We start from the raw sequence: 57,671 nt of genomic DNA, 5'->3' as shown, positions 1-57,671 counted from the left end.
GCGTCGATGTCCGCTGGCTGGCCGTACAGATGCACCGGGATGATGCCGACCGTGCGCGGCGTGATCGCGGCCTCGATCGCCGCCGGATCGATCGTGAACGTCGCATCATCCGTGTCGCAGAACACGACGGTGGCGCCGGAATGGGTGATCATCGCCGCAGTCGAGATCCAGGAATGCGCCGTCGTGATCACCTCGTCGCCCGGCTTCACCTTGAGCGCGCGCATGGCGAGGTAGAGCGCATCGGTGCCGTTGGCGCAGGATACGCAATGAGCGACCTCCGCGGCCGCGGCGAATTCGCGCTCGAAGGCATCGACATAGCTGCCGCGGATGAAGGCGTTGTCGCGGATCACGCCGGCGATCGCCGCATCGATCTCGCTCTTGATGGACTGGTATTGCAGCTGCAGGTCGGCAAACGGCACCGGCATCGATGTTCCCCTATTGGCTCGCCAGCAGCCGGCGCGCCGGATTGCCGGCATAGGTGCCTGATATCGTGATGTCCTTGGTCACGACAGCCCCCGCGCCGATGACGACGTCGTCGGTGATCCTGACCGGCAAGATCGTGGCGTTGGAGCCGATCGACACCCGGTTGCCGATGACAGTCTCGCGCCACAGCTCCTTGCGGCCGCGCGCCGGGCCGCCGATGGAGAACGTGTCGTTGACGAACATCACGCCGTGTCCGACGAAGCAGTCCTCGCCGATGGTGACGAGCTCGCAGACGAAGGCATGCGATTGCACGCGGGTGCGTGCCCCGACGACCACGCCCTTCTGGATTTCGGTGAAAGGCCCGATGAAGCAGTCGTCACCCAGCGTGCAGCCATAGAGGTTGCAGGGCTCGACGATCTTGACGCGTTCGCCGAACGCGACGTCGCGCACGCTGGCCTGATGCACTTCCGGCCGATTCACGAAACGACCCCCAGCCGGCTCAACCGCGGCGTGAAGCGCAGCGCAACTTCCTCTCCGGTCTCGATCGACTCATAGAGGGCCGAGATCAGCTCCAGGCTCTTGCGGCCCTCGAGCCCGTCGACCAGCGCAGCGCGCTGGTTCTCCAGGCAATCGACCACATGATGATAGTAGGCCTGATGGCCGAAGCCGTAGACATTGGGCGGATTGACCGAGAACTTCTCCACGACGTCCTTGTCCGACGGCAGCTCGTTGACAAAGCGCCAGTGCCGGATCTGGTTGACCGCGAAACCGGAAATCTCGACCGTGCCCTTTTCGCCCAGGATCGACAGCGAACCTTCGAGATCGGTCGGGCGCGCCGCGGTGGTCGCCTCGATGATCCCGAGCGCGCCGTTGCGGAACTTCAGCGTCGCGACGGCGGTGTCCTCGGTTTCGATGTTGGCGAGCGCCGTCGTCGCGCGCGCATGCACGCTCACCACGTCGCCGAAGAACCATTCCAGCATATCGACATGATGGCTCGCCTGATTGGTCAGCACGCCGCCGTCATAGGCCCAGGTGCCGCGCCAATCGTCCTGGTCGTAATAGGCCTGGTCGCGGCACCAGCGCACCCGGACCGTCCCCAGGATGAGCTTGCCGAAGCGACCGGCATCGAGCGCCTCGCGCGCCTTGACCACCGGCACGTTGAAGCGGTTCTGCTTGACGATGAACATCTTGATGCCGGCCTCATCGCAGGCCCGGATCATATCGTCGGCGTCCTGCAACCGCAACGCCATGGGCTTCTCGACCACGACGTGCTTGCCCGCTCTGGCGCAGGCGATCACATGCGCGGGATGCAGCCCGCTCGGCGTCAGCACCGCGACGGCGTCGATATCCTTGCGCGCCAGGAACTCGTCCATGTCGTAATGGGCGGGAACGGCAAACTTCCCGGCAATCGCATCGGCACGCGCACGAAGCGGATCGCAAACTGCAACCAGGCTCGCTCCCGCGATGTGATTGCCACCCAGGAGATCGGAATGGCGCTTGGCGATACGCCCGCACCCGAGCAGGCCAAATCTGATCATGCAACAGGCCCTGTCTTGTCTCGTGACCAGCCATTGCAGCCAGCCGAAGAGCCGAGGGAACAAGCGGCCTTGCGAGCCGCAGCATAGCGTCCATTACCCAGAAAACTCGGGATAAGGCAAGGCCTTGCCCCGATCGGACAGCACGACCCGCGGCGGATTTGTTGCTCAAGGCAACGCCGCCCCAGCATCACCGGCAGGAAAAGCGGCAAGAAGCACCAGCCTATCCTTGTCGTCCTAGCGGCGCCGTGCCATGTCGTTGGACACAGGAGGCGTCGTCGTGTGGCGATTATTCGGGTCCAGCCTGCTCGAATACGATCACCAACGAGATAGTCCAAACGCGGAGCCCGGTACGGCGGCAAATGAGAATGAACCATCACGTCATGCAGCTGGAGCCGGATTTGGGCTGGCGCCAAGCCAAGCTCGCCCTGCTCGCCTATGCCCACGTCGCGATTTGCTGCATCTCGCTGTACTGCATCACGATCACGGATTCCTTCCCGGGCGTCATCGGCTTCGACAAATCGCACCTGACATCTGCAATCCTGAACGTTCTGGTATTCAGTCCCGTCGTCATCCTGTTCGCATTCAGCCGCTTCAGCTTCGGCTATCTCGTCGGCTTCTACTTCTACATCATGATCCTGGGATATCTCTGGCTGATCGAATTCTCGCTGCTCGACTACGATCACCGCCTGGCGTTCATCTCGATCGTGCTGTCGGCGTTCGCCTTCCTTGTCCCCACGCTGTTTATCACCTCGCCAATGCGGCAGGTCGTCGTCATGCCGGCCCGCGCCTTTCACATGATGCCTTCCGTCATCCTGATCGCCTCGGCCGCGATCATCGGCATCGGTGCGCTCTACAACCTCAAGCTGGTCGATCTCAACGAGATGTACAAATATCGCGCGGAGGTCGCGCTGCCGGGCATCCTGCGATATGCGGTCTGGATCGTCTCAAACGCCCTGTTGCCGCTCGCCTTTGCCTGCTTCGTCACCAGCAAGCGGTTCTGGCAGGCAGGGATCGCGCTCGTTCTGATGCTCCTGATCTACCCAATCATGCTGACCAAGATGGCGCTGTTCGCGCCGGTCTGGCTGCTGTTTCTCGCGCTCGTCTGCAAGCTGGCCGAGGCCAGAGTTGCAACGATCCTGTCGTTTTTCCTGCCCGTCCTGATCGGCATGATCCTGTTCGTGCTGGTCAAGACCGACTTGTTTCCACTGACCCCCGGACTGGTCTATTTCGGCACCGTCAACACCAGGATGGTTGCGATCCCGTCACTCGCCCTCGAAATCTACAACAACTACTTCTCGGCACATCCGCTGACCCATTTCTGCCAGATCAACGCCGTGAAGCTCGTGGTCGCGTGCGCCTACAACGAGCCGATATGGGCCGTCATGGCCAGGTCCTACGATCTCGGTGCTTTCAACGCTTCGCTGTTTGCCACCGAAGGCATCGCTTCGGTCGGCCTCGTGCTCGCGCCGGTGTCCGCGCTGGGCTGCGGCCTGATCATTGCTCTCGGCAATCGCCTCTCGTCCGGGTTGCCGCCGCAATTCGTGCTGCTATCCGCCGGACTTCTTCCGCAAGTTCTCCTCAACGTACCGCTTTCGACAGCCCTGCTCACGAACGGCACAGGGCTGCTCTTCCTGCTCTGGTACATCGCGCCGCGATCGGCCTTCGACCGGACAGCAACGTCGACGGTCGCGGTGAGCGACCATCGACCAACTACTGAGGCCGCCTAGAGCTGCGGTTCTGGGCGAATGGCAGCCGGAGCGCCTGCGCAATCGCCTAGGCGCGAATGATGTTGTCCGCCGGCTGAGGAAACTTTCCACGGCAATCGACCAGCAGCGGCGCATGCGCGCCGAGCAGTTGATAGTCGAACTTGTCGTGGTCGGTCGCAAGCAGGACGCAATCGAAACCCCGCAGACTGTCCTCGGTGAGCGCAACGCTCGACAGATCGAACGAATGCGCCCGCATCTTCGGGAACGCGGGAACGTGCGGATCGCTGTAGGACACCTTGGCACCGAGATCGCGAAGCCGCTCCATCAGCGCCACCGACGGTGATTCGCGGACGTCGTCGACATTCTTCTTGTAGGCGATGCCAAGAACCAGGATCGAGCTGCCGCTGATCGACTTGTGCCTCTGATTGAGCGCCAGCGAGATCTTTGACACCACGTAGTCCGGCATCGAGGAATTGATCTCTCCGGCGAGCTCGATGAAGCGCGTGTGCATACCGTACTCCCGCGCCTTCCACGTCAAATAGAACGGGTCGATCGGAATGCAGTGACCGCCGATGCCGGGACCGGGGTAGTATGGAACGAACCCGAACGGCTTGGTTGCTGCCGCGCGGATCACCTCGTGAATGTCGATCCCCATCTTGTCGGCGACCATCTTCATCTCGTTGACGAGACCGATGTTCACCGAGCGATGGATGTTCTCCAACAGCTTGGTCAGCTCGGCGGCCTGCGTCGAGCTCACCGGGACGACCTTGTCGATCACCTGACCATAGAGCGCGATGCCGGCCTCGAGACATGCCGGCGTGCAGCCGCCGCAGACCTTCGGGATCGAACGCGTCGTGAAATTCTGGTTGCCGGGATCTTCGCGTTCCGGCGAGAAAACGAGAAATACGTCCTTGCCGACGGTGAATCCGCACTTTTCGATGCGCGGCTTCAGTTCCTCCTCCGTCGTACCGGGATAGGTCGTGCTTTCGAGCGACAACACCATTCCCCGGTGGAGATACGGCAGCAGCGACTCCGCGGTGTTCAGCACGAAGCTGAGGTCAGGCTCGCGATACTTGTTAAGCGGCGTCGGAACGCAGAGGATCAGCGCATCGACCTCGCGGGCGCGCGAGAAATCGGTCGTCGGCTCGAACCCAAGCTCCGTCGCATTCTTGATGCTGGCGCTCGATATATGCTCGATATAGGAGCGGCCGGCGCGAAGCGCGTCGACCTTGGTCTGGTCGATATCAAAGCCGATCACCTTGTAGCCGACCTCGCAATAGCGAAGCATCAGAGGCAGGCCGACATAGCCCAAACCGACGATGCCGATCTTGGCCGTTCTCTCGTTGAGCTTCGCGATCAATTCGGAATTCATTTCATCACTCGTATGGGGTTGTTACGGATAATCGGCCTGAAAACCATCTAACTGGGCCTCTGATAGCGCCATAGCGGCAAAGCCACAACCCTGGAAGCCGTGCTGTAGGCCTCTCCCGACGGCAAGGCTATCGCGGGCCGCCTGAGCCCAACAGGCGCGCGACGAGGTAGGCGGCGCGACCAGTCCCATACTCGTCGATATCGCGTCGAACCGCCTGCGACGACTGCTTCCAGAGCCGGTTCCACCCGTGCGTGATGGTCTCCGTCCACTCGGTCTCGTCACGCAACGTGACGCACGGCACACGATGGAAATAGGCCTCCTTCTGTACCCCTCCCGAGTCCGTATAGACTTCGAGGGCGTTGTGCAGAAGCTTCGCCATATCGAGGTAGCCCACTGGATCGATGACCTTCAAGCCGTCCAGATCGACCCCCATCGCCAGCGCAGCCTGTCGGGTGCGTGGGTGCAGTGGGAGGACAACGGGAAATTTGCGCGATTGATCCTGCAGGAACTGCACGACCGCGAGGAGCTGCTGCCGATCGCCGGTGTTCTCGGCGCGATGGATCGTCGCGAGCGCATATGTCTTCGAGGCCAGCCCGAGATTGCTCAATATCGTCGAACTCTTCTCTGCCTTGTCGGTCACGAACAGGGTCGCATCGTACATCACGTCCCCGACGTGATGTACGCCGGCCGTCACGCCTTCAGCGGCGAGATTGCTGACGGCGGTCGTCGTCGGACAGAGCTGCAGAGCGGAGAGATGGTCTGTCACGACCCGGTTGATCTCCTCCGGCATGCGGCGGTTGAACGATCGGAGCCCCGCCTCGACATGCGCGACCGGAATGTGCAGCTTCGACGCCGCGAGAGCACCGGCCAGCGTCGAATTGGTGTCGCCGTAGACGACGACCCAGTCGGGCTTTTCCTCGAGCAGGATCGGCTCGATCGCCATCAGCATGCGTCCCGTCATATCGCCATGGCCGCCGCCATTGATATCGAGATGATGTCGCGGCTTGGGAATGTCGAGCTCTTCGAAGAAGACGTCGGACATGTTCGGATCGAAATGCTGGCCGGTATGCACCATCACTTCCGAGAGCCCGTCGGTCTCCCGGATCGCGCGACTGACGGCCGCGGCTTTGATGAACTGCGGCCGGGCACCAACGATGGTCAGAATCTTCAGCGTCATGGACTTCACTAACGGTGTTGCGATTCAGCCAGACGATGATCCGGCGCGTCGACAGGGTTCGCGGAGATCGTCTTTTGGATGCCTTCCTTGAACTGCACAAATCGCCGCAAGTCCAAACGAGATGCAAGGCGGCTCAGATCAGGAACAATATCGACGGCAGGTGTGTTCGGGTTCACGATCTCGAACTTCGGTTCGAGGCCGAGCTGCAGACCTATCGTGTTCGAGATCTGCCGGATTGAGAGCGTCTCGGAGGCGGCCACGTTGAGCGTATCCGTCCAGGACGACGCAATGCTGGCAAGGATGACCTCGACGATGTCGTCGATGAAGGTGAGAGCAAGGCGAATCCCCTCCGTGCCGCCGGAGAGCTGGATCGCCCCACCGTCCTGGATCCTGCGTATCAGTTGCGGAATGAGCCGATCGCGCTGGCCCGGGCCGTACGGAAAGAACAACCGCAGAATGCTCAAGGAAAGAATGCTGGAGAACGGCTTCGCGACGACTTCAGAGGCAAACTTGCTCGCGCCGAGGAAGCCGGGAGGCGCAAGGCCGGCATCCTCTCTCAGCGCTCCTGCGAACGGCTCGTAGACCGCCCCCGACGAAAGCAGGCAAAAATGCTTGACTGCCGCCCGGGCCGCCCAATCCAGCAGCCGCATCGTCATGCCGACGTTGACGTCAAACATCTCGCGCGAATCCGCGGGGAAGTCGCGGTAGCGCCGCGACTGGGCGGCATGGACAACGACATGGATCGCCTTGGGGAAGCTGGAAGCTTCGATCGAAGCCGCTCCATCCCAAACCACGCTCGTTCCGAAGGCGACCGACGTTCCCGGCCGGCAGACGCAGAAGAGCTCGTGCCCCTCGGCCACCAACCGAGGGCCGAGAGCAGTGCCGACGAAACCGCTACAGCCCGTCAATAATATCCGCATGCCCGTGTCAGACCGTTGGCTTCGTCAGCAAGACTGAAATCCCGTTCGGATTGGAGTCATGGAAGGTGTAGTCCTTGACTCCAAGCTCCTTCATCCAGCCCGCAACCTCGTCATCGCTGTGCTGCCAGGCGTTGTGCGGATGATACCAATCGAAGTTGACCATGTTGTTTGTTTCATAGTCGAACGCCTCGTTCCAGAAGCATTTCAGGAAGTTATAGTACAGCAATCGCTGAACGTTGTGCGTTCCTGCGGGAATCCCGAGCACCGGTATAGGCTTTTCAAGCGTGATCGTGGCGTTCAGCCGCGATAGCTCCCGGCCCAGCTCCGTGATCCCTTCGCACGCCGCGTAGCATTCCTCTGCGGAGAGCGGCATGAAATTCTGCCGGACATGGTCGTCGGCGAAGACGCGCACGGCGCCCATCTTCCGATAGACGTAAAAGAAGAACTGGCCGCCGGGCCTGACCTTGCGGTAGAGGGCCTCAACCGCTGTTCGGGTGTTGGGCGTGTGATGCAGCACTCCGTCCGCGATGATGAAATCAAACGTGTCATCGAGGAACGGAGCTTCCATCAAATCGGCCTGGACGACCGAGCAGTTCTCGAGATCGCGGGTGTTCTCGAACGTCGTCAACGCCGCATCAGACACGTCGAGCGCGAACACCTCGCCCGGGCAGTTCTCAGCGATGAACCTCGTGTTGAAGCCCGACCCTGGACCGACCTCGAGCACGCGCTGCTTGGACCGGTAGAAAGCCTTCAAGGCGTCCAGATCAGGCAGCCCAAGCTTCTTGCAATACCAACCGAACAGGAATTCCTTGTGCTCGGGTTGCAGCCCATACTGCTTGAAGCGGCGCCACTTGTCCGAGAAGGTCTGATTTGTCTTGGCCTGCTCATGGGCTTCCGGCCGGCTCTGCGCGGTCGCCGGCTTCGGCAAGCCGTACCGCGAGCAGAAATCGGTCAGGTCGGGCTGCATCGGGCCGCTCAGGAAGCAGGGAACCCCGTGCAGGATCGGATACCAAAGCGATGCATCGGGCGTCCGAAGCACGCCTTCGATGACCTGGCCTTCCTGTTGCGTAAAAGCCTCAAGCTGAAGCTCCATTCCGTTCGGACGGAGACGTGAAGACGCAACGGTTCGCATAAATCTAGCTCCTACAACTGCAACTAATGGAGGGCGCCGCCATAGGCGCCATGTTGCTTGCACCAGGACTCGAAGCTGAGCAAACACCAGATCAACGCGACATGGTTTGCCTTTTGCCCGAAATGCTCGTCCAGAATCCGACGTACGAAGTCGAATTGGAATACGCCTCGCTGCCTAATGCGGGATTCCGAGAGTTGCTCCTCGATCCATGAGCGCAGAATTCCTCTGTACCAAGACGCGTCCGGAGGACCAAATCCCATCTTCGGTTTCCGGTAAATCGTGTCGGGGACCAGCGGCCGGACGGCTTCGCGAAACAGGATCTTGCCGGTGGTGCCGTCGGACAGCAGGTCCCAATCCACGCCGAGCAGATAGTCGACCAGTTCGTTATCCAGAAGCGGCACCCTGGTCTCAAGGGAATGCTCCATGGACAGCTTGTCTTCCAGCGACAAAAGACCCGGAAGATAGGTGGTCAGGTCGACGTGCATGACGGCGTCCCACGGATCCCGCGACGGAACCGACCCGATCGCATCTCCGATCGCAGCGAGCGGATCGAAACCTCCTGCGGCTCGCAGAAATTCCGGCGTAAAGGCATCGCCGATCTTGTCGGCCGATACCGGGACGTTGAGGCTTGCCCGGTAGAGGGCAAAGGCATCCCGTGAGGCCGCCGGATCTCCCGCCGCGGCGCGAAAACGCTGCATGACACGCTGCATCAGCGAAGCCGGAGCCGCCCTCGGCACGATGGCGTATCTGCCGACATACCCTCCGGTGACTTCGTCACCGCCCGTACCCGACAGCACGACCTTTGCGTCCTGAGCGACGCGTTGCGCGATCAGATAGTTCACATAGGCCATTCCCATGCGAGGATATTCGATCGCTCCAACCGTCGCATCGAGATGGCGAGCCAAGGCATCCTGTGGCACCATGAGCTCGACACGTTCGATGTCGAGCTGCTTTGCGACCTCCCGGGAGAACTCGCGTTCGTCGACGAATTTGTCGACACCGACATTCTCAAGATCGAAGATGCACGAATACGCGCGGACGACCGGATCGATCTGGTGCGCGCCTGCCGTGATCGCCGAACTGTCGATCCCGCCGGACAGATACGCCATGACCGGGACATCCGCAGCCAACTGCCTGCGCAACGCGGCCTGCAATATTTCCCCGAATTCACCCGAAGCCCGCGCCAGACCAGGCGCGTATTTGCGATGGTAAGCGGCAGCCCAATAGGAGCCGCTCGAACTTCCATTCGCCGTAAATCGTTCGAACGTACCAGGCTTGAGAAGACGGACACCCCGGAACGGCGTCCGCCCTCCCCAATTGTTCATCAGCGTGAAGTACTCCAACGTCGCTGACGCATCGAACTGCTTGTTCACCAATCCGCTGGCGTACAGCGCACGCACTTCCGAGCCGAACACGAGACCCTTGCCGGGCAACTCCGTGACGTAGACCGGCTTGATCCCGTATCGGTCGCGGGCGATCACCAGCTCACGCTGGTTTTCGTCCCAGATGGCGCAGGCGAACATGCCGTTCAGCTTGTTGAACAACCTGTCCTTCCACTGCTCCCAGCCATGGACCAGAACCTCGGTGTCCGAGTGGTCTGTCGCAAAGACATGCCCGGCGGCCTCGAGCTCTTTTCTCAGTTCGCGGTGATTGTAGATCTCTCCATTGAAGACCACCCATACGGTTGCATCCTCGTTGCACATTGGCTGGTTGCCGGTGGCGAGGTCGACGATCGCAAGCCGGCGGAAGCCCAATGCGACGTCTGGCGATGTATGGAAGCCGCTGTCATCGGGGCCGCGGTGTTCGATACTGGCCGCCATATTCCGAATCCGGGCGTTCGCGTCCGGACAGGCGCCAAAATGCAGAATGCCAGCAATGCCACACATCTGAATCTACCCGACTTCGGCGCTCGCCGGCGCCAGCACGAACTTACTGTCGGGGCTGCGATAGGCTGCGATCATCGCCCCGGCAATATGATCAGGATCATGCCATCGCTCGACATAGCGACGCGCCCGCTTCCCCAGCTCAGTCCACTCGGCGCGACGCTCGAGAATAGCCGCAAGATCTTCCGTGAGCCGTCCGGGATCGACGTTCAGGATCGCAAGATCATCCCGCATGGCCGGCGGGACGAACTGCAGGTCGCTTTCCCTGACGTAGCATACCACCGGCTTTCCCATCGCCATCATCTCGACGGCAAAGCCGCCGTACCAACCCGCAAGCACCTGGTCAATGGCAAGATCGGCGGACCTATAAATGGCCATCGCCTCCTCATGCGTTTTCTTTTCAACCAGGATCAGTTCGAAGTCGAACCGGGACTTCAGACGCTCCAACGCATCGAGTATCATCTGGGTGCCCTTGATGCTCGCATCGCTCGGCGCGTGGACAATTCTCGGCTTACCCTCAGCGCGAGGATACTCAGGCGAGAAATGACCGATCTCCACGTTGGCGTAAGGCAGGAACTGACCTCCAGGAACGACGTGCCCCAGTTCCGGATTGAGATAGAACACGCGGTCAAACAGCGGAAGCACGCGATCGATCAGGCGGGACCGGCGCGCATCGAGCGAGGTGACGCAAGCTTCATAGGCAGAGCAGCGCCCGCTGGCGCACATGGTCCACTCGTTTCGCCGATTGCCCTCGCCCGCAAGCCTTGCGTCGCATCCCTGCAGGGTCATGAACCTCTTCTTGCCCAACCCCCTGGCCAGCTTGAGATCGATCGTCACGAGCCGATTCAGCAGCGGCCCCATCCGGCCGACGCCCTCGAACGCATAGCCTGGATACAGGAACGTTGTTCCAAAATAGTAGTGGAGCACGTCGTAGCGCAGGAGCGCCGACAACCCGAACCACGCGCTCCGGGCCACCTTCTGAAAGTCGGTTGCCGTGTCGTCATACAGAACCTTGTCGGCCGGGTATCGAAACCAGGTTCCGCTTCGAATGACCAGGTCGCTCCGGTTTCCGCGCCGGCGCTCGGCACGCGAGAGTGACCAGGGCTGATTACCGATGTTGAAGGGGCCGTGAAGGATTTTCATCTTGCTGAGCGAATGTGACGATCTGTGCGCGCTGCTGTCATGCATCACGATGACGGTTCAGGCCCGAACGGATTCGATCTGCCGTCGATACGCTGCCAACTGCAACTCGACGATTCTCGCCGCGGAATGATACTTTTGGATCCAGGCTGCTCCATCAGCGCCGAGTCCATGCCGGTCGTCCCGATCCGCGACGATCTTGCAAAGCGCCGCGGCGATCTCACTCTCCGTCGATGCTGACAGGATGGGAGGCGCTTCGGAAAAGAACTCCTTGGCCGTCCCCGCATCCACGTTCGTGATCACTCGCCTGCCAAGCGCCAGGGCTTCAAAGGTGATTCCACCGAATGATGGAAGAACGAACTGATCCAGCACAGCGTGGCTGCGGAGATACGTTCTCCACAACTCCGGTTTGCGCATCGGCGCAAGCCACTGCACCTTGTCGTCGAGCCCCAGACTCCGTATGAGCTCCCGCGAGGCATCAAGGTCGCGTCCCCAGGCGATCATCGCAAGTCGCAGCGCAGGCGCGTGCTGCGCAACGCGCGCGAAAGCACGGATCAGCCGGTCATTGCCCTTCACCAGGCTGGGGTCCGAGTCCCGCCAATCCTGTCGGGTCGGATGAAAAACAACGACCTGGTCATCGGGCGGCCTGATCGCGCTGTTTCTGGCCCCGAATTCAACGAGCTTCGTATCGTCGAAAGCATGCGGCAGCGGCGTAATCCGATCCGGCGGCACGCCAAGCCGTCGTGCGGCAGGTACGCAATCGATGTTGGTGACGAAGACGTGGTCGGCTCCGAGGAACACCGTGGCGGTGAGCCGCCCGAGGCCGTCGTCCTGAAACGGGATTGCTCGCAACGTTCCGTGCTCATATCCGAAGTAGGGACGCCGAGCGAGCAGCGGCCAGGCACCATAGGTTGCGTAGGCCTGGATGACGTCAAACCGGTCCAGCAGGCCCATGAGCGGCGCGAGCCGCGCCCGGTAGCTGCCAAAGTCCGCGGCGCTTGGCGGAGAACCCGGCGCGCGCCCCTGCCGCCAGACATCAACAAGCCGCTGCTGCTCCGGATCATCCCTTGCCAGAACGCGTCGCAAGATGTCGCGCGCCATTGCGGGGGATCGGCGAATCCTCCGTCCTATTTTCTGGCCAAGACGGATCACGCGGGCAGATGCTCTCTGCGAACACACCGACTGCCGGGCTCGATCCAGCGAGCGTCGGAATTCCTCGGCGAGGTCCGGCTGCCCGCCAACCTCAGCGGCGATCATGGAGCAACATAAATTCAGAGGTCCAGAGGCAAACCATTTCGGCCGCTGGTAACCTCCGAGATCGACCCTGGTCCAATCGGGAAAGAAGGGATCGCCGAGGTCTCCCTCGAACGTCGCCTCCTCCCATTCCGGCGAAGCCATGATGTGGTAGTTTTCGTAGGCGATGACATAAGCGTCGATGCCGTGCTTGCGCTGGATCCTGGCATTGTTGAACGCGTTGTTCGCGATGTTGCCGAGGTGCAGTACGCGCAGCGCTCGCCCATGCTGTTCCTGGAAACGCCGGTGCCAATCCAGGCCTTGTGGCTGCGGCGAGCGCGTGATTGCGCCTGATGTGTCGACCGATGTCACCGGAGACGCCCTTGCGGTCCGATCATCGGGGAGCCGTCCCGGCGAGCGCACTGAGGACCTTCTGAAGCAGGCTGCCTCGCGATCTGGAATGGATGCTGCCAATTCCCCACGAGGGGAATGGCGTTGCGCCGGGCTTCCTCCTGCTCCTGCTGGTATCGAATGCGATCGACGACACCAGGCGGAAAGCTTGCAGTGTCCCGATAGAGCTGTCCAAGCCGCGCAGCGATCGCCGATATGCCGTGCCATCGCTCGACATAGCGCCGGCCCTGCTCGCCGATCGTGCGAAGGCTATCCCGATTGCGGATGACCCACAGCAATGCCTGCTCAAGTTCATCCGGAGTTGCGTTGATGATCGGGCATTCCTCCGGCGCTTCGACCAGATCCGGGCTTCTAACGAAGCTCAGGACTGGCTTGCCGAGCGCCATCGCCTCGAGCGCGGTGTAGCCGTAAGCACCGCCGATAAACTGATCCGCCACGATGTCGGATTGGGCGAAAAGCGCGAGGACCTGGCTGTTAGGAACGCCTTGTATCTTGCGATATTCGATGTCGTATCCCTGCACCTTCAGCCTGTCTATCGTCCGCTCCAGGTATTTTGAGCCCTTGAAGTGCGTGTGATTAGGCGCGTGAGCGATGCGAAGGGGACCGGATGGCGGCGCATCCGGGAGAACCGCATTGAACCGATCCAGATCCAACGGCCAGTAGTTGATATGTTTTGCCGCAGGCATGTAGGTCAGCATGTCGCCGAGCGAGACCAGGGCCGTTACGGACTTGGTCAATTCGGAAATATAGTGTTGAGCCGCTGCGTCGTGACACGTGCAATATTTGGGCGGCTCCGTGCAGTCGACGCAGAAATTCCATTTGCCGAGGGCCAGGGTCGCAAGCCTGGTACGAACATCGGCACCATACGCATAGATATAGACCCGCTTGCCGGCCCGCCGCAGAGCCGCAAGCTCCTCGGAATTGATCTGCAAGCGCTCCGTCGAATCAAGCAACCCGCGGTCGGCGAAGAAGTGAAACACGTCATACCGAACCAGGGCCCATGCGAGCACCAAACGTTGGAACGCAGGTCCGAAACCATACCTGAGCGCCAGAACGTACGGGCGATGGAGATCTAGATCGAAGCGTGACGTTATGACGTAGGTTACGTAGACGAGCGAAGTCGATCGAAGGCCAAGCGCCCGATCGGCCCTCGCTTTGAGCTCCAGCGTCAAAATCGGAGTTACGCCCCACAAGCTCCTGGGTCGTCCGCGCCGCAGCCGTGCGGCTCCAAATCCTGGAGCGATGTGAATCGCGAGCTTGAGAATGCCGCGCGAGAGTGCGGTGGCGCAGCGCCCGACCAGGCTCAGCAGCTTGTAGCGGACTATTGCCGCCCGATCTGGCGATTTCGCAATCGACCACAATGAGAGCATCCGCCTTCGAACGCTCCGCGGCAACGCCAACCGCGCGAGCGATCTCAGTCGATCTCTCATTGCATGGATCCGTAGGTCCGGGGTTTTCTTAGACCGTCGTAGAGCGAAACGACCTTCTGCCACTCCGACTTTGCATCCAGCGTCGCGAGAGCCTTTCGTGTGCTGGCGGCGAAGGTCGCTCGCAGATGTTCGTCTTGTGTCAGGCGGTTTATCGATTCCGCGATGGAACGCGGATCGTAGGGATCAAACGTCAGCCCGACCTCGTTGTCGAGCACAAGGCGCTTCGCTTCGGGATAATGCGCAACCAGGACGGGAAGATCGGCTGCCAGATATTCGAAAATCTTGTTGGGGAGCGCAAAGGTGAAGTTGCGACACAAAGCCGGCAACGTCCAAATCCCCGCGTCCGCCCCTCGGGCGGCCGCGACGACGTCCTTCGATGGAACCGGTGGAGCAAGCACAACCCTGTCCTCCACGCCGATGCGCCGCGCCAGTGCCAGATAGCCGGGTCCGAACAGTTCCAGAGAAGGACCTCGAACGACGAAAGTACAATCCGGAGCATAGGCAAGCGATTCAATGATTGGCTCGATCAGGCGAGTAGGACCGGTCCCCCCCTGCCACAGCAGAACGAACGTTGAGTCCGGGAGCCCCAGTTGCTGCTTCAGCGGGGGATACTCACGCGACGGCGTGACCGCGATATCGGGAATGTTACGGACCACGATGGGACGGCTACCGCCGAGTTCCGCCTTCATTGCGTCAGCAATCGAATCACACACGGTGATGGTAGCGGATGCCTCGTTAAGACAACGAACTTCCAGCTCCTGAAGCGCCCGCTTCCACTCGGACGGATATGGCACCCAGGCAGACTGTTTTGTGTTCCAATGAACATTTTCTGAAAACCACTCGTGGAAGTCGACCACAAGGTGGGCACCTCGGTACCTTGCGGCCGCCATCGCGGCGTACGCCGTGGAGAGATCATGCGCATGGAAGGCAAATGGCGTTCTCTTCACCGCTTCCGAGTAAAGCTGATCCGCAAGATAACCCGGCTGCTCGCTCATGAACGTCGCCGCCGTCCAATCGACGTATTCGATATGAACGCGCGGTCCCCAATCGATATTGAAGGATGCCCCTGCCCCCTCCGAGGGCTCCGGACAGATCACCGTCACGTCGTACCCGGCGGCGCTAAGCGCACGAGCTTCTCTTTCAACTCTTGGGTCCACACGCAGATCGGAGACGACAAGCATCACCACTTCGCGACCTGAGGCGGATCTCCCAATCCGCCTACTTCCAGACTTGGCGTCACCCGCAGCAGATATCATCGCGATCCGAGCTTGCGCCAACCGCGCGCGGCGAATCCCAGGCCGTAACCGCGCGCGGCGAATCCCAAGCCATGAGATCGACGCATTCCAAAGCCCGGAAAGGAAATAGAATACCGGCCGCAACGCGCGAAAAAGAGGAGGATACTGCTTGATGAAAGATGAGATCTGCTTAAGCATCATTCTATGGCAACTCTACGAAATCTGCATCGGTGCTGCGGGAAACGCCATCACCACTGACCCACCAGCAAATTGCTATACGCCTTGCACTGGAGAGCAACAATTCTTTCCGCGGAATGGAACGTCGACATCCATTGAGTAGCAGCCCGGCCTCGGCCTTGGGTATCAAGAGGATCCTGGATGACTTCCCGCATTCGCGCCGCGCATTCAGCGACGTTACCGGCCGCGAGCAACGGCGGCTCTTGACCAAAAAACATGGCTGTCTGTTGCTGGTCGATGGCGGAAATCAAGCGGACGCCCAGCGCCATTGTCTCAAACCCGACACCGCCGAGAGCGGGAACAACGAATTGGTCGACCACGGCATGCGATACGCAGTAGCGCTGCCACAGCTCCCGTTTGGACATGGTCGGTATCCATTCAACCAGCTCGGACAGGCCGAGTTCTTCGATCAAATCCTTGCTGTCTGCGACCTCTTGGCCCCACTCGACGAATACAAGCTTGAAGTTTCTCGTCTCACGCGCGACTTCGGCCGCAGCGCGGATGATCACGTCGTTGCCCTTTAGCCAGGATGAATTTCCCCGCTTCCAATGGTGACGGGAGGGACTAAAGAAAATGACAGGCCCGCTTGTCGGAGGGTTCAATTCAGGGTGCGCCCCGCGGAACGCGCGCAACTTGTGATTATCGAACGCGTGTGGAAGGTAGAACACCCTATCCTTCTTTAGTCCCAACCGCTCGACCGAAGGCAGCACGTCCGAATTGGTTACGAACACTGCGGGCGCGCGCTGAAACGAGATCCGGCAGATCAACCCGATCAGGTTGTTCTCGAACGGAATTTCGCGCAGCGTTCCGTGCTCGTAGCAGCAGAAATTCTTGACGCCGTTCATCATCGGTATCAGGCCGTCGATGGCATATCCCTGAATGATGTCATAGTGCGGGAGGATGGCCTCGAAGTCCTTTGGATGCTGCGTCACATACTCCTCGCGATACCTGAGGGATTGACCGTCGAGTTCGGCCGGATCCTTCCTGATTTCATCCCGCAACGTCTCAATTTCCCTTGCTCGCGTTACCGGTTCGGACATCGATCGCGCCACGCAGCCTGGCTTCGAGACCCGAATGCGCTTGAGCGTTGCCTGCTCCAGGAGCGCAACGAGCGTCAGGAAGCGGTGGACCAGCGAGCGCGCAAGCGAAGACGACGCCTCTTGCATTCCACGAGCGCGCTGCCGGCGAACTTCTTCCCGCAACCTGCTGAGTGCGGCGCGAGCCTCGACATCAGCTTCCGGACCTCTGCGGGCAAGTACCAACCATGCAGCTGCCGAGATTCGGTCCAACCAAACCTCGAAGCGACCAGCGCTGCATTCGCGTCCGAGCACGCCATTTGCCACGAACGTTCCAAGCCATATTCTGTACAAGCTCACCGGCCGAAGCAGGAAACTCAGACGTCGGGGAACATTTTTGGCGGGGGAGCTCGCATTCTCGCCGAAACGAGCATCCTGAAGGGCTGCCAACTCCAGTTCCAACCATTTCAAATACGCCGTCGTTCTCCAACCTGCGTTCCGGGCGCGAAGGTATTCAATGCAAAGCGCGGACGGGCCCTGAACAAACCACCGGGGCCGCTTCCATCCCTTCAGGCTTGTCGCCCACCAATCGGGCCTGAAATGATCCTGCCCAAGCGCCGAGGACCCCTCTTGCAGCGCGCCATCCTCCCACTCCGGGCACCCCATGATGTGGTAGTAGTTGTAGCACAACACGTCGGCCTGGATGCCGAGCTTCCGCTGAATGCGGGCATTGTTGTAGGCATTGTTGGCGATGTTGCCGATGTGAAGAACGCGAAGCGGCCGGCCCATTCTGCGCTGAAAGTCGTCGATCAAACGCAAGGCGCGAGCGTTTTCCGCCTCGATCGCCTGCGTTGAGTCGATTTGCTTCAGGCTACTCTCGGGGCCGGTCTCGACATAGGGAATTGACACTGGTTTAGCCGCCCCGCGCACTGGTAACACGCCTGCAAGAGCAGTTCGAACGTTCGAGCAGGGATCGCTTTGACGGCATCACGAACTCAGCGACTTCGCGCTTTCGGCGATTGTTGCTTTCAGAGGCTTTGGCAAATCGGCGGTCTCCACATATAGATCCGCCAAATGCTTGCCGAGCGCCTCTACAGAGTAATTCCTCCGGACATAATCAGGACCGGCGGCTCCGGCTTCCGAAAGCCGTGTGCGGTCCGAGATCAGCCGACGCAAGACTTCCGTGATCGTATCCGGATTTGCCTCAATGACCGGGCAGGTTTCGCGATCGGCGACCGCTACTCCATCGTGCAAATAGCAGATGACGGGACAGCCCGATGCCATCGCCTCCACGGCAGTCAAGCCGAAGGATCCGCTTATGAGCTGGTCGACAAGAACGTCGATCTTCTGCATCGCCTCCAGTATTTCATGGTGCGGCTTTCCGCTCAGTAGCAAGAGCTCGACTGCATGACCTTCAGCCTGCAGGGAGTGGATTGCGCCTTCCAGATATCTTGTCCCCTTGAAATAGCCGTGGTTCGGAAAGTGACCCACAACCAGCTTTCCATCCCCTTGAGACCAGGATCGTCGGGGAGAGAATGTATTAACATCGACCGTCAGGTACGGCACGTTTCGAGCGCCGGGGATAAGCTTCATGGCCAGCCCGTGCGCCACCACGGCAGTCGAGTATTCTCTGATGACCTGCAGCATGGCAGCGCCGCCGGCATCGTCGCAGACACAATAAACCCCCGGATCAGGACATTCGGAGCAGAAATTCCATTCGCCAAGAGCCAGGGTTTTCTCGCGCATTCTGTGGTCGGCGCCATACGCGTAGGTGTAGAGCAGCTTCCCAGCTCGGCGATATATTTCCATTTCGCGCACCGCGATTCCAAAGCGGGGACTTCCATAGCCGCCGGCCGGCTCGACGATGCCGCGATCGTTGTAGAGATGAAAGACATCATAATTGGCGATGGCCCAGATCAGCACGAGCCATCGAAACCGGTACAAGTCCTCGCCACGTTCAGCTATGACGCGCTCCTGAAGTTCCGATAATACGAAATCAAAATTCGAGGAAGTATGGTACGTGGTGAACACGAGCGAGTGGGCATTCGTGCCCAGGGCGCGATCCGCAGCAACACACTCGCGCAGATTGACGATCGGCGTAACACCCCAAAGCGAATTCAACTCGCCCCTCAACAATCGATCCTCAGCTATCACGCGACAATCGGCCACAAGCGCCCTCCAAAAGTTCTGCGCTTCAGATGATTGATCAGGATTTAGAAATGGTCGCAGCGCATCCAGCAGGGCGGCAAGGAGTGCGTAGTTGCCCTTGGCAACAGCCAGATTCACGTTTTCAAAGATCGCCCGATCTATGCGCCCTCTCCGTCGCGCAGGAGAAAGCGCAGAAATAGCTGCTCCAAAATCATGGTTCTTTCGGGCGAATTGCGACAGATTGGGAAAACGCGTCCCCTCAAATAGGCAGTAAGCCGACCGAAATAGCTTCGAGAACACCAACGCGACTCCGCACTTGCCTCAGGCGCAGGCTCGATTGATGCAATCAACCACCCGGCGCTGATCCTCCTCCGTCATGTTCGGAAAGATAGGCAATGTAATCGTCGTATCCTCCGCAAGTGCCGCGTTCGGAAACTGTTCGGGCCGCAGGCCATACTTGTTCTTGTAGTAGCCAAGCCGGTGCACCGCATGCGTGCCCGGTCGGGTCTGAATTCCTGCGGCAGCCAGCGCCGCCATCACCGCGTTGCGGCGCTCGCGATGCCCGTCAACGATACGGATAACGTAGGATTGAAATGCATGCCCATCGACGTCCCCGCCGAGCGGTCGCGCAATCGAATTGTTTCCTGCCAGCAACTCGGAATAGCGACGTCCGAGACGCCGGCGTTCTGCCAGCAACCGCTCGAGTTTGCCCATTTGCGCCACGCCGACCGCTGCCTGGATGTCGGACAAGCGCAAGTTGAAGCCGAGATTGTCAAACGTCGCCATCGTCCACGGGCCGTGAGGCTCGATCGACGGATCCGGAGCGCCGGTGGCGCCGTGATTGCGCTGTGACCGCACGCGTTCCGCAAGATCATCGCGGTTGGTGGTTACGGCGCCGCCCTCTCCCGTTGTGACAGCCTTACGCGGGTGAAATGAAAAGCAACCTATGTCGCCAATCGCGCCAACCAGTCTGCCCTTGTAGGTCGTGCCGATTGCGCATGCGGCGTCTTCTATCACCTGAATGCCGCGCGGCCGCGCAATGGCCATGATCTCATCCATCGGCGCAGCGAGGCCGAAGAGGTGAACCGCGATGATGGCTTTCGTGCGTGGTGTGATCGCGGCTTCCAGCCGTTCCGGATCGATATTGAAGGTCGACAGATCGACATCGACGAAGACAGGCTTGGCACCGACGTATTCAGCCGAGTGCGCGCTTGTGACCCACGTGAAAGCGGGAACAATCACCTCGTCTCCCGGCCCAAGCTTCAGGGCCATGGTCGCCAGATGCAGCGCGGCGGTGCAAGACGTGCACGCAAGGGCATGCTTGACGTCCTGCTTCTCCGCAATAAGCCGCTCGAATCGTTCCGTGAGCGGCCCCTGCGTAACCCATTTCGAGCCGAGGCACTCTCGCAGCAACGCAATTTCAGCTTCGTCGAAGCTTGGTTCAGTAATGTTCATACACGCGCCCCGCGGGAGGTCATTGAGTTTCTGACGATTGTCGGACAGTTGGTCGCGCCGAAGACGAAGCTCCTTGGCGCATCGCATAGCGCCAACCGCCCATGCTAAGCCAGATTCCCAAGCATGAAATCGATCGTTCCGATCGGAGTCTTTCCCGACGCGATCACGCTGCGCGTTAGCCGTCCTCCGCTCTTTCTCGTCAAGGTGATTTGCATTTTTTCCGCATCCTCCTCCAAGATAAGCCTTTCCAATTGGACGCGACCCAAAAACCACTTGCGCTCGGCCGGAATGGGAAGCAGCGCGTGGTGCAACTGCAGCGTCAACGACGTGATTATTTCAAAGGGCTTCGCATCAATCTTCCCATCAACGCGAATTGCTTGTCCTTCAATGATCGCCTTTTCGCGAATCTTCGTCTCGTCGTAGATCTCTCTTCGCGAAATCTCTTCATCTCGTTCGAAGATAGAACAATGCCAAAGGGCTTTGCCCACGTGAAACGAGATCATGGCACACTCCCCACTATCTCCGGGAGCAGGCCCCTCCTCGAAAAGGAACCGCGGCTGGCTTTTTATCAGCCGATTTACGCGCATATCGATCGGGCCACAAATCTGCAGTCCAACGTTTGCTGCACCGTGCATCAGCTGTTCAAAAAGGGTCGTGGAGTGCACATACGTGCGCGTACCGCGAAAGCACACCAGCGGCAAATGAGCCAATTGCTTCAATACGGTCACTCGCTGGCCTTGCGCGTACCGTGCTCTCCGAGATCACGCACGATCCGCTGCTTCTTTGTCCTCGGCGTGACCTGCTCCTCTATTGGAAGAATCTCAAACTTCAGCGGCACCTTAAATTTCGCCATGCGCTCCCGGCAAAACTGCTTGAGTCTCTCATTGAGGACATCACCATCTTCCAGAGCGCCGAGTGAAACCCGAGCACGCACGGCCTGACCCAAGAGCGGATGCTTGACGCCGTATACCGTTGCATCGACGACATTGTCGGCTTGAAGAAGAATAGCTTCAACCTCGGTCGGAAACACCTTTTGTCCACCGACGTTGATGACTTCCGTTGCGCGGCCGCGAAACCGTACTAGACCTTCTTGCTCTTCAACGAGATCGCCGGTGTTCATCCAGCCGTCTGCGTCGATTGGTGTGGGAGCATTGAGATATCCGACCATGCTGGATTTTGAACGGATGTGCAACATTCCGTCGACAACGCGGGTTTCAAACCCTCTTCCGCCAATTCTGAGCCAGAGCGATTTGGGATCTGGAGATTGAGAGTGAAGCACTCCGAGTTCCGACAGACCATAGGTCTGCTTGAATTCGACGCGGGGAAAGATTTCAGTCAGACGCGTAAGCGTCGACTGGGGCATCGGCTCCGTTCCATAGGTGATGAGCCGAACCGAGGCCATGTTGCTATCTCGCCATGCGTCGCTGGCGAGCAGTATCTTCAGGAACGTCGGTGTAGTTGGCAGAAGCTCGGCTTGCCCTCGAGAGATTGCCCTGCAAACAGTATCGGGACTACGATCAGAAATGCATATGGCGACACCGCCATAGGCGAGAGTTGATAACAGCGTGTTCACCCCGCCGAAATGATCCATCATCAGGAACAGCACCGCCCGCCAGCCCGGCCGCAGCTCGGCGAACTTGTCGAGAACCTTTTCAAGGTCGTGCAAGATAGCCTTTGGCTGCCCAGTCGAGCCTGACGTAAAGACCACAAGTCCGGCGTGGCCCTCCTTTCGAAAACTGTCCAGCAGCGGATTTGGGGGAGGTACGAACGGACCTGAAAACTGCGCGTTACCCGCAACATCAAATCTTATGAGGCGTTCAAGCCCGCCGATCTTCGCTAGCCGGGGCAGCTCATGCTCCACAGCGGGGGTGAGCGGCATAGCAATGGCACCGATCCGCATCAACGCAAGAAAGAGAGCTATCGAATGCGTCGAGTATTCACCGATGTACCCGCAGACCGTGCCGCTCGCCACGCCGTTACTGCGAAGGCACTCAATCCAGACATCACTGTCGGCTAACAGTTCTCGAAAACTCGTCGAACCCGTCTCGGTATCGATCGCTGGAGCGTCGCCGAACGAAGCAAGCCGGGAAATCAATCGATCGACGGCTTTCTTTCCTAGATGATCTTGCATTGGCATTGCCCAGTAACGCAATCGATCCCATTTGCTGTTACCGCGACGTCCAAAAGCACGGCACGGAGCGGTCTTACGATCCTTTTTACCTCACAACTGTAGAGGAGTTCCGTGTTCGCATACACAGGTCGATGAAATTTGAATTCAGTTCTCTGTAGCACGGCATGCTCACCCGGGAGGTACATTCCCATTAGACGGGAAAACCGACTGACCACGGCGAGACCCTGAATGATAGGACCGTCGAATCCACTTCGACGCGCAAAATCAACGTCACCGTGGACAGGAGCACTGTCTCGCGCAAGACAGGCAAATGCTTGATGCTTTTCAGCGTCGAACATGACCTTTTGCACGACCCGATCTCCGACGGAGATCTGATCAACCATGAGCGCACGCGGCATGGTTTCGTCTGTTACTTCAAGATACATGGGCGCTTTCTCTAGGCCGACCATCACGCCTTGGCGCGCGCTTCGATAAAGTCCACAATGTCCTTGAGCGAACGGAGCCGCTCCATTTCGCTTTCGCCAATTTCAACCTTGAACTTTTCCTCAATCTCCATAATAGCCGTCGCATAATCAAGTGAGTCGAGGCCAAGGCGGAGCAGCGGAACGCTGTCATCGCTCAGATCAGGAATCCTTGGCTTACTGGCCTGTTTGATGATTTCTACGATGTCGTTTCGGATAGAAGTCATGTCTTTCTCCTAAGATTGCAGCGCATCAGAGCACGGCACGCTGCTGTTCATGATCCATTTGCAGTTTTCAAAAGTCTTTGCCGGGGCATGCCGCACTAGTGCCTCATGGTCCGGCGGCTGGCCTCTTTACCCAACCCACCCGACGAGCCGGATTGCCGAAAACGATCCAGAATTCGGGAACGTCCTTGGTAACCGCGGCGGCTATTCCTGCCAGCGAGTAGGGAGCCATGACGCGCCCATCCATCAAAACTGCGCCTGGACCAAGGTAGGCCCCTTCCCGCAACGCGCTCCGACCGCACATCGTCGCGTTGGGGCCCACGTAGGTATGATCCCCTATGGTACAATGGTGTCCTAGCATAGCTCCAGCGCGAACGCCGGCGAACCTACCAATCCGCGCCAATGGTTGGACGGTTGCGCACGACAGGACGAACGATCCGCAACCAAGTTCAACATCAGATGATACTACCGCAGCCGGATGAACGAACGTTCCCCATCGATGATCGGGAATCTCGAGCTTTTCGATGCGCCGCGCTCGTTCCGGCATATCGCCGACCTTCTGAATCGCCGGAATGAACTGTATGTCGGAATCGATCTCCCGCCAGTCTTCCAATTTGCCCAGGACCGAAACGCCATGCAGTATTTCACCTCGGGGCAACGCGTCATTGAGGAACCCAGCCAACTTCACGTCTCTGCCCGCTCGTTCCGCGACATGGATGGCCTCGGCAAGCGAGGAACCGTCACCTGGTCCGCCTAGTATCACAAGACGTTTAGCAAGCATTCGAGTGCTCTCCCAATGACCCAACACTGCGCGGCGTCCCCGACGCGTCATTCGCGAGCGAACAAGGACGACTGGTCATTCCTTGCCACCATTCCGCCGAAGCAAAGCCGTCAAACTCCCAAACATCCCCGACTTGACGGCTTTCCTCTCTGGCACCGCTTGATCATAAAGAGCGGGCGAACATTCAGCTTGGACGGACCCGCTCTGCTGTGCAAACCAATCAAGACATTGCTTCAGCGTCCAGGTGACGAAACCACTCTCGGCAACATCTCGTGCCGCTTGGTGCATTCCCATCGTCCTGCCAACGTTTTCAGGATGAAGATTCAAGACAATGACGCCCGGAATCCCGCTGCTGCGGATACGATCCGCGAGACCGTAGATGCACTCGGCGGCTTCTGAATCATTCCAACCGTTAATGAATACAACACCATCGCCAATTGCCGTCAGCATGCTCCAATGGTCTGTCAATTTGTCATCCAGCAGGAGGCGCCCCGGAAGTAGCGACCCGTTCAGCACCTGGCCATCGAAACCCGGCAAATTGGAACTTCCGATTGCGCCATGATCCATCCAAGATGTTGCGTGACGCCAATAGCCGTCATTGAGAAAGCCGTGGTTGCGAACCGTAAATGACTCCTGACCAGTGAGCCCGGTAAACCACTTCGCCTGTTCTGAAAATACGCTCGCATACTGCTCTGGACGATCGAGTGCATCCGGATGGAGACCCAGTTCCAACTGGCAACTGGATCTCAGCTGCTTCAATGTTTCGCCGTCATGCTTGGTCAAAGGATGAAGAAAATACGTAATCGGTAACGAGCCAAGCGCCTGTCGCTGCAGATCGTAGCAATGTAGCGGCGCTTGATCATCGTCTCCCGTTACTACGATCGCGCCTGGCGCGCCGTTTGGCAGCATCGGTCGCCTGAGAACGCCGCACACCCGCTGCAAGGCATCCGCCAATGCCTCGCACCACCAGTCAGCCGGCCGCTCACGGGGGTCTTCGCCGGCGAGTTGCGCGTCGAAGAGATAGTTTGGCCGCTCGCCCGCGATTCCCCACTTGGCTTCGGTCGGTCGATTGTTCGCAGTGGCCGGGTCGCCTTGACGGTATCGCATTAGGTCGGAAGCAAGATCGGTTCCAATGAAAACGACGGAGCCACGATCTCCTGTTTCGAGTTGAATCCAAGCGGCTCGTTGCTGACCATCTTCGACGATCGCGGTGACATCGCGCTGAGCTGCAAAATGCATGTAGGAATGTAACGTGCGGAGTCGTCCCCAAGGCTTTGACCCAGCAAACTTCGCGCGCAAAACTTGGGGTGATCCGGCCGTTCTAGGGACGGTACTTACGCCAAACGCCCTGGCAAATTCGGTGCTAGGAAGCACAACAACCAGGCGACCGCCTCTTTCAACGTTGTTGCGCGCTAGAGCAATGTCCGCTGAGCCAGGCCGGTAAAGTACAATGGGCTCACCGGATTGCGTCGATGAAGCTTTCGGGAAGCCGAACATTTGAAGGTGGTGCGCGATGAAGGGACCGCCAGCCTGCCCGGCAACCATCGAATGCTGTCGATGGCCTCCAATTTCAGCTAGATAGTTCGGAGAGGATCCGAGATTGGGAGCGTAAAGCTGCGGGCGGCGGAACAAGCTACCTTGGATGACGGGAAGGCTTCGCGAACCGAACTTTGTCTTGAAGAAAGAAACCTTTGAAATCGGCCACTCGCGCGGCACTTCGGGAAACGACGGTCCAAATCGGTAGATCTCGTGCCCTGCTTGCTTGGCCCACAGAATGGCCTTCCAGTGCATGAAATTGTTGGGCCTGAGCTTCATCGCTTCCGGCAACGAAACGCCGGCAAGGAAATTGACCGCATTCTTGTCCGTCAACAGGATGAGGCCCGCAATCGGGTTCGTATTTTGCCTGACCAATGCAACGTGTGCGCCTCCTTCGGCCGCAAACGACCTGAAGATGCTTCGGTAGTACTCGAGTTCGGGCAGAACCTCGCCGGTTCTTGTGGCCGATGCACGCGCAACATCCATATAGGTTTCGAGACAAGAGGCATCGTTCGATATCTCGAATTGCAGGCTTGATTTCTCCGCTTTCCGGACTGCAGTGCGGCACGTGTCGTCCAATCCCGCGAACAGCTCTTCAATGGTTGGGGCGAGATCGACCAGCTGATCGGCATTCAGGGTTGAGGAGCCGGGGCAAGGCAACATTCCCGACGGTCCGAATGCAATGCCGAGCTGGAAACCGAAATCGCTGACCCAGAACGGCACCGCCTCCCTTCCGGAATGACGATTTGCCGGCGCGAGATTGTGGCAGTTCAACTGAATGCGATCGACGTCATATAGATCGGCGATAGCGAGTATCTCCTGCATCGCGGCCTGACGCGCGGCCTTCGCTACGCCGGCGTCGATATCGGCGTCGAGCGCAAGACCGGTATGGCGATGAATCCCCGAATGCAGCAATCGCTCGCCAAGCGCCATTCCGGGGCCTTCACTGATAAACAAGGGCTGGATGCCGACGAGCTGCGAGTTCTCTTCCAGGGCGAACGACAGGTTCGCAGACACGAAGAACCGTTGCTCGATCTCGATCCAGGACGATCGATGTGTGAGCCAGGCCTGCGGCGATTGCAGCGCCAGACGATCCCAGGCACTATGATCAATTTCGCGAAACCGGACGACTTTCATCGCGATTCAAACACTGCATTAAAGCGCGTGCCGAAATAGGGATTCAGCGGGTGGATATCGACAATTCTCGTGTTGACACCGAGGCGACGCCCCAGTGCCACAAAGTCCTCGCGGTCGAAATAGTAGGAAATGATCTCGGGCTTGATCTCGATCGGAATCGGGGCCGACAACTTGCTCAATCCCAGCAAGCCAGCGATCTTTGCCACACGGCTCGACTTCTGCTCATACTTCCGAATCGTTCCCAACGGGGCCCGTTCCGCTTCGGGTTGAAATTCCTGCTCGAATTTCGCTGTGAGCCTCTTCGCGATGACCTGCAGTTCTTCGGCCTTCTCGCGGTCCGGAATTGATCCGATCAGGACCCGACCTTGCGGCTTCACCACCCGGAGCATTTCCGCAATGATCGGCTCTCCCGTTGCGAACGACGGGAAATTCGAGAACACATCATAACAATAGGCGGCATCGAACCGCCGATCAGGGAACTGGAGGCTTTCGCCGCTGGCTCTCTCGAAGCTCGCATTGTTCAATCCGAGCCGCCTTGCGACCGCAAGCGGCGCCTCGGCGAGATCAACTCCTATGTATTCGCCGACACTGGGGGCCAGCACCTTCGCCAAGAACCCGGCCGCACAGCCGACTTCAAGGACCGATGAGCCCGGGCCGGCTTTCATCAGGCCGAGCATATCGAGCCTGAGGTCGTCGAGAAGGCTCTCGTTGGCCCACAACCGCGGATTGCGGCCGGCGATATAGCAGAGATCATCCAGCGTCGGCTTCTCCGAAATCTGCCTTGCACGAAGCTCAAAGAACGCCTCAAGCTTCTCCTGCCATTCGCCATCTGTCATCGTCGTCATTCGCTTCGCTCGATACTGCAGGTGAATTTCGGATCGTACAGATAGGTGAAATGCCACAGAGAATTGCGGGACACCGAGAACTGCGCCGCCTTCTCAACATAATGCAGGATGGCTTCCGCACCCTTCGGCAGCATGTGCCGGCACAGACCGGCAGAGATATAATATTGCCCTTCGCCGAGCGCGAGCTCGGGCACCTCGTAGATGACGCTTCCGCGTTCCGGCAGACCGTCCTCTCCATCGAGGAACAGGCCGCCGTCGTACCCCTCGATTCCGGTCACCGCCTGAAGCCGCGCGGTATCGATCCGCAGACTCGCGTAGATCTGCTTGTGCTCGGAGAAGCCCGACCACGACACCCGGATGCGAAGCGGCTGCCCGTTCTTGACGACGCCGATCGGCTTGCCTTCGACGTCGATCACCTCGACGGAAGTGATCCGCAGGGTGCCGCCGCCAAGCTCGTATTTTCCGGTTTCGGCCGTGCTCTCGATCGACTCGCTCAGCTTCTTGGTTTCCCGGAGATTGCGCGCTTCCTCGATATCCCAAACACTCTGCTCATAGGCCTTGCTGACGCGCTGGGCATTGCCGTGCATCAGCACCCGCCCCTTGTCGATCCAGATCGCCTCGTCACACAGCTCGCTGATCAGCCCGCTCGAGTGCGAGACGAACAGGACGGTGGCGCCGCTTTCGCAGATCTGGCGAACCCGCTTCATGCACTTGTTGACAAAGGCAGTATCGCCGGCAGCGAGAGCCTCATCGACGATGAACAATTCCGGATCGACGCTGATCGCCGTGGCGAAGGTGAGTCTCGCCTGCATACCGCTCGAGTAGGTCCGGAACGGCTGATCGATCACCTCGGCAAGCTCGCTGAAATCGATAATCCAGGGAACCTTCGCCTCGATTTCGGCTCTCGTCATACCCAGGCACATGCCGCCCAGCACGATGTTGTCGCGACCCGACACATCCGGATGAAAGCCGGTCCCCAATTCCAGAATCGCAGACAGCTTCCCGGCCACTTCAACTCGCCCGGTTGTGGCATCCAGCAGTCCGGCAATGATCTTCAGGAGGGTACTTTTTCCCGCGCCGTTCGGCCCGATGATGCCGACCACGCGCCCGCGCAACACTTCAAAGGAAACATTCCGGACCGCCCAATGCTCATGGTGCCGGGGCTTTCCGGTGATGATCTCCTTCAGGAAGTCCAACGGCTGCTGATAGAGCCGATAGGCCTTTCCCAGGTCAGTGACGCGAATGGCGCATTGCGGGTCCAATGACCCGGCAAGCGGGATCAGTTCGCCGGCGTCTCGATTGTCAGAGAGCATTGCCATAGTACGGTTTCAGCTTTTCAAACATGCGGTATCCGAGCCCCAGACTTAGCAGCGCGAACACGATTGTAACCGCCCAGGCGTATGGATGCTTGAACGAACCGAAGAAGAGGACGTCCTGGTAGACCCAGACCAGGTAACTGAAGGGATTCGAATAGATCAACGGACGAAGGGCACGCGGCATCCAGTCGGGCAGGTACACCGTCGGCATCAGATACATCGCGATCGAGGTGAAGACCGTGACGATCTCGCGCAGATCGCGAAAGAAGGGAGTGACTGCAGCAAGGGCGAAGCTCAATCCGATCGCCAGAATTGCGTGAACGGCAAATACGATCGGCAGCAGCAGGAGCATCCAGCTGAGGCCCCCCACATAAGCCTTGTAGAGAATGACGAGCGCAAGCGCCGGCAGATGAGGGATCGTTGCAGCAATGGTTGCCGCGATCGGAAGCAGCTCGATCGGAAACACAACCTGCTTGACGAGACTTGCGCTCCCTATCAGCGCTCCGGGCCCGCGAACCAGCGCGGCCTGCATCATCAGCCACGGAACCAGACTTGCCAGGATGTAGGCAGAGAAATCGCCGGGAAAATCCGCGCTGATCGACAGCTTGCTGCCCAGCACGAAGCCGAAGATGAGCAGGTATGTTCCGACCACAACGAGAGGATGAATGAAAACCCACAAGGCGCCAAACCCGTGCCGCGCATGCGCAGCGCTCAGGTCACGATCGACCATCTCCCGCAAGAGATCGGGATATCGCCGGATCTGGCTGATCGTGGTCCATAGGGCCTGAGAGTTGCGGTATGGCGACAGGCCAACCCGCACCCATCTTGCCGCCGGGAAGAGACCGTTCATCTTCAGCGCGCTCCCATTTGTGCGTGCCTAAAAGCTGCTTTCCATGATCTGCTCGAGATTGAGCAAAGACCAGATCAGCAGCCGCCTGTTTTCCCGTCCTTCCAGATGTTCGTCGACCAGGGAGCGAACGGTCTTTCGGTCGACCAGGTCGTAGATGCGGGCCGTGTTGCTGAAGAGCCTCCGTTTGACATACTCGATGCTCTCGCCCTTGAACCAGCTGGCGTCCGGCGCCGAGAAGCCCTGCTTCTCGCGCTCCGCCACTTCGTCGGGAATATGCCGGCTCATCATCTTCCGCAAAATCAACTTGCCGTCCTTGGTGCGCTCGTAATAGCGCTGCGCCTTTCCGCCGGGCTCGTTTTCGTTGAGGCGGATGACCTCGGTCAGGTTGCCGAGCTTCATCTTGGCGGGAAGCTTCATTGCGAAATCGACGAGATCATTGTCGAGAAACGGCACTCGGCTCTCGAGTCCATGCGCCATCGCCAGCTTGTCCTCGACGACAAGCAGCCCGTTCAAGAACGTCTTGGCCTCGAAGTAGAGCGAGTGATTGACGTAATCCTCGGGCCGCCGCAGCTCCGAGGCGTGCTCCTTGAACACCCCCCTAAAGATATCGATCGGCGAGGTTTGCCTGGCCTCATCCCATACCGGCCCCAGTAGCTTCGGCATCGTTCCGCTCGGAACCATGCGCTGCCAGAATCCAAAGTACTTCTCGATATAGTGATCGAAGTCGTCGTTCACGACGGCGCGGTAGTAACGCCAGGGGTATCCGCCGAACAGTTCGTCTCCCCCGGTCCCGGTCAGGACCACCTTGCCAAATTTGGATGCGAGTTTCGCCGCATAGAAATTCGGATAGGACTGGCCGACGCGAGGCTCTTCCAGGTGCCATGCAAGCTGAGGCAATGCCCGCTCCATGTCGCCGGCCTTCAAGACCATCTCGTAGTGCTCTGTCTTGAACAGGTACGACATATGCTCGGCCTTCGTCCGCTCGTCGTATCCGAGTTCGACGCCCGAGGCCGAGTTGAGATCGAAGCCGACCGTAAACGTCCGCATGAACGGCAGTTGGCTCGATGCCAGCGCGGTGATGGAGCCTGAATCCATGCCGCCGGAAAGATAGCACCCGACCTCGACGTCGCTCACGAGCTGCCGGTTGACCGCCTGCCTGAACAGGCGATCGAGCTCGTCGGTCGCCTCATTCTCATCGACGGCGTACTCGGGCTCCTCGAAATGAAAATCCCAGTACTGCACCGGCTCAACGGCCCTGCTGTCCTGCGAAATCTGCAGATAGCAGCCGGCCGGCAACAACTTCACGCCGGCAAACAGTGTCCGCTCAGCGAAGAAGTTCTGAAAGCTCAGATATTCCGACAGCCCCCTGATGTCGACGCGCGGCTTGTACTCCGAAAATGCCCGAAAGGCCTTGTGCTCGGAGGCGAACACGAAGGTCTGCCCAAGTTCGGCATAGTAGAGCGGCTTCACGCCGAAGCGATCCCGGGCCAAGGTGAGCTTCCGCTCGTGATTGTCCCAGATCGCAAAGGCGAACATGCCGTTGAACTTGAGAAGCGCACCGAGACCCCACTCGGCGAAGGCGTGCAGCAACACCTCGCTGTCGCCGGAAGAGTTGAAGACGTGGCCCCTCGCCGAAAGCTCAACCTTCAATTCCTTGAAGTTGTAGATCTCCCCATTGTAGGTCAGCACAAAGCGGCCGTCGCGCGTCTCCATCGGCTGCCGCGCGGCGTCGGTCAGATCAATGATCGACAGCCGGCGATGACCGAGTCCAACGGGACCGTCGCAGTAGTGGCCCTCTCCGTCCGGCCCGCGATGAGCAATGATATCGGTCATTGCCGTCAACGTGGTGATTGAAGCGGGCCGCCCGTCGCGGTGCAGAATTCCGGCTATGCCACACATGTTATTCTGGCCGATCTATTCAATGATGTCGGGTGCGAACTCGGATCTGAGCCTTCAGATTTGAGCCTTGGCACGACGCTGATCGACCTGATCGATATGGCTTCTGCGCCAGTCGATCAGCCGCCGCAACCCTTCGTCCAGGTCGATCGCGGCGGTGAAGCCGATCTCCTCCTGCGCCCGCTTCGGCGATCCGATCCGATTGCGCACCAGCGTGGCCTGGCTCCGCGGCGCATAGTTGATCGGCTGATTGGAGCCGGTGAGGTTCAGGAGCTTCTCGGCGATCTGCTTCAGCGAGGTCCGGTGTCCTGTGCCGACATTGTAGAAGCGATCCGTCGCGCTCGCGCCCATGGCGCACAGATTGGCGCGCGCGCAATCCTCCACCGCGACGAAATCGAACGCCTCCGAGCCGTCCCCCAGGATCGTCGGTCCCTCTCCCTTGTCGATCGCGTCGAGCATCTTCATGATCACCGCGATATACGCCCCCCGGTAGTCCTGACGCGGTCCGTACACGTTCATGTACCGGAGGCCGACATAGTCGAGGCCATAGCGGAAGTGGTAGGCACGGGCCATCGCCTCGCCACAGATCTTGGTCGCACCATAGAAATTCTTGTTGTTGAACGGATGGTCTTCCGTCATCGGCTCCTCGACGGCGTCGCCATAGACGGAGGCCGACGACGACCAGACCAGCCGCTTGACGCCGTTGCGCACGCATCCGTCCAGGACGTTGAACATTCCGTTGACGTTGACGTCAAAAGCCGTTCGCGGGAATTCGTGACACTGCAGCAACCAGAGCGCAGCGAACTGAAACACCCCGTCGGCGCCCTTCAGGGCCGCATCGAGGATGTCGACCTGGGTGATATCGCCGCCGGCCTCGAAAATCTTGACGCGAGGGTCGCGCAGCGCGCCGGCAAGGTTCTCATGCGTGCCGCGCACGAAGTTGTCGTAAATGACGATCTCGCCGACGTCAGTCTGCGTCAGCTGATCGACCGCATGCGACCCGATCAGCCCGGCGCCCCCGATAACGACAACCTTCTTTCCGCGAATGTCCATTTTTCTTCAACCCTCGATTTCAACCAGCGCTTCATTGTGAAGCTCATAACGACGGTGAGTGCGCGGGCAGACCAGATCGCTGCCCAGCCGCTCGCCTGCTCTACTCATCCAACCAATCCGGCGGGCCGGATTGCCTGCCATCAACGAAAATGCGGCGACATTCTTCGTGACAACAGCACCGGCTCCGATGAAGCAGTACTCGCCCAGCGAATGTCCGCAGACAATGGTCGCATTGGCGCCAATGCTGGCGCCGCGTCCGATCGGCGTCTTGCGAAACTCGTCCTTCCGCGACACGCCGGCGCGCGGATTGTTCACGTTCGTGAAGACGCAACTCGGTCCGCAGAACACGTCATCCTCAAGTTCGACGCCGTCATAGATCGAGACGTTGTTCTGGATCTTGCAGCCGTTTCCGATCCGAACGTTCGGACCGATCATCACGTTCTGGCCGATCGAGCAGTCCTCGCCGATCACCGTCCGCGCCAGAATGTGGCAAAAGTGCCAGATCTTGGTGCCGTGCCCGAGCACCGCCCCATCGTCAACGTAGCTCGATTGATGGATCAGGACGCCTGGAAAGCGCGGATCCTCGCGCATCTCGCTCATTTGTGCATCGCCTTCTGGGCAAAGGCGTGAACGCCGTTGCTTCTGACGATCGGCGCATCGCGAAACGTGGAGACGATATCGATCGAGGGGCGGACTTCGTCCAGCCTGAAGCCGCGGCCGGCGACGATCTCCTCATAGCTGCGCGTATGGAGATCGGTGAATCCTTCCGAGAATTCGACCTCCTCGCCGTCGACGGTGATCGAGCGATAGGTCGTCTTCTTGCCTTTCACGCTGTCGGGCAGGTCGTTGCGGTCCAGGGACAGAAACCAGCTGACATCCGCGCGCTCGCACTCCAGAGAGCCAGCCGCCCTCTCAGCTTCGCGCAGGTGCGCCTCGTTGCGGCTGGCGGGGCCGAACACGAAGCTCAGCATGTCGAAGAAGTGCACCCCGATATTGGTCGCAACACCACCCGACTTGGCGTCTGCTCCCTTCCAGGAGGTGTGATACCAGCGTCCGCGCGAGGTGATGTAGGTCAGCTCGACCTTGTGGCGCTTGTTCGAGTTCGCGAAGCGATCGCGCAGCGCGATGATCGCCGGATGCAGTCGCAATTGCAGAATGGTCGAGATGCGGCGACCGGTGTCCCCCTCGATGGCGGCCAGTTCGTCGATGTCGCCGGGATTGAGGACCAGTGGCTTTTCGCAGATGGCATCCACGCCCGAGCGTAGCGCAAACCGGCAGTGTGCGTCGTGCAGATAGTTCGGCGAGCAGATCGACATGTAGTCGATCTTTCGGCCGCCTCTGCGCAACTGGTCGACGTAGCGATCGAACAGCTCGAACTGGGTGAAGAACTCGGCATCCGGAAAATGGCTGTCCATGATGCCGACGGAATCGTTGGGATCGTACGCCACGGCCAGATTGCCGCCGGTCTCGGCCATCGCCCGCATGTGCCGCGGCGCGATGTAGCCGGCAGCGCCGATCAATGCGTAAGTCGTCATGGGCCCCTCTCTCAGACGTTTCTGCCTGCTTCAGGCAAGCTACCGCACTCGGGGTGAATCGAGCATCACACCCAAGCCCAACATGTCCATTGCGCCTGCCCGGAGGCAGACGCAGTTACGCCGCAGCGATCAGGTCCGTCCCGACAAGGACACGGACCTTGCGGCCCAACAGGTTCAAGAGAACCGCAACGCGATGCTGATCGCTGGCGTCTTCAACGAGCGCAAGACTGTCGACGAACGCACCTTCGACAATTCGCACTTTATCCCCGGGCGAGAACGCCGGCCTGCGCGCAAGCGTGATGAAGCCGGTTTCGTCCTCGCGCCCCTTCAGGGCATCGATGACGTGGTCTTCCACCACCGCCGGCCGATCTCCCACACACACAAGATGCGACACGCCGAGCGTCGATTGAATGGCACGCCACCGCTGCGACGCGAGATCGATCCCGACAAAGAGATAGCGCGGAAACAACGGACGCGGCACAGTCTCCACCTTCCTGGCATGGCTGCGGCGCTTCAGGTAACGGGGGAAATAGATCGAAAATCCCTGCCGCTCGAGGTTGGCGGCCGCCTTTGCTTCGGCATTGACCTGCGTCTGAACGACGTACCAGCGTGAACTGAGCTCCATGGCCATCACGCCCCCAACGATTGCTTTGGACGCAGGCCCAGCAGATCCGGCGCAAGGACTTTCTCCGCCCCGAAATTGCTGACCGCCTGCTCGAATACACTGCGCGCCGCCGTCAGATGCGTCACAACGACCGCATCGAACGGCTCGTCCACCAACGCGTAGGAGGAAACGACCTTGACACCAATGAACCGGGTCGCGGTTGCATCGGGATCAACGATCGCAATGACGGAAATTGGCCCATCGACCGCGCACAGGATCGCGATTTCGCAGAGGTCGGATTGTCCGGCGAGCACCACCCGCCTGAAGCCGAGCGCCTGAGCGCGCTCAAACAGCCTGCCATACTCCTCCTTCGCCTTGCGGAAGAGCGAAAACGAGTCCGACAGGAACTGGACGGTCAGTCGCGATTTCTCGGAGAAGCCTTGCGGCGTGAGGTAGTAGGCGTATCGCCGCGCCGGCGCCTGCCCGACCTTGACGAAGCCCTTCTTGATCGCCCGCTTCAGGTAGGCGTTGACCAGGCCGAGCGCGACGCCGAGATCGGCCGCGATCCGCCGCTGCGACTGCGCACCATCGGCTTCAAGCGAGGTGAGCAGACCGAGCACCAGCCGGTCGCTGTCATTCTCATCTGTCGGTAGAATGCCCGCCATCACACCTATCCCCATTGGGAATGGCTGATAGCGCGTTCACCGGATGAACGTCAAGCGAATTTGTTCACGCGGTGAACACAGCAAGTTATTGATAACAAACATTTTTACTCAAGGCCCGTGTGTCGCCGCAGCCACACTTAGGCGGGATCCCCGGCCTCGGCCAGATACCGCGCAGCAAGCGCCGAATAGCTGTACCGCTGCGCGATGGCGACGCGTTCGGCCCGAGAACGCGCCGGACCGTCCAGCGCGGCGCGCAGGGACACGGCGAGTGCGCCGGGGTCGTCCGGCGCGCATCGCGCAGTCACCAAATCCTCGAGCCCGGCGAGCGCTCGCGCTTCGCAGGCAATGACGCTGCGCGGCGCGAACAGGCAGTAGTCGAACAGCTTGTTGGGGCTGATGCCGTGATGGTAGAGCGCGTTCTTGTGGAAGGCGACGACCGCGCAATCGGACGCGTGCAGCATACCATGCACGATCGACCGATCGACTTCGTCGTGAAACTCCACGTTGGCAAGCCCTGCCGCCCGCTGCTTCAGCGCGGCGAGCGAAGTGCCTGAACCGATCAGAACGAAACTGATCTCGGGGCTCGTGCTGCCGAGGACAGCGGCGGCGTCGAGAACGACCTCCACTGCGTTTGGGGGCCCCATGCCGCCGGCATAGAGGACCACCCGCCTGCCCTGCTGCTTCAGCTGATTGATGCGGTCGATCAACGGATGACCGAGAGTTTCGATCGTCAGCGCGCTCTGGATCTCACCGTCAGACACCCCGTTGGGGATCCAGACGAACTTGCCGGCGCTCAAGCCGCGCGCCCGCATATGGGCTTCCGCACCTGCCAAAAGACAGATCACGCGATCCGCGGCGCGATAGGCGGACCGCTCCTTCCAGCCGAGCAACCTCACGAGGGGGTGCCAGGTCGGGGTCATTCCGAGCGCCACGATGCTCTCCGGCCAGAGGTCACGAACCTCCAACCAGAACCTGGCACCGAAGCGCTGCGCGATCTGACGCGCCGCCGAAATGAAGAACAGATGCGGGCTGGACGCGATCATCAGATCCGGCTCGCCGAATTGCGTGGCGATCGCCGATGTCGCCGAGCGAAAGGCCGGCGCAAAGCTCAGATTGTTGCGCAGCCGCCCCAGATTGCCGCCATCATAGCGCGGAGTATCGAGGAACCAGAAGTCGACGCCGTTGATCCGCTGCGGCCCCGGAGCGCGCGGCTCCCGGTGCAGGTGATGGAAGCCGGCACTGACCACCACGACCCGATGCCCCATCTTTCCCCAGGCATCTGCGAGCCAAAACGGACGCCAGTGACGGCCAAGGCCCGGCCCGCCTGCGAACGGATGCAATAGCCAGATGTTCATCGGGCCGCCCGGAAAGCAGCGGCCGACAAGCCGGCGGTTATCGACGGCGACGATGACATCCAGGAATGATCGGGCCTCATGGCGCTTCGACCCGAAAACGCTCACCCCAAAGCGCAACGCAATAAAGCCTCCAGCGCATTCCAAGATCGAGCCGGTGAAATTTCCTCTTGAGCTTCGGCATGTCGACATAGCGGGCCAGGAGCTCGCTTGCGATCACCTTGTCATACATCGTGGCGGAGTGTCGCGTGAGCCAGATCCGGTCGGGAGCAGCAAAACCGATCTTGTCCCTCCGCCAGGTGATGCTGGCCGGCAGCAGATCGCTCATGGCTGCGCGAAGCGGCCATTTTGCCCATCCCTTGTTCAGCTTGATGCGCGTGGGAAGCGCCAAAGCAAACTCGACGAAGCGATAGTCGAGGAATGGAAGTCGCGTTTCGATGCCGAACCGCATGGAGTTCTTGTCTTCGAAGCGCAGCAGCATCGGCAAATTGGTCTCGGTAATCTCCAGCACTTGCATGGCCTGCGCATCCCTCGTCTTCGACGCAAAGCGGCGAAGCGGCTCCGGCAAGTCGGGATTTCGCAGGAACGTGTAACGCAAGCGGTAATAGGCAGCGCGCAGCCCTGCCGAACCGGCACCGAACAAATACATCAGCAACCGCCGGCGCGAAATACCGGCCCGCGTGGCGGCGCCGAAGGCAGACAGAAATCCACGGACGCCACCGCTGCGAAGATGGTCGAGCAACCAGGCCGCATAGTAGCGATGGTACCCCAGCAACGTCTCGTCACCGCCCTGACCATCGAGCAGCACGATGACGCCATTCGATCGCGCGGCCTTCATCACCGCATACTGCATCATGATCGAAGGACCTGCGAACGGCTCCTCCTGAACGTCGAGCAAAGTCTCCGCCGTCGATGCAAAGTCCTGATAGGTCGGCTTGGTGCGCAGCCAGTTCAACTCTGCCCGTTCTGCGACTTCCGCCGCGTACGCCTCTTCATTGTTGGACGCCTGCTCGCTCACGGCCGTGATGGCAAAGAAGCGCTCGCTCGAGCCTGGCGCATAGCGCCGCGCGGCCAGCGTCGCGACACTCGAACTGTCCAGCCCACCCGACAGGCAGGTTCCGACCCGAACATCCGAACGCAGCCGCAGACGCGTCGCGTCATCGAGCAGCTCTCGCAACGATTTCGCTGCGCTGCCTTCATCAGACACGGCCAACCCAGGCGCAAGCGAATAGTAGCGCTCGATTTCGACCTGCCCCGTCGACACGTCGACGCGCATCCGATGCCCGGGAGGCAATTTCTCGACGCCCTTGAAGAAGGTCCGGCTGGTATGGTCCGTCATGCCGCAAACGAGGAAATCGTTGATCAGATCGTCATCCGCGATCGGGCGCTCGATCAGCGGAAGAAGCTGGCGGATCTCCGAGCCGAACGCGAACTGCTTCGCCGTATTGACGTAGTAGAACGGCTTCACGCCAAACCTGTCGCGGGCGCAGAACAGCGTGTTGTCGCGCTCGTCGTGAATCGCAAACGACCACATGCCGTTGAAGCGTTCGAGGCACGCTGCACCCCAGCAAACATAGGCTGTGAGCAGGACCTCGGTATCCGAGGCCGTATGAAAGGTGTATCCGAGCGCCTCGAGCTCCGTGCGGAGTTCGACGTAATTGTAGATCTCGCCGTTGTAGGTGATCCAGATCGGGAGTCGTCTGTCGCGCATCGGCTGTGCGCCGTCATCGGTCAGATCGATGATCGCCAGTCGCCGGTGTCCGATCCCGACGTTCCCGTTGATCCTCACCCCACGCCCATCCGGACCGCGGTGGGCAACGAGATCGGTCATCTGGTCCACCTGGCGGGCATCGACGGGCCCAGTCTTATCTAAGAGGCCGAATATGCCGCACACGAAATGCCTATCCAGATTGATTCGATGGCGGAGCTCGGTATAACCGCCGCGTCAGAATATGCGCGCATTTGGAACAAACCGCGGCTGTCTTAACCTGTTCGTGTATTGAACGTCAACGTTCCCGGACCAGTCGAAGCTGTTTTCATACGCGGCTGAAACCTGAGATAGCGAGAGCCGACCGCAATTCCGCACCGCCTCTCCAGGCCTGCGTCGCATGGCCGCTTCGGACCAAACCTGTGCTAGAAGCTGCTGGCTGATATTGAGTTGGCATCCATCGGATCCCTGAGTGAACAAGATCGAACCCATCGGACCGACGTCCCTGACGGAAGCGCCGCTTCCCGCCGACGACGTTGCATCTTTCCGGCCGGGCCAATCTGCCATCGCGGATTTCGTCACGCGCCTGCTTGTTCGCGCGGCGCGGCGCGCCACCGAGAAGCGTCTCGCGAAGGGAAAGGTGCGCACGTTGTGGGCCGCCACTCCGATCCTCACCTTACCGCTCCTCGCACGCTGCGATCGAATGTTGGGATTTCGCTCCTCGTCGCTGGTGTTCAACACCTACTATGTGACGAGATCATTCGACATCAACCTCATCCTGTTCGAGGGCTTCCTTCGACTGCTGCGCAGCCGAAGTGGCCTCGGCCTGTTTCGTCGCCTGGTTCTGGCGTGGGCCCTGCTGCGCTACGATATCTTCAACTACTTCTATGACCGCGGCCTGATGCTGAGCGATGGACGCTATGGCATCAACCCTGAGGAACTCGACCTCCTGTTCCGGTCGGGAAAGCGATTGTATACCTATGCCTACGGCGCCGACGTCCGAGCACGGGAAGCAACGCTCAAACTCGGTCACCCGAACCTGTGCGAAGAATGCCCGGCCCCGGGCAAGTTCTGTGTCTGCACGACGGAGATGCACGCCTCGTCGATCGACCGCCTCAAGGGCCGTGCGACCGCGCAGATCGCGATGGGGGATATGGTGACCTATGTGCCCGGCTGCCGGGACATGCACTACTGGCCGATTGACGCGAGCAAGCTCGCCGCGCGGCCGCCAGTCTACAAGGCCGGCGACGTGCTGAGAGTGGCACATGCGCCGAACCACGGGCACTTCAAGGGAACCAGGCTTCTGATCGAGGCAATCGATCGGCTGGTGAAGGAGGGAGAGAAGATCGAGCTGGTCTCCGTGCAGGGCGTTCCCAACAAGAAGGTCATCGAGCTTTTCGGCGCCTCGCACGTCGTTGCGGATCAATTCGTCGCAGGCTTTCACGGCTATACGGCCCTCGAGGCGATGGCCATGGCCAAACCGGTTCTGTGCTTTCTGCGTGATGACCGAATGATGGTCGATCCGGCAACTTGCCCGATCATCAACACGCGTCCCGACGAAATCTACAATGTGCTGAAGCGATGCTTGAGGGGTGAGCTCGACCTGAACGAAATCGGCAAGGCGGGGCGCCGCTATGTCGAAGCCCATTACAGCTTGCAAGCGGTCGCAGCGAGGCTCGGAAGGCTCTATTGTGAAACTGCCGATCTGCCCGAGGATCTGCGGGCAAGCGTGACGAGGCATGTCGGCGAGTTCGCGAGAGATGATCATGCCTCGTAGCCCTGTGCCGCCTTCGCGCCCGTCAGCGGATCTGAATACGCGCACATGAGAATCCTGCACGGACCAGTCAATGTCGGAAATCAGCCCTGGGGGCTGTCCCGCGCCGAACGGCAGCTGGGAGCATCCAGCGACTTGGTCGTTCGCAACGACACATGGCTCGGATACCCGGCAGACCGGATGCTGTCGGCCAAGGATGCCGGATTTCTCGAGACGGCCATTCGCAGCGCGGCGTTCGGCCTGAGGAACCAGTGGCATTACGATGTTCTTCACTACTATTTTGGACAGACCTTTCTGTCGCCGGGTTTCCCCCTCTCCGCGCCGGGATCAGTGCTCTCCCGGCCATCGCTGCTAACGGACATCATCAACAGACTGGCGACCGCAGACCTGCACGCCGCCCGCCTCTTCAACAAGAAGCTGTTCATGACCCTGCAGGGCTGTGATGTCCGGCTGGCGAACGAGGGAAACAGGCGAAACGAATGGACGATGTGCGCCCCGCAACACTGCGAGCTGTATCAACGATGCACGGACGCTCTCGACCATCGGCGGCACTTTCTGATCGAAAAGGTTCTGCCGCTGTTCGACCGGGTCTTCTATCTGAATCCGGAACTCGGACACATCGTACCGAACGGCCAGTTCCTCCCATATTCAAACGTCGAGATCGAGAAGTTCGAAATTGTGCCGCCTTCCGAACAGGGGCGGCTCAAGATCGTTCATGCCCCGACTGCCGGACGGATCAAGGGTACACCGATGATCCTGAAGGCCCTCGAACAATTGCGGTCACGGTACGACTTCGACCTCATCCTTGTCGAAAAGACGAGCCACGAGCAGGCGCTGGAGATTTATCGGTCGGCAGACCTTGCAATCGACCAGGTGCTGGCGGGATGGTACGGGGGATTCGCGGTCGAGATGATGGCGATGGGAAAGCCGGCCGCATGCTACATCCGGGAAGAAGATATGATGTTTGTTCCGGACGCGATCAGGCGCGAACTGCCTGTCTACCGGCTGAACCCGGGAGACCTTGCAGAGAGCATTGCCGCGGTTCTTGATCGCCGTTCCGAGTGGTCCATGCGCGGCCAAGCGTCGCGACTTTATGTCGAACGATGGCACAACCCGAAGTCAATCGCCGAGGCGATGCTGGATGCCTATCAAAGCCCCGATAGCAGCTTCGAACTGATTCCGAACGAGACGATGAGCTCAGAGGTTTGAGCCTGATCCTTCTATTTTGCGACGGGCTCACCAGCATTCAGACGAACGGCCTGCCACACGGTTCTTGAAAAGCTTGCCGCAAACGCCCTGACATTGTCATCCTGGTGCAGGACAACATTTCTAACCACGAGCCCGCGAGCCTCCTGTGAGGCTTGGATCAGATGATCCGCCAGCGCGACCGGATCATCGACGCCGAAATAGCGCGCAGCGCCGGCGGTCTGCTCCCGGTGCACATCGATGTCGGACAGGATCATCGGAACGCCGAACGACTTCGCCTCCTCGACCGTCGTGCTCCAGCCCTCGAAGCGCGACGGGTTGAGCAGGGCTGTGGAAGCCCGCAGCAGCGCGTAGACGTGCGGCAACGGGATCACGCCGAGGTGACGAAAGTGCGTATCGAGGCCGCGCTTCCGGATCTCGGAGTTGACCAGATCATAGTAGCCCGGCTCACGCCGATCTTCTGTGCTGCCTGATGCACAGACAACGACCTCGATCCCACGACGCTTCAGGATCGCCAGGGCGTCGACGACCAGCTGATGGTTCTTGTGTCGATAGAACTGGTTGGGCAGATAGAAATAGTTCGTCGGCAGATTGTACGCCGCGATGACCTCTGACGGGTCGATGTCCAGGAATGCGGCCGGCGGCTGGGTCGCGAAGCGAACGACGCTGACGGGGTTGCTGGCGTGTGGATAGTAAGCCCTGAAATCGCGGAAGGCGCTCTCGCTGCTCAGCATGATGGTCCGCCCTGACGCGATCTGAACGCGAAAGCCAATCTCGCGGCGCCAGCGTGCCGTCCGCGGAAACAGCTGAGGCAGAGAATGGTGCTGCAGATCCGGAATCCACGCCACTGCAGGGATCGCCAGCCGCCAGCCGAAGAAGCGCGCGGATTCAACCACAACATCTACATGCGCGGAGCGAAACGCCGCCGCGGCGCCGCGGTCCAGACCAAGCGCGAGTGCCGCAGCGAGACCCGGCTGCCCGTCGAACACCTCCGATCGGACGATCTCGACGCCCGGTATCGCATCAAGCTCGTCGAGTTCACTCTCGTCGGCCCGCGTCCCGGCAAAGACGACCGGCGCGAACTCGCCAGGCAAAAACCGATCGAGCGCCGCGAACAGATTGCGCTGATAGTTGAACCCGCCGGCCCAAATCCGTCGCGAGATGTGATTGAACGCGAACCGCAATGGGCGGGACGTCACGAAGCCTGCCCCTTGAACCAGGCCACGTAATCGGCGAGGCCCTGATCGAGCGGAATGCGCCAATCGAAGCCGATCTGGCGCAGCATCGCAGCATCGGCCAACAGGCTCATGGGATCGCCGGGGCGGCTTACACCCGAGTGCCGCACAACCGTGTTGCTGCCCCACTGTCCGATGAGACCGGCGGCGATGTCGGCAACGCTCGTCCCCCGGCCCGAACCGCCATTGATGACCCGGAAGGCCTCCTGTGACGACGACGTTTCCGCGACGCTTGCAAGCAGCCTCGCGACGTCGCGAACGTCGGTCCAGTCACGTATCTCGTTGCCGGTCCCACCGAGCGTGAGCACCTGCTCCTTGGCGTTGAGCCGCGAGCAGATGTCCCAAAGCAATTGTTTGCGCAGGTTGGGCCCATAGACAGAGAACAGCCGCACGACCGTGCAACGCAACCCGAACGACCGCGCGTAGCTCGCGCACAATTGCTCCATCATCAGCTTGTGCTGCCCATAGGGCGACATCGGAGTTACGATCGCGCTTTCAGCGATCGGGCCGAAATGATCGGCGCCATAGACGGCCGCACTCGACGCCGCGATCACCGCGCAGTCTGGCGCGGATCCGCGCAGCCATTCGAGCAGCCGCGCGGTGCTCGCGACAGTGCGCGAGAAATCCTCGAACGGCCGTTCGATCGAGACGCCGACGGACGATCCGCCAGCCAGATGAAAGACACGCGTCGGCAGCCCGTGCGCCGTCGCGAGCGCGTTGAGATTGGCCGCATCGATCTCGCCGTTGATCCAGCTCTGCAAGCCAAGCCGCCGGGCTTCCGTTGCATCAAGCGCGCCGTGTCCGACGCCATGCACCGCATGGCCTGCCCCCGCCAACGCATGCGCCAGATGGCGGCCGATGAACCCGTTCGCGCCTGTAACCCAGACGATCATCGCTCAAGCCTTGTGACAGACAAAGGAGTAGAGCCGGCCCGGTCGATGATCGAAACGCTCGGCCATCGACAGCAGCGAGCCGAACAGCCGATTTGAGGCAAGCGCAGTTCGCCATAGCGGAGCAACCGGAATCCTTTGCGACAACTTGGCCACGATCGCGGCTTTCAGGGTCTCCGACGTATAGGGAAACAGGTTGATCGGGCTTTGCAGCGGCGCCAGCGTGTCGACCGCGGAAAACCCGGCCTTGCTGAGCGCGCCGGTGTAGCGATCGAGCAGGAAGGCATGTTCGCCGCCGTAAAGATGATGCAGCGGATGCTGCGCCAGGAACTGCGGAAGGTCCGCCTCCTTGCTGATGACATGCTCGCGCGCCGCGATCAGCATGCCACCGGGCCGCAGTACGCGAAACATCTCCCGGCACGCCCCCTCGAGATCGCGCGTATGGTGCAGCACAGCGCGGGCGAAGACGAGATCGAACGTCGCATCGGCGAACGGCAGCCGCTCGGAAAACTCTTCGACCACCTGGATCGGCAATTGCGTCTGTTGCGCCAGGCCGCGGATCGCCGCCCCTCCCACGATCGCGCTCGGGTCCGGTTCGAGCGCCGTGACGGCAAAGCCGGTTCGGGCGAGCGCGTAGCTCGCGATACCGCGACCGGCTCCAACGTCGAGCGCGGTACCTGACCGGCCGGCGAGCAGCGTGGCAACCGCTTGCCACTCGGAGCTCTGGAAATAGCGCTCGGCGGCGCCAACCAGCGGATCGTCGTAGAACGCGTCGAGCACAAGCTGGCGCTGCTCCGGCTGATTGCGCAGCCAGACCACCGCATCCTCCCAGGTGGTAAACTTGCGCTCACCGTTCATCGGGGCCAAGCTCCCTCACCAGCACGGCCGGATTGCCCGCCACGATCGAAAACGGCGCGACATCGCGGGTCACGACCGCGCCGGCCGCGACGATGGCGCCCTGCCCAACCGTCACACCGCGCAAGACCATCGCGCCCGCGCCGACCCAGGCGTCGTCGCAGAGCTTCACCGGGCTCTCGTCAAGCGCGATATCGCTGGGATGTCCGCGCGTGAAAATCTGCTGGACCTGCCGGTGCCGCTCCGTCGCCCGCAGCGGGTGCGTGAGATTGTCGAAAACATTCGCCGAATGCGAGATCAGAACGCGGTTGCCGATCTCGATCGAGGCCGCCGACCAGATCCGGGTTCCCTCGCCGACATAGCACCACTCGCCGATCTTGATCTCCCCACCATGCGCGAAGGTCAGGAGCTCGCCCAGGATGCGGCTGTTGCGGCCGACGACGATCCTGTCGGAATCGCCACGGATGTTTCTGACCCTGGCATGGCGGCCGAGCGCAGCGTCCGGCTGCAAGCGGCACGTCGCGCGACCCATCAGACGCTGGATCAGATAATCGAGATTCATGCCGTCAACTGCAGGCACGCGACGGCGCGCGACGACGCCGCAAGGTCATTGCCCTGCCCCTTGCCGGTGTGGATGTCGAAAACGGTGGCGTCGGCGAGCGCCTCGGCGCTCTGGCGCGACCAGCCTTGTCGCGAATAGCCGAAATAGTCGACATGGTGAGACACCGCGCCGAATGCTTCGATGATCCGCTCGATCATGGCAAGATCGAACACCTGATACCAACCGAGATTCTCGCGCTTGCCGAACGGCACCGAGATCAGGCAGGTGCCGCCGGGCTTGAGAATGCGCTTGAACTCCTGCACCGCCGGAACAAAACCGTCGCGATCGGTCTCGGCATCACGCGGGTCGCCGGTGTACAGCATCTGATTATCGAGGCCGATGTGCTCGATCGTCGAAATGCTTGCGACGGTGTCGAAGACCTGATCGCCGAACATCGTCTTCCGGAGATCGCCGAACACATAGGAGTAGCCGTCATGCCAATAGCACCGCCGCTCGGGCGCCAGCGTCATGATGGTGAGGTCCGCGCCGCGCAACGGCGGGCGCTGCAGCAGGAAGTCGTGGTTGAAGGTCGATCCCGCGTCCAGCATCTTGCCGACGTTCTTCAATCGGCCATAGGCCCAGGGATATTCCACCACGCGCTCGTCCATGGCGACGCCGTAGCCTGGTGGAAGCTCCTTTCCCGCCTGAAGCAGGCCCGCGTCGATGGCTGCGGTGATCGTATCGCGCTTGACCGTCTGATAGCCCGGCCCGAACGGCCGCGGCCGCAGCCTGAACAGCGGCACGGCAAGCCCGTCGGCCACCCATTTCAGTCGATGGATCAAGTCACTTGCAGACATCATCTCGGCCCGATCGCCCGCCCGCTGGCCGGCACTGTGCACCGTCTAGAGCCTTTTCCGTCCCGATGGAATCGGAACGGGGCTCCAGACTGGTGTTTTGACGCGATTTCCTTGCGCGAACCGGCATCACTTCGCTCGAAAACGCTCTAGCACGGCTCGATCCGCGCCACGAGATCGATAAACTGGGCCCATTGCGAGGCCTTGCTGTAGGTCTGCTGCACGCGCCTCCTGCCCGACGCCGCGATGGCGGCCCATTGCGGCCAATCCTGCAGGCTGCTCGAAATCGCCTCGGCTGCCCTTTCAGGAGCGTCGTAAGTGCGCATCGTGACACCCTCCTCCATCGCCTCCGGATAGTTGCCGGAATCCGACACGAGCAGCGACCCGCAGCCCATCGCCTCGAAGCAGCGCATGTTGCCGCGGTCGTTGCCGGCCATGTCGATTGCGCCGTTGAGCACGATCTTGGCGGATCCGAACAGCTCGTAGAGGTCCCTGCCGAACAGCGGCAGCCGCGCTATGCGCGCGATGGCGTCGGGCCTGCGGTGCTTTTGCAGCGGCAGCAACCGACCGACCGCGCTTTCGGCAAGCCGCGTCAGCCGCGACGCATCGAGGCAGAACACGATCTTGCGTTCAGCGGCCAGAGCCGCGACCTGTTCGAGCGTCCTGCCCCGCGCACTGTGATGCCGCGAATATCCACCGACAAACGCGACATCGATCGGCCGTTCGCCGTGGCCGTACTGCTCCATGACAGGATCGATCGCGGGGAAGAACAGCTCCGCCCGGCAGCCCTTGCTGCGCCAGGCCTCGAGGATCGACGGGAAGTTTCCAAGCACCGCGCCGTAGGCGGTCAAGTCGGCATTGCCGGAAGGCGCCGCGCGCCAGCACAATGTCTTCTTCACACAGCCTGGAAGCCTGGCGATGAACACACTCGGATAGCGCACCGGATCGAGATTGTAGAACACGTCGGTCCGGTGATGCTCGATCTGCGCGAGCAGAATGGCGTCGAGCGTCGGCGTCCCCTTCATGCCCTGCTCTCGCGCCCACTGGCGCTGCAGCACTTCGTCGTCGCCATTGGTGAAGAAGGCTTCAGGCGCACCGTCGAGCACGGGCTCGAGAAAATGTGCCGCGCCGAAGCGATCGTGCAGGAACACGTCGCGACGTGCCACAAAGGTCGACGCTTTTGCCGCAAGCTGGTTCAGCCGCGGCAGATAGGACGGATAGAGACCGCTATTCTGGAACAGACGCATTGGTTATACGGACCTTGCCAACATCCATTTCATGTTCAGGTATGGCCAGATCCGGCCGACGGATTCCCAATCCCAGCTCTGCGATGCCGTCAAGTGGCCGACGGTCTTTCGAAGCGGCGCTTCGTCGACGAACTCGGCAAACGCCGGGACATTGCGATTGAGCAGCTCATTGGTCCAGCCCGCCAATGGCCCGTTCAGCCATTCCGGCATCGGCGAGTTGAAGCCGACCTTGCGGCGCGCGGTGCGGATACTCTCAGGCATCAGGTTTGCCATCGCCTGCCGCGCGACCACCTTGGTCATGCCATCGGCCGATTTGCTCGTTTCCGGCAGCGCCATCGTGTAGGTCACCAGCCGCCAGTCCATGAACGGCATGCGCACCTCGATCCCGTGCGCCATCGAGAGCCGATCGAAATTGCGCAGAATGGTGGGCAGCGTGGTCGAGTGGAACATGCGATAGAGACGCCGGTTCAGCGCGCCCCACGCGTTCGGCAACTCGTCATCCTCAGCGACCAGCGGCAACGGTGCAGGCATCGCCGTCAAGCCTCCCCGCAGGAAATAGTGCCCCTGGCGCCTGATCATCTGCGCCCGCAGGAAGTCGATGCCGCGCTGCGCCAGCTGCGATCGTGACGTGAGCGCGGCGGCAGCGTTCCGGATCCGGAATGCGGTCGACTGCCCCTCCTGCAGGTAGGCGCCCATCAATTCGTCCGCGCCGTGGCCGTCAAGCGACACGGTGACGTTCTGGCGCCGGAGTTCGCGATAGATCAGCCACGGCGCGCTCGGCAGCCCGATATAGACGTCGTCGTTGTCGTCAAGGATCCGATCAAGGTCGGTGAGCGCATCGGAGCGCCCGATCTCGAGAAAGCTCGGCGCCACGTCGGCCCACGCGGCCGCTTCCTCCGCCATCGGCCGCTCGTCGTTGCTGGCGCCGGGAAAGGTCGCGACAAAGGCGTGCCGCCAGGCGGTACTGTCGCGCGGTCCCATGCCGGCCTTCTCGTGGGTCGCCATCGCGCAGATCACCGCGGACGAATCGAAGCCACCGGACAGGCAGGTGCCGATCGGAACGTCGCTGCGCATGCGCAGGGCGACGGAATCCTGAAACAGGTCGCGAAAGCGCGTGACGCGTTCGGATTCAGTATCCGGGATCGCGGGCAGATGATCCACGGTCCGCCACCAGCGGCGCACCTGCACGCGCCCCTGGCGCAACCACATGCAGTGGCCGCCCTGCAGGCGACGCAGTTGCGCGAACAGGGTGCGCTCGCTGCCTTCGATCCCGAACGGGTCAAGCAACAGCCGCCGCGCCACGTCGACGTCGAGCGACGTCTCAACCAGCCCGCTCCGCGCCAGCGCCCGCTGCTCGGACGCGAACACGAACCGATCGGACGACAGCGCGTACAGCATCGGCTTGATGCCGAACCGATCGCGCGCAAGGAACAGATCATCCGTGACGGTGTCGTAGATCGCCAGCGCCCACATGCCGTTGAAGCGCAGCAGCATGTCCTCGCCCCACGCCTGCCAGGCGGCAAGGATCACCTCGGTGTCGGACTGGCTGCGGAAGCACGCGCCGTTCGCCTCGAGCTCGCGGCGCAGTTCGAGGAAGTTGTAGATCTCGCCGTTGTAGACGATCACGTGGCGGCCATCGCCGGATGCCATCGGCTGATAGCCGCCCTCGCCGGGATCGATGATGGCGAGCCGGCGATGGCCGAAGGCGACGTTTCGCTTTGCGTTGAACCAGGTACCCTCGCCGAACGGACCGCGATGCGCAATCAGGCTGGTGAGCCGCGAGATGTCGGCCGGGTCCACGGGGCCGCCGCGCAGATTGACGATGCCTGCGATACCACACATGTCTAGGCGGCCTTGAAGGGCAAGAAGCGTGCGACGATGACGCGGAGATCGCGCCAGCAGACGGCGCGATAGGGACCAAGCTGCGACACGGCGACGGCGGCGACAAAGATCGCTGCCGCCGACACGCCGTAGAGCGACACCACATACCACCATGACGGCGCGTGGTCGAACGACACATGGCCAAGCTGCGCGCGCAGCACCAGCGCAACCGCGATGCCCGTACCGAGCGGGATCAAGACGAAATGCACCATTCGTGACCACATCGCCGAGAGCCTGAAGGTTCGCCGCAGCAGCAGCACCGTGACGACCATCTGGGCAACCATCCCGACGCAGGAGCTCCAGCCGGCCGCCTGCCAGCCGAAATACGGCAACGCAATGGCGCTGGTCGCCAGCGTGAAGATGCCGGTGACGAGCGAGATCAACGCGTTGAAGCTGGAGCGTCCCTGCGACAGCAGATAGAACGCGAACACGTTGGCGCTCGACCCCAATATTCCGCTGATCGCAAGCACCACCAGCACGAGCTGCGCCTCGGCGGCGACCTCGGCGCCGGTCCATCGATACAACAGCGCGCCTGCGACCGGGATCAGGCCGCCGAGCGCGCTCGCGGCCAGCACGTTGAGAATCCAGGACGAGCGCAGCAGCAGGTCGACCTTGCGATCGTCATCTTCCTTCTGCAGCGTGCTGAAGAACGGGAACAAGATCTCGCCGATCTTCAACACGCCGATATAGACCGCCTCCTCCAGCCGCTGCGCGACGCTGTAGAAGCCGACGAATTGCGGCTGCAGCAGCGCGCCGAGCAGATAGCGATCCGCCTGTCCGGCAAACAGCGCGCCGCTTTGCGCCGCGACCTGCCAGCCGCCAAGTTTCACGAGTGCGCGCAGGGCACTGCGATCGAGCGCGGGCCGTGCCAGCCAATCGCTGATGGCGTGCCGCGACCAGGCGAAGGCCATCAGCAGATTCGTCGCGAAGCCCAAGGCCTGACAGCCGAGGAAGGTCGAGGCACGCGGCGCATATGGGATCAGCAGCAGCATCGACATCGTCGTCACCACCGTGCCGGTGATGCTGATCGACGCGATCCGCCGATAATCCTGGCGCGCCGTGAACAGCGAGAGGAAGACCGCAAACAGGCACTGGAACAGCCAGCCGACGCCGGCCAAGGCGAAGGCCAGCCCGAGGTCGTCGGACGCCGGACCACCCAGGTGAAATCCCAATCGCGCGAGCGGCGGTCCGGCAACGACGAGCAAGGCCGCGATCAGGCTGCCCCCGGCGACGGCGAGCGCAAGGGCGGTCGCGAAGAAACGCCGTGCCTCGTCGCGATCGGACGGTTCCAGCCGTTGCGCGAGTTCGCGCGCCGTCGAGAGCCCAAGCGCATTGCTGAACATCAGCGCAGGCGCGACGCAGGCAGTCACGAGGCCCGCAACACCGAAGGCAGCAAGGCCGAGCCGGAAGATCACGAACGGGAGAATCGCGAGGTTGAGCAGCACCGCGACCGCGAACGCCGTCGCGTTCCATGCCGAATTGCCGAGCAGATGGGACGGACCCTTTTTCACCGCCATGCCAGCTTTCGGTCCATCGCCTTGATGCGCCTCAAGTGCCTCTTCCATAAGGGCAAAAACTCATTCGGTTGGCGACGGGCTAGCAGCCGGCGAAGTGATTGTCGAGGGTTGGCGGATGGCGGGGCCTGTAAGCAGGTGTGGGAAAACCTGAACGACAGCCGAGGCGGAGGCCGATCTGCACGGAACCATGCCCGTTTGTTTCCAGCCCGGTTTGTTGTCCGGGTAACAGTTGGAAAGGTCAGCCAAATTGTCTATGGCAGATAGGCAGTAGCCCCAGAGCGGCCCGCCAAACAAGAGGTGTCTCAATGCCCTTTCCCCGCGCATCCCAAGCCCTGTCCCGGTTCACCGTACTGGATTTGACCCGGGTCCGGTCGGGGCCGACCTGCGTGCGCCAGCTCGCCGATTGGGGTGCCAACGTCATCAAGATCGACGCGCTGATGGAAGACGGCGGCGGCGAGCAGCCGGGCGGCCCGCGTGGCGGGTCCGACTTCCAGAACCTGCATCGCAACAAGCGCGCCATGGCGCTGAACCTGAAAGACCCCAAGGGGCTCGAGGTGTTCAAGCGGCTCGCCGAACAGGCCGACGTCATCGTCGAGAACTTCCGGCCCGACGTGAAGGCCAAGCTCGGGATCGACTATGAGAGCATCCGCAAGATCAATCCGCGGATCATCTATGGCAGCATCTCCGGGTTCGGCCAGGACGGCCCCTATCACAAGCGCCCGGGCTTCGATCAGATCGCGCAGGGCATGGGCGGCCTGATGTCGGTGACCGGCGCGCCCGGCGGCGGCCCGATGCGGGTCGGCATTCCCGTCGCCGACCTCACCGCTGGGCTGTTCTGCGCAATCGGCATCCTCACCGCGCTCTTGGAACGCGACGTGTCCGGCGAAGGCCAGTGGGTGCAGACTTCGCTGCTGCAGGCGCAGATCTTCATGCTGGATTTCCAGGCGGCGCGCTGGCTGATGGAAAAGGAAGTCGCCAAGCAGGCCGGCAACAACCATCCGACCTCGATCCCGACCGGTGTGTTCAAGACCACCGACGGCTACATCAACATCGCCACCACGGGCGGACGGATCTGGGAGCGCTGCGCACAGGCGATCGGCGCGCCCGAGCTGGTCACCGACCCTGACTATGCGACCGCACCGGCGCGCTCGAAGAACCGCGACGCTCTGAATGCACGAATCAACGCGCTGACCGAGAAGAAATCGACCGAGACCTGGGTGCAGGAGCTGAACGCCGCCGGTGTACCGTGCGGGCCGATCTACTCGATCGACCAGATGTTCGAGGATGCCCAGGTCAAGCATCTCGGCATGGCCCAGCACGTCCCCAATGACGAGAACCGGCACATCCAGCTGGTCAGCCAGCCTGTGACGCTGTCGCGGACGCCGAGCAAGATGGCAGCGCGGCCGCCGGAATTCGGCGAGCAGACCGAGGAAGTGCTGGCCGAGTTCGGCTTCGGCCAGGACGAGATCGCCGAGCTGCGCCAGCGCAAGGTCGTCTAGAAATTCTAGTCCCTTGACGCGTTTTCTTCACGCCAACCGGTATCCACTTCGCTTGAAAACGCTATAGGGCCTCACGCCTTTGCCGGCCGCACCAGACGCGCGACGCCGGCAAAGGCCCGATCGATCACCGGCCAGAACAGCAGCACGATCGCCAGGGTCGTGATGGTGCCGACGAGGCCGTTCGACCAGAACACCTTCATGTCGCCGCCGGAACCGATCATCGAGAGCCGGAACGCATCCTCGGCGCGGCTGCCGAGCACCAATGCGAGCGTGAACGGCGCAAGCGGGATGCCGATCTTCTTGAAGACGTAGCCAACGACACCGAAGCCCAGCATCAGCCAGATGTCGAACATCGCGTTCTGGATCGCGTAGGCGCCGATCGCGCAGGACACCACGATCATCGGCGCGACAGCCGCGAACGGCACCCGCAGGATCGAGGCGAAGATCGGCACGGTGGTCAGCACCAGCACGAGGCCTACGACGTTGCCGAGATACATCGAGGCAATCAGACCCCAGACGAAGTCCTTGTGCTCGACGAACAGCAGCGGGCCGGGGTTGAGGCCCCACACCATCAGGCCGCCGAGCAGGATCGCCGCGGTCCCCGAACCGGGAATGCCGAGCGCGAGCATCGGCAACAAGGCCGCGGTGCCAGATGCATGCGCGGCGGTCTCCGGCGCGAACACGCCCTCGATGCGGCCCTTGCCGAAACTTTCCGGATCCTTGGCGAAACGCTTGGCGAGATTGTAGCCCATGAAGGACGCCGCGATCGCGCCGCCCGGCGTGATCCCGAGCCAGCAGCCGATCACGGACGAACGCAGCAGCGTCACCCAGTATTTCGGCAGGTCCTTCCACACCGAGAGCACGACGCGCACGCTGATACTGGCGGCGTGCCCGCGCAGCGCCAGCCGCTCCTCCATCGTGAGCAGGATCTCGCTGATGCCGAACAGGCCGATGACCGCGACGAGGAAGTTGATGCCGCGCAGCAACTCGGCGGAGCCGAACGTCATGCGCAGCTGCCCGGACACCGTATCCATGCCGACGCCGGCGAGCAGCAGCCCGAGCGACATCGAGATCACGGTCTTGTGCTTGGCTTCGCGGCCGAGCCCGACGAACGAGCAGAACGTCAGCAGATAGACGGCGAAGAATTCCGGCGGGCCGAACTTCAGCGCGAACGACGAGATCATCGGCGCCAGGAAGGTGATCAGCAGCACCGCGACCAGCGAGCCGATGAAGGACGAGGTGAACGCGGCGGTCAGCGCTTCGGCCGCCCTGCCCTGCTGCGCCATCGGATAGCCGTCGAACGTGGTCGCGACCGACCAGGCTTCGCCGGGGATGTTGAACAGGATCGACGTGATGGCGCCGCCGAACAGCGCGCCCCAATAGATGCAGGACAGCATCACGATGGCGGATGTCGGATCCATCGTGAAGGTCAAAGGCAGCAGGATCGCAACGCCGTTGGGACCGCCAAGCCCGGGCAGCACGCCGACGAAGATGCCGAGCACGAGGCCGACCATCATCAACAGCAGCGTCTTCCACGTCAAAAGGACGGCAAAGCCGTGCAGCAGGAGACCGAAGGCTTCCATGTTTTCGAGATCCTGTCGGTTAGCTCAGTAGCCGAAGGCCGCTTCGAGCGGCCCCTTCGGCATGATGACGTCGAATGCGATGTCAAAGGTCACGAACATCGCGGCGGTGAAGACGAAGGCGGTGAGCAGCGACTTCCACAGCGCGATCTTGCCGACGAGGCGCATGAAGCCCGCGATCAGGAGGAAGCTCGCGACATAGAGGCCGAGATATTGGGTGGCGAGGCAGAACAGGAAGGTCGGCACGAACACCGCCATCACCCGGCGAAACTGGGCCCGGGTGACAAAGGTCTCGGCGGCTTCCCGGCGCGAGACGAAGGCGGCGCCGAGGCCGTAGAGGCTGGCGGCGCCGAGAATCACCGAGAGATAGAACGGAAAATAGCCCGGCTGCGGCCCGGTCGAATCCCATGACGCACCGGTGCGCCAATTGTCCCAGCCGAGCACCGATGCGAGCGCGAGCAGCAGCAGCGAGACGACGACGTCGACGACGCCGGTGCTGACGACGGCGGGCGAGTTCTCTTCAGGCGCGGTCGGATCGTCGACGACGATCTCAAGTTCGGTATTGGACATGGACTGGACGGTCTGGGTTGCGAGGGCAACGATTGGGATAGCGTGCTGAACCAATCACCGTCAATGCAGCCTTCAGCTAACGCCCGGACCGTTCGGGAAATGCGCTCGCAAGCGCAGCACGATTGGCGCCGAGGACGCCGCGCTCGGTGATCAATCCCGTCACCAGCCGCGCCGGCGTGACATCGAAGCCGAAATTGGCGACGGAAGAGCCGTCCGGAACCAAGCGCACGGTCTCGATCCGTCCGTCCGCCGTGCGCCCTGAGAGGTGCGTCACCTCGCTGGCCGCGCGCTGCTCGATCGGAATCTGCCTGACGCCGTCATCGATACTAAAGTCGATGGTCGGCGACGGCAGCGCAACGTAGAACGGCACGTCGTTGTCATGCGCGGCGAGCGCTTTCAGATAGGTCCCGATCTTGTTGCAGACGTCGCCATTGGCGGCGACGCGGTCGGTCCCGACGATCGCAAGGTCGACCATGCGGTGCTGCATCAGATGACCGCCCGTGTTGTCGGGGATCACGGTGTGCGGCACGCCGTGATGACCGAGTTCCCAGGCGGTGAGCGAAGCGCCCTGATTGCGCGGACGCGTCTCGTCGACCCAGACATGGACCGCAATGCCGCGATCATGCGCCTGGTAGATCGGTGACGTCGCCGTTCCCCAATCGACGGTTGCAAGCCAGCCGGCATTGCAATGCGTCAGGACGTTGACCGGCTCGCCCGGCTTCTTGGTCGCGGCGATTTTTTCGATCAGGCCGAGCCCGTGGCGGCCGATCTCGCGGTTGATCTCGACATCCTCATCGGCGATCTCGCGGGCGCGCGCATAGGCGGCTTCCGCCCGGGCTGAAGCTGCGAACGGCGCGAGCGCGCGGTGCATCTCGTCGATCGCCCACTTCAGATTGATCGCGGTCGGCCGGGTTGCAGCCAGCATCTTGCCGGCGCGGTCGAGCGCCGCATCGGAGGAATCGGCACGCATCGCGAGCGCCATGCCATAGGCTGCGGTGGCGCCGATCAGCGGCGCGCCGCGCACCAGCATCGAGCTGATGGCTTCGCCGGCCTCTTCAGCCGTCGTGATCTTCGCAACGATGAATTCATGCGGCAATCGTCGCTGATCGATCGCGCCGACGGACCAGCCGTCGGGCTCGAGCCAGATACTGCGAAAATGCCGTCCATCCACTTTCATGCGCGCAAGACCCTTCCGGCGACGGCATCGAGTTTGGCAAGCAGCCGCGGATCGCGCGCCGTGGGCGCCGTGATCAGCGCGGTGTCCAGCGCGCGATCCGAGCCGATCGGACACGGCTCGTGCGCGCGCGGGAAATCCCGCGCCAGACGCGCGACCAGCGCCTTGGCCTTCTCGGCGTTCGAATTCAGCACGCGGATGATATCCTGCACCGTGACGGCATCATGCGCCGGATGCCAGCAGTCGAAATCCGTGACCATCGCCACGCTGGCGTAGCAGATCTCGGCCTCGCGGGCGAGCTTGGCTTCCGGCATGTTGGTCATGCCGATCACCGAGTAGCCCTGCGCCTTGTAGGTCAGGCTTTCGGCGAGCGAGGAGAATTGCGGCCCTTCCATGCAGAGATAGGTGCCGCCGCGCGCGAACGCGATGCGCTCGGCCTCGGCAGCGGCGGCGAGATGCTTCGCCAGCAGTGGGGATACCGGATGCGCCATCGACACATGCGCGACGCAGCCCTTGCCAAAAAACGAGCTCTCGCGCTTGTAGGTGCGGTCGATGAACTGATCGACCAGCACAAACGTCCCGGGCGGCAGCTCTTCCTTGAACGAGCCGCAGGCGGACAGCGCGACCAGGTCGGTGACCCCGGCCCGCTTCAGCACGTCGATATTGGCGCGATAGTTGATATCGGACGGCGACAGCGCGTGTCCCTGGCCGTGCCGCGGCAGGAACACGATCGGCAGGCCCGCCATCTCGCCACGACGCACTGGCGCCGACGGCTCGCCCCACGGGCTCGCGATGGTTTCCTCGCGGACATTTTCCAGGCCCGGCAGGTCGTAGATGCCGGATCCGCCGATGATCCCCAACACGGCTTTGGTCATGATCGCTCCACGGCTTGCCGGACGTCCGGCCATACTGCGGCGCAATAATCACTGCGCCGCTGCCGCTTGCAAGCCAATTCGGACCCGAAGGTAAGCAAACCGCGACCGCTATTTCGCGACGAAGCCCGCCGCATTCATCAGCGAGGCATTCTGCTTGTCGTCATCCTCGAGGAACTCGACCATGTCCTTGCCGGTGAGGAAGATCGGCTTCAGCGCCTGCTTCTCCATATAGTCCTTGTATTCAGCCGTCTGCGTCACCTTCTGGAACAGGTCGACATAGAATGCCTGCTGTTCCTGCGTGACCTTGCCCGGCAGGAACATCGCGCGCAGCATCAGATACTGCACGTCCAGCCCCTCCTCCTTGCAGGTCGGGATATCGTTCCAGGATTGCGTGTCGGTGACCTTGGTCTTGTAGGAGATGCGCTCCTTGTCGAACACGCAGAGCGCGCGAACCTGTCCGGCACGCCAGACCTCGAGATTTTCGCTCGGATTGTTGACGTTGGATTCGGTGTGGCCGCCGACCAGCTGGGTCGCGGCCTCGCCGCCGGACTTGTAGGGCAGATAGGAGAATTTCGCGCCGGTCTTCTGCTCCATGAACACGGTGAGCACGTGATCCTCGCGCTTGGAGCCCGTGCCGCCCATCTTGAACGGCGCGCTCGCCGCCTTCGCGGCCGCGACGAAATCCTTGACGGTCTTGGGGCCCGACGCATTGTCCCACAGCACGAACTGGTCGAGCGCGATCACCGACACCGGCGTGAGGTCGCGCCAGTTGAACGGGATCTTGGCCGACAGCGGCAGCATGTAGATCAGCGAATAGGCGATCAGCACCTTGTTGGGATCGCCCTCACTGGACTTCATGTACATCAGCGCTTCCGCACCCGACGCGCCGCCCTTCAGCGAGACCACTATCGGCTGCTTCATCAGATTGTTCTTCTGGATCGCCGCCTGCATCATGCGCGCCATCTGGTCGGAGGCGCCGCCGGCGCCGGCCGCAACCACGATCTCGACCGGCTTGCTCGGCTCCCAGCCGGCGAAGGCCGGCGAGCTCAGCAGCAGCGCCGCGATGGCCGCCGTGGTTTTCACAATCTGTCCCACGTGTTTCTTCCCTATCTATTTGTTCGGCTTCGCAAAACCGTCGAGGTGGCGGGTTCGCGTCATTGTGCCGAGAATGCAGATGAGTGCAAGCCGCCGAACTGCCGCATGACCTATGACTTTGGAATGAGGTGGGTGCGCGTTGCGACGATGAGGATGGCACTGGACTCAAACGTCAAACACGCGGTGTCATCACCCGCGCATTGTTTAGACCGGACAGATCACTGACAGGTGTTCGGAGACATAGCTGACACGTCAAAATTGGCTGGATTGGTCGATTCGGGAGGCCGTCCATGCCGTGGAGCGAGGTGTCAGTGATGGATCAGCGACG

The 57,671-nt window shown here is 61.1% G+C and carries 50 protein-coding genes (1 of these 50 running past the window's edge); 5 read left to right on the top strand and 45 right to left on the bottom strand.

Going from position 1 to position 57,671, the window contains the following annotated elements; genetic code table 11:
* The 3 genes in view from AC066Y_RS13400 to AC066Y_RS13390 are tightly spaced (at most 10 nt apart) and all read right to left on the bottom strand, a layout consistent with a single transcriptional unit that may run on beyond the window.
* Positions 1 to 425 carry the start of a DegT/DnrJ/EryC1/StrS family aminotransferase gene (locus tag AC066Y_RS13400; protein WP_478274283.1) on the bottom strand. Its footprint begins 673 nt before the window's first position, so the window shows 425 of its 1,098 coding nt (coding positions 1-425); the start codon lies at positions 423 to 425; its stop codon lies off the left edge, out of view.
* A gap of 10 nt (positions 426 to 435) precedes the next feature.
* Positions 436 to 903, bottom strand: a complete 468-nt coding sequence (locus AC066Y_RS13395) for an acyltransferase (RefSeq protein WP_478274282.1) — start codon at positions 901 to 903, stop codon at positions 436 to 438.
* Positions 900 to 1,961, bottom strand: a complete 1,062-nt coding sequence (locus AC066Y_RS13390) for a Gfo/Idh/MocA family protein (RefSeq protein ID WP_173637672.1) — start codon at positions 1,959 to 1,961, stop codon at positions 900 to 902. The genes AC066Y_RS13395 and AC066Y_RS13390 overlap by 4 nt, the downstream gene beginning before the upstream one ends.
* Positions 1,962 to 2,326: 365 nt before the next feature.
* On the opposite strand from AC066Y_RS13390, the gene AC066Y_RS13385 reads away from it, so the two are divergent.
* Positions 2,327 to 3,688 carry a hypothetical protein gene (locus AC066Y_RS13385; RefSeq protein ID WP_478274281.1) on the top strand — a complete coding sequence of 454 codons (1,362 nt, stop codon included), beginning with the start codon at positions 2,327 to 2,329 and terminating at the stop codon, positions 3,686 to 3,688.
* Positions 3,689 to 3,734: 46 nt separating this feature from the next.
* Here AC066Y_RS13385 and AC066Y_RS13380 read toward each other — a convergent pair whose 3' ends face one another.
* The 17 genes from AC066Y_RS13380 to AC066Y_RS13300 form a co-directional block, all read right to left on the bottom strand.
* Positions 3,735 to 5,039, bottom strand: coding sequence for a nucleotide sugar dehydrogenase (locus AC066Y_RS13380; RefSeq protein WP_478274280.1), 1,305 nt, complete (start codon positions 5,037 to 5,039; stop codon positions 3,735 to 3,737).
* Between the two features lie 127 nt (positions 5,040 to 5,166).
* Complete coding sequence (gene wecB, locus AC066Y_RS13375) at positions 5,167 to 6,216, bottom strand: non-hydrolyzing UDP-N-acetylglucosamine 2-epimerase (RefSeq protein WP_478274279.1); 1,050 nt, start codon at positions 6,214 to 6,216, stop codon at positions 5,167 to 5,169.
* 8 nt (positions 6,217 to 6,224) lie between these two features.
* Positions 6,225 to 7,136, bottom strand: coding sequence for an NAD-dependent epimerase/dehydratase family protein (locus AC066Y_RS13370; RefSeq protein ID WP_478274278.1), 912 nt, complete (start codon positions 7,134 to 7,136; stop codon positions 6,225 to 6,227).
* 7 nt (positions 7,137 to 7,143) lie between these two features.
* Positions 7,144 to 8,331: a class I SAM-dependent methyltransferase gene (locus AC066Y_RS13365; RefSeq protein WP_478274277.1), complete on the bottom strand. Its 1,188-nt coding sequence runs from the start codon at positions 8,329 to 8,331 to the stop codon at positions 7,144 to 7,146.
* Positions 8,292 to 10,154 carry an asparagine synthase (glutamine-hydrolyzing) gene (asnB, locus tag AC066Y_RS13360; RefSeq protein WP_478274276.1) on the bottom strand — a complete coding sequence of 621 codons (1,863 nt, stop codon included), beginning with the start codon at positions 10,152 to 10,154 and terminating at the stop codon, positions 8,292 to 8,294. Before asnB (AC066Y_RS13360) ends, AC066Y_RS13365 begins: the two co-directional genes overlap by 40 nt.
* 6 nt (positions 10,155 to 10,160) lie before the next feature.
* Complete coding sequence (locus tag AC066Y_RS13355; RefSeq protein WP_478274275.1) at positions 10,161 to 11,342, bottom strand: glycosyltransferase; 1,182 nt, start codon at positions 11,340 to 11,342, stop codon at positions 10,161 to 10,163.
* A gap of 9 nt (positions 11,343 to 11,351) precedes the next feature.
* A complete protein-coding gene (locus tag AC066Y_RS13350; protein WP_478274274.1) occupies positions 11,352 to 12,896 on the bottom strand; it encodes a glycosyltransferase family 4 protein in 1,545 nt (514 codons plus the stop codon).
* A complete protein-coding gene (locus AC066Y_RS13345) occupies positions 12,893 to 14,296 on the bottom strand; it encodes a glycosyltransferase (RefSeq protein WP_478274273.1) in 1,404 nt (467 codons plus the stop codon). Before AC066Y_RS13345 ends, AC066Y_RS13350 begins: the two co-directional genes overlap by 4 nt.
* 65 nt (positions 14,297 to 14,361) lie before the next feature.
* Positions 14,362 to 15,801: a glycosyltransferase family 4 protein gene (locus tag AC066Y_RS13340; protein ID WP_478274272.1), complete on the bottom strand. Its 1,440-nt coding sequence runs from the start codon at positions 15,799 to 15,801 to the stop codon at positions 14,362 to 14,364.
* A gap of 47 nt (positions 15,802 to 15,848) precedes the next feature.
* Positions 15,849 to 17,762 (bottom strand): glycosyltransferase, encoded by a 1,914-nt coding sequence (locus AC066Y_RS13335; RefSeq protein ID WP_478274271.1) that lies wholly within the window; start codon positions 17,760 to 17,762, stop codon positions 15,849 to 15,851.
* 78 nt (positions 17,763 to 17,840) lie between these two features.
* Complete coding sequence (locus AC066Y_RS13330; RefSeq protein WP_478274270.1) at positions 17,841 to 19,301, bottom strand: glycosyltransferase; 1,461 nt, start codon at positions 19,299 to 19,301, stop codon at positions 17,841 to 17,843.
* 21 nt (positions 19,302 to 19,322) lie between these two features.
* Positions 19,323 to 20,456, bottom strand: coding sequence for a DegT/DnrJ/EryC1/StrS family aminotransferase (locus tag AC066Y_RS13325; RefSeq protein WP_478274269.1), 1,134 nt, complete (start codon positions 20,454 to 20,456; stop codon positions 19,323 to 19,325).
* Positions 20,457 to 20,560: 104 nt separating this feature from the next.
* Entirely contained in the window at positions 20,561 to 21,184 is a 624-nt protein-coding gene (locus AC066Y_RS13320) for a hypothetical protein (protein ID WP_478274268.1), read from the bottom strand.
* Positions 21,181 to 22,587 carry a class I adenylate-forming enzyme family protein gene (locus AC066Y_RS13315; protein ID WP_478274267.1) on the bottom strand — a complete coding sequence of 469 codons (1,407 nt, stop codon included), beginning with the start codon at positions 22,585 to 22,587 and terminating at the stop codon, positions 21,181 to 21,183. Before AC066Y_RS13315 ends, AC066Y_RS13320 begins: the two co-directional genes overlap by 4 nt.
* Positions 22,572 to 22,925, bottom strand: a complete 354-nt coding sequence (locus AC066Y_RS13310) for a MaoC/PaaZ C-terminal domain-containing protein (RefSeq protein WP_478274465.1) — start codon at positions 22,923 to 22,925, stop codon at positions 22,572 to 22,574. Before AC066Y_RS13310 ends, AC066Y_RS13315 begins: the two co-directional genes overlap by 16 nt.
* A gap of 110 nt (positions 22,926 to 23,035) precedes the next feature.
* The gene (locus AC066Y_RS13305) at positions 23,036 to 23,275 is read right to left on the bottom strand and encodes an acyl carrier protein (protein WP_478274266.1); all 240 of its coding nucleotides are present in this window, start codon (positions 23,273 to 23,275) and stop codon (positions 23,036 to 23,038) included.
* Positions 23,276 to 23,378: 103 nt separating this feature from the next.
* Positions 23,379 to 23,819, bottom strand: a complete 441-nt coding sequence (locus AC066Y_RS13300; protein ID WP_478274464.1) for an LbetaH domain-containing protein — start codon at positions 23,817 to 23,819, stop codon at positions 23,379 to 23,381.
* Between AC066Y_RS13300 and AC066Y_RS13295 the strand changes: the two genes are divergently transcribed.
* Complete coding sequence (locus AC066Y_RS13295) at positions 23,751 to 24,029, top strand: hypothetical protein (protein WP_478274474.1); 279 nt, start codon at positions 23,751 to 23,753, stop codon at positions 24,027 to 24,029. The two genes, AC066Y_RS13300 and AC066Y_RS13295, sit on opposite strands and share 69 nt — an antisense overlap.
* A gap of 99 nt (positions 24,030 to 24,128) precedes the next feature.
* Here AC066Y_RS13295 and AC066Y_RS13290 read toward each other — a convergent pair whose 3' ends face one another.
* From AC066Y_RS13290 to asnB (AC066Y_RS13235), 12 genes are all read right to left on the bottom strand, one after another.
* Positions 24,129 to 26,726 (bottom strand): lipid II:glycine glycyltransferase FemX, encoded by a 2,598-nt coding sequence (locus tag AC066Y_RS13290; protein WP_478274265.1) that lies wholly within the window; start codon positions 26,724 to 26,726, stop codon positions 24,129 to 24,131.
* A complete protein-coding gene (locus AC066Y_RS13285) occupies positions 26,723 to 27,571 on the bottom strand; it encodes a class I SAM-dependent methyltransferase (RefSeq protein WP_478274264.1) in 849 nt (282 codons plus the stop codon). The genes AC066Y_RS13290 and AC066Y_RS13285 overlap by 4 nt, the downstream gene beginning before the upstream one ends.
* Positions 27,568 to 28,890: an ABC transporter ATP-binding protein gene (locus AC066Y_RS13280; protein ID WP_478274263.1), complete on the bottom strand. Its 1,323-nt coding sequence runs from the start codon at positions 28,888 to 28,890 to the stop codon at positions 27,568 to 27,570. The genes AC066Y_RS13285 and AC066Y_RS13280 overlap by 4 nt, the downstream gene beginning before the upstream one ends.
* Positions 28,874 to 29,737, bottom strand: a complete 864-nt coding sequence (locus AC066Y_RS13275; protein WP_478274262.1) for an ABC transporter permease — start codon at positions 29,735 to 29,737, stop codon at positions 28,874 to 28,876. The genes AC066Y_RS13280 and AC066Y_RS13275 overlap by 17 nt, the downstream gene beginning before the upstream one ends.
* 27 nt (positions 29,738 to 29,764) lie before the next feature.
* Positions 29,765 to 31,636, bottom strand: coding sequence for an asparagine synthase (glutamine-hydrolyzing) (gene asnB, locus AC066Y_RS13270; protein WP_478274261.1), 1,872 nt, complete (start codon positions 31,634 to 31,636; stop codon positions 29,765 to 29,767).
* A gap of 54 nt (positions 31,637 to 31,690) precedes the next feature.
* Entirely contained in the window at positions 31,691 to 32,686 is a 996-nt protein-coding gene (locus AC066Y_RS13265) for an NAD-dependent epimerase/dehydratase family protein (protein WP_176530103.1), read from the bottom strand.
* Positions 32,687 to 32,692: 6 nt separating this feature from the next.
* Positions 32,693 to 33,286, bottom strand: a complete 594-nt coding sequence (locus AC066Y_RS13260; protein WP_478274260.1) for an acyltransferase — start codon at positions 33,284 to 33,286, stop codon at positions 32,693 to 32,695.
* Positions 33,283 to 34,221, bottom strand: a complete 939-nt coding sequence (locus AC066Y_RS13255; RefSeq protein ID WP_478274259.1) for a Gfo/Idh/MocA family oxidoreductase — start codon at positions 34,219 to 34,221, stop codon at positions 33,283 to 33,285. Before AC066Y_RS13255 ends, AC066Y_RS13260 begins: the two co-directional genes overlap by 4 nt.
* 115 nt (positions 34,222 to 34,336) lie before the next feature.
* The gene (nusG, locus tag AC066Y_RS13250) at positions 34,337 to 34,852 is read right to left on the bottom strand and encodes a transcription termination/antitermination protein NusG (protein ID WP_478274258.1); all 516 of its coding nucleotides are present in this window, start codon (positions 34,850 to 34,852) and stop codon (positions 34,337 to 34,339) included.
* Positions 34,852 to 35,490: a winged helix-turn-helix transcriptional regulator gene (locus AC066Y_RS13245; protein ID WP_092115543.1), complete on the bottom strand. Its 639-nt coding sequence runs from the start codon at positions 35,488 to 35,490 to the stop codon at positions 34,852 to 34,854. The genes nusG and AC066Y_RS13245 overlap by 1 nt, the downstream gene beginning before the upstream one ends.
* A gap of 137 nt (positions 35,491 to 35,627) precedes the next feature.
* Positions 35,628 to 36,950 carry a glycosyltransferase family 4 protein gene (locus tag AC066Y_RS13240; protein WP_478274257.1) on the bottom strand — a complete coding sequence of 441 codons (1,323 nt, stop codon included), beginning with the start codon at positions 36,948 to 36,950 and terminating at the stop codon, positions 35,628 to 35,630.
* Entirely contained in the window at positions 36,922 to 38,673 is a 1,752-nt protein-coding gene (gene asnB, locus AC066Y_RS13235; RefSeq protein ID WP_478274256.1) for an asparagine synthase (glutamine-hydrolyzing), read from the bottom strand. Before asnB (AC066Y_RS13235) ends, AC066Y_RS13240 begins: the two co-directional genes overlap by 29 nt.
* Before the next feature lie 349 nt (positions 38,674 to 39,022).
* Here asnB (AC066Y_RS13235) and AC066Y_RS13230 point away from each other — a divergent pair, with 349 nt between their 5' ends.
* Positions 39,023 to 40,327 carry a glycosyltransferase family protein gene (locus AC066Y_RS13230; RefSeq protein WP_478274255.1) on the top strand — a complete coding sequence of 435 codons (1,305 nt, stop codon included), beginning with the start codon at positions 39,023 to 39,025 and terminating at the stop codon, positions 40,325 to 40,327.
* Positions 40,328 to 40,372: 45 nt separating this feature from the next.
* Positions 40,373 to 41,533 (top strand): glycosyltransferase, encoded by a 1,161-nt coding sequence (locus AC066Y_RS13225; RefSeq protein WP_478274254.1) that lies wholly within the window; start codon positions 40,373 to 40,375, stop codon positions 41,531 to 41,533.
* Positions 41,534 to 41,544: 11 nt separating this feature from the next.
* Here AC066Y_RS13225 and AC066Y_RS13220 read toward each other — a convergent pair whose 3' ends face one another.
* The 8 genes from AC066Y_RS13220 to AC066Y_RS13185 all read right to left on the bottom strand — a co-directional run bounded on the left by AC066Y_RS13220 (position 41,545) and on the right by AC066Y_RS13185 (position 50,550).
* The gene (locus AC066Y_RS13220) at positions 41,545 to 42,792 is read right to left on the bottom strand and encodes a glycosyltransferase family 4 protein (RefSeq protein ID WP_478274253.1); all 1,248 of its coding nucleotides are present in this window, start codon (positions 42,790 to 42,792) and stop codon (positions 41,545 to 41,547) included.
* Positions 42,726 to 43,658: an NAD-dependent epimerase/dehydratase family protein gene (locus AC066Y_RS13215; RefSeq protein WP_478274252.1), complete on the bottom strand. Its 933-nt coding sequence runs from the start codon at positions 43,656 to 43,658 to the stop codon at positions 42,726 to 42,728. The genes AC066Y_RS13220 and AC066Y_RS13215 overlap by 67 nt, the downstream gene beginning before the upstream one ends.
* Positions 43,659 to 43,661: 3 nt before the next feature.
* Entirely contained in the window at positions 43,662 to 44,513 is an 852-nt protein-coding gene (locus AC066Y_RS13210) for a class I SAM-dependent methyltransferase (protein ID WP_478274251.1), read from the bottom strand.
* Positions 44,503 to 45,072, bottom strand: coding sequence for an acyltransferase (locus AC066Y_RS13205; RefSeq protein WP_478274250.1), 570 nt, complete (start codon positions 45,070 to 45,072; stop codon positions 44,503 to 44,505). Before AC066Y_RS13205 ends, AC066Y_RS13210 begins: the two co-directional genes overlap by 11 nt.
* On the bottom strand, positions 45,069 to 45,911 hold the full coding sequence (locus AC066Y_RS13200) for a methyltransferase domain-containing protein (protein WP_478274249.1): 843 nt from the start codon (positions 45,909 to 45,911) through the stop codon (positions 45,069 to 45,071). The genes AC066Y_RS13205 and AC066Y_RS13200 overlap by 4 nt, the downstream gene beginning before the upstream one ends.
* 143 nt (positions 45,912 to 46,054) lie before the next feature.
* Entirely contained in the window at positions 46,055 to 47,152 is a 1,098-nt protein-coding gene (locus tag AC066Y_RS13195) for a glycosyltransferase family protein (protein ID WP_478274248.1), read from the bottom strand.
* Positions 47,153 to 47,155: 3 nt separating this feature from the next.
* Positions 47,156 to 48,994 (bottom strand): asparagine synthase (glutamine-hydrolyzing), encoded by a 1,839-nt coding sequence (asnB, locus tag AC066Y_RS13190; protein WP_478274247.1) that lies wholly within the window; start codon positions 48,992 to 48,994, stop codon positions 47,156 to 47,158.
* Between the two features lie 2 nt (positions 48,995 to 48,996).
* On the bottom strand, positions 48,997 to 50,550 hold the full coding sequence (locus tag AC066Y_RS13185) for a lipopolysaccharide biosynthesis protein (RefSeq protein ID WP_478274246.1): 1,554 nt from the start codon (positions 50,548 to 50,550) through the stop codon (positions 48,997 to 48,999).
* 305 nt (positions 50,551 to 50,855) lie between these two features.
* On the opposite strand from AC066Y_RS13185, the gene AC066Y_RS13180 reads away from it, so the two are divergent.
* A complete protein-coding gene (locus AC066Y_RS13180; protein WP_478274245.1) occupies positions 50,856 to 52,049 on the top strand; it encodes a CaiB/BaiF CoA transferase family protein in 1,194 nt (397 codons plus the stop codon).
* A gap of 71 nt (positions 52,050 to 52,120) precedes the next feature.
* Here the strand turns inward: AC066Y_RS13180 and AC066Y_RS13175 are convergent, their stop codons facing one another.
* The 5 genes from AC066Y_RS13175 to AC066Y_RS13155 all read right to left on the bottom strand — a co-directional run bounded on the left by AC066Y_RS13175 (position 52,121) and on the right by AC066Y_RS13155 (position 57,334).
* Positions 52,121 to 53,632, bottom strand: coding sequence for a tripartite tricarboxylate transporter permease (locus tag AC066Y_RS13175; RefSeq protein ID WP_478274244.1), 1,512 nt, complete (start codon positions 53,630 to 53,632; stop codon positions 52,121 to 52,123).
* A gap of 24 nt (positions 53,633 to 53,656) precedes the next feature.
* Positions 53,657 to 54,199: a tripartite tricarboxylate transporter TctB family protein gene (locus AC066Y_RS13170; RefSeq protein WP_478274243.1), complete on the bottom strand. Its 543-nt coding sequence runs from the start codon at positions 54,197 to 54,199 to the stop codon at positions 53,657 to 53,659.
* A 76-nt stretch (positions 54,200 to 54,275) separates the two neighbouring features.
* On the bottom strand, positions 54,276 to 55,376 hold the full coding sequence (gene mtnA / locus AC066Y_RS13165) for an S-methyl-5-thioribose-1-phosphate isomerase (RefSeq protein ID WP_478274242.1): 1,101 nt from the start codon (positions 55,374 to 55,376) through the stop codon (positions 54,276 to 54,278).
* A complete protein-coding gene (locus AC066Y_RS13160; protein WP_478274241.1) occupies positions 55,373 to 56,248 on the bottom strand; it encodes an S-methyl-5'-thioadenosine phosphorylase in 876 nt (291 codons plus the stop codon). Before AC066Y_RS13160 ends, mtnA begins: the two co-directional genes overlap by 4 nt.
* 108 nt (positions 56,249 to 56,356) lie before the next feature.
* Positions 56,357 to 57,334 (bottom strand): Bug family tripartite tricarboxylate transporter substrate binding protein, encoded by a 978-nt coding sequence (locus tag AC066Y_RS13155; protein WP_478274463.1) that lies wholly within the window; start codon positions 57,332 to 57,334, stop codon positions 56,357 to 56,359.
* Positions 57,335 to 57,671: the final 337 nt, after the last annotated feature.

Source organism: Bradyrhizobium sp. USDA3010 (genome assembly GCF_056429065.1).
This window is presented reverse-complemented; position numbering and strand designations above follow the sequence as displayed.

Bases quoted from the DNA above. Each gene is read 5' to 3' on its own strand.
- AC066Y_RS13180 (WP_478274245.1), top strand. From the start codon at position 50,856: ATGCCCTTTCCCCGCGCATCCCAAGCCCTGTCCCGGTTCACCGTACTG.
- AC066Y_RS13385 (WP_478274281.1), top strand. From the start codon at position 2,327: ATGAACCATCACGTCATGCAGCTGGAGCCGGATTTGGGCTGGCGCCAA.
- asnB (WP_478274261.1), bottom strand. From the start codon at position 31,636: ATGTGTGGCATAGCCGGAATTCTGCACCGCGACGGGCGGCCCGCTTCA.
- AC066Y_RS13315 (WP_478274267.1), bottom strand. From the start codon at position 22,587: ATGCAAGATCATCTAGGAAAGAAAGCCGTCGATCGATTGATTTCCCGG.
- AC066Y_RS13255 (WP_478274259.1), bottom strand. From the start codon at position 34,221: ATGACGACTTACGCATTGATCGGCGCTGCCGGCTACATCGCGCCGCGG.
- AC066Y_RS13310 (WP_478274465.1), bottom strand. From the start codon at position 22,925: ATGTTCGACGCTGAAAAGCATCAAGCATTTGCCTGTCTTGCGCGAGAC.
- AC066Y_RS13325 (WP_478274269.1), bottom strand. From the start codon at position 20,456: ATGAACATTACTGAACCAAGCTTCGACGAAGCTGAAATTGCGTTGCTG.
- AC066Y_RS13195 (WP_478274248.1), bottom strand. From the start codon at position 47,152: ATGCGTCTGTTCCAGAATAGCGGTCTCTATCCGTCCTATCTGCCGCGG.
- AC066Y_RS13340 (WP_478274272.1), bottom strand. From the start codon at position 15,801: ATGATGCTTAAGCAGATCTCATCTTTCATCAAGCAGTATCCTCCTCTT.
- nusG (WP_478274258.1), bottom strand. From the start codon at position 34,852: ATGGCCATGGAGCTCAGTTCACGCTGGTACGTCGTTCAGACGCAGGTC.
- AC066Y_RS13290 (WP_478274265.1), bottom strand. From the start codon at position 26,726: ATGAAAGTCGTCCGGTTTCGCGAAATTGATCATAGTGCCTGGGATCGT.
- AC066Y_RS13160 (WP_478274241.1), bottom strand. From the start codon at position 56,248: ATGACCAAAGCCGTGTTGGGGATCATCGGCGGATCCGGCATCTACGAC.
- AC066Y_RS13225 (WP_478274254.1), top strand. From the start codon at position 40,373: ATGAGAATCCTGCACGGACCAGTCAATGTCGGAAATCAGCCCTGGGGG.
- AC066Y_RS13215 (WP_478274252.1), bottom strand. From the start codon at position 43,658: ATGATCGTCTGGGTTACAGGCGCGAACGGGTTCATCGGCCGCCATCTG.
- AC066Y_RS13265 (WP_176530103.1), bottom strand. From the start codon at position 32,686: ATGGACATTCGCGGAAAGAAGGTTGTCGTTATCGGGGGCGCCGGGCTG.
- AC066Y_RS13305 (WP_478274266.1), bottom strand. From the start codon at position 23,275: ATGACTTCTATCCGAAACGACATCGTAGAAATCATCAAACAGGCCAGT.
- AC066Y_RS13280 (WP_478274263.1), bottom strand. From the start codon at position 28,890: ATGGCAATGCTCTCTGACAATCGAGACGCCGGCGAACTGATCCCGCTT.
- AC066Y_RS13370 (WP_478274278.1), bottom strand. From the start codon at position 7,136: ATGCGGATATTATTGACGGGCTGTAGCGGTTTCGTCGGCACTGCTCTC.
- AC066Y_RS13285 (WP_478274264.1), bottom strand. From the start codon at position 27,571: ATGACGACGATGACAGATGGCGAATGGCAGGAGAAGCTTGAGGCGTTC.
- AC066Y_RS13390 (WP_173637672.1), bottom strand. From the start codon at position 1,961: ATGATCAGATTTGGCCTGCTCGGGTGCGGGCGTATCGCCAAGCGCCAT.
- wecB (WP_478274279.1), bottom strand. From the start codon at position 6,216: ATGACGCTGAAGATTCTGACCATCGTTGGTGCCCGGCCGCAGTTCATC.
- AC066Y_RS13210 (WP_478274251.1), bottom strand. From the start codon at position 44,513: ATGAACGGTGAGCGCAAGTTTACCACCTGGGAGGATGCGGTGGTCTGG.
- AC066Y_RS13170 (WP_478274243.1), bottom strand. From the start codon at position 54,199: ATGTCCAATACCGAACTTGAGATCGTCGTCGACGATCCGACCGCGCCT.
- AC066Y_RS13205 (WP_478274250.1), bottom strand. From the start codon at position 45,072: ATGAATCTCGATTATCTGATCCAGCGTCTGATGGGTCGCGCGACGTGC.
- AC066Y_RS13275 (WP_478274262.1), bottom strand. From the start codon at position 29,737: ATGAACGGTCTCTTCCCGGCGGCAAGATGGGTGCGGGTTGGCCTGTCG.
- AC066Y_RS13245 (WP_092115543.1), bottom strand. From the start codon at position 35,490: ATGGCGGGCATTCTACCGACAGATGAGAATGACAGCGACCGGCTGGTG.
- AC066Y_RS13260 (WP_478274260.1), bottom strand. From the start codon at position 33,286: ATGAGCGAGATGCGCGAGGATCCGCGCTTTCCAGGCGTCCTGATCCAT.
- AC066Y_RS13185 (WP_478274246.1), bottom strand. From the start codon at position 50,550: ATGGCGGTGAAAAAGGGTCCGTCCCATCTGCTCGGCAATTCGGCATGG.
- asnB (WP_478274276.1), bottom strand. From the start codon at position 10,154: ATGTGTGGCATTGCTGGCATTCTGCATTTTGGCGCCTGTCCGGACGCG.
- AC066Y_RS13300 (WP_478274464.1), bottom strand. From the start codon at position 23,819: ATGCCGGAACGAGCGCGGCGCATCGAAAAGCTCGAGATTCCCGATCAT.
- AC066Y_RS13200 (WP_478274249.1), bottom strand. From the start codon at position 45,911: ATGATGTCTGCAAGTGACTTGATCCATCGACTGAAATGGGTGGCCGAC.
- mtnA (WP_478274242.1), bottom strand. From the start codon at position 55,376: ATGAAAGTGGATGGACGGCATTTTCGCAGTATCTGGCTCGAGCCCGAC.
- AC066Y_RS13175 (WP_478274244.1), bottom strand. From the start codon at position 53,632: ATGGAAGCCTTCGGTCTCCTGCTGCACGGCTTTGCCGTCCTTTTGACG.
- asnB (WP_478274256.1), bottom strand. From the start codon at position 38,673: ATGACCGATCTCGTTGCCCACCGCGGTCCGGATGGGCGTGGGGTGAGG.
- AC066Y_RS13295 (WP_478274474.1), top strand. From the start codon at position 23,751: ATGAACGAACGTTCCCCATCGATGATCGGGAATCTCGAGCTTTTCGAT.
- asnB (WP_478274247.1), bottom strand. From the start codon at position 48,994: ATGTGTGGTATCGCAGGCATCGTCAATCTGCGCGGCGGCCCCGTGGAC.
- AC066Y_RS13380 (WP_478274280.1), bottom strand. From the start codon at position 5,039: ATGAATTCCGAATTGATCGCGAAGCTCAACGAGAGAACGGCCAAGATC.